Here is a 57,671-nt window from a genome sequence, read left to right as displayed (position 1 = left end):
CTTGGCAGCGATTGTCTCAGGTACAATCGAGTTCGTCGATGCAGATAACAACAACGCTTTGGTTCAGCAACAAGCCTTTACCGACCAAACGCCAGGTGCCCAAATCTCACCTTTGACGTTGCCAGATGGTTACGTTTTGGCTGTTGGTGCCAACGGTGACGTACAATCAACGTACAACTACCCAACGACTGATGCCCAAGTGGTAACGGTGAAGGTACAAAAGTTGACGAGCGGCAACCGTAATGACGGTATGGAATTGACGGAAGTGCCTTCATTCAGTAGCGATAAGAATACAATCGGTGCTAGTGACACAACGACATTGACGGCAACGAAGGGTGGCGTCTTGTCATACTTGAACTTAAAGGGCCAAAATGCTGATATCTACATGTCAGCCACAGACTTGAAGTCAAACGGATCAGCTTTGCCAATTAAGACGTTGAAGGCTAACTTGAGCGCCGGTTTGGCTGATGTCTACGCTGCTAACCAGACGGATGGTTATGGTCACATGATTGTTAACGATACGACGAGCAAGAAGGGATCACTAACGATTCCAGACTTGCAAATGACGTTGTCGAACAACAACTTTGCGGCGGGTACGTACTCAGGTACTATCAACTACACGATGGTTTCAGATGACTTGAACTAACAATAATGTTTTAAAAACGAGGTAACTACGGTTGCCTCGTTTTTTCATACAATAAGCCAAAGCTCACAATACAGTTTGTTTATGATAGTAACTGTTATAATAGTATTTAAAAATAAGTAATTAATATCGCTCATAAAAGGAGCAATGCCGATGAACTTTTTCGTTAATGCGACGATGCCAAAGCAAAAGTCTGGTATCGAACACGCGCAATTGAAGCGCTTTGAACTATTTAATAATCACCAGGTGGATTCACGGATTGTTTTGCGTGATTGGGATCCAGTTGCGCACGTTAATGCGAACGCAGCGGGTATTCCGGATAACCAACTCATTAATATGTTTGATTATTTTCAGGAAGCTGTTACGGTGACGCCAAAAACTCTGCACGCGCAAGAGATTGAATTTGGTGTGCCAAATGTACAATTTGCCGATGAACCGGCAAATAATCGTTATTTGGTAACGGCCCAGAATGGTCAATTGGTAGCGCGCGTAAATTATGACGCCACTGCCGATAAGCGGGTACGGTCGACTGAGTTATTTGATGGCTACAACAATTTATTCCGGGTTGATCACTACGATTCACGTGGGTTTGCGTCATTAATTCAGTGGTATACGACGGATAATCAAATTGGTACGGAAACGTGGGTGACCCCATCAGGCCGGACGGTCATTGAAACTTTTAATAAGAAGACAATGGCCGGTGAGTTTGTTAAATCAGGCTGGCGTTTGATTGAACATGGTGGTCACGTGATGCAGTTTGACACGATTGAGGAGCTGACGAAACACTTCTTTGATCGATTGAATGATGATTTCTGGTCAGAAGAGCAACCGAACGTCTTTGTGCTGGACCGTTCACACTTGGGCGACTGGGGCCTTTTGCGTTTGCGCAAGCCTGCCTATGTCGTGATGCACCTTCACAATTCACATGCGGGGGATGCCCAAGATCCAATGCATGCCATTTTGAATAATCACTATGAATTTGCTATGAATGCGCTTGATGAATATGATGCAGTTGTCTCAGCGACCCATAAACAAACGCATGACGTGAATGAACGGTTCCAACCTAAGACGCGTCTCTTTACGATTCCAGTCGGAGTTGTGCCTGATCGTCTGTTGCAAGCTGAACGGGTGCCGGTTGCGCGTCGTGAATTTGGTAAGGTGATTGCGTTTGCCCGGATTGCCTGGGAAAAGCATCTTGATGATTTGGTGCGGGCTGTTGGGATTGTGCACAAGGAATTCCCACAAGTGACGCTTGATTTGTATGGTTATGCTGATCCAGCGGATAACTACAAAGCGCGTACTTCAGTTGAAGAAGCGATTCGTGAATACGGACTTGAAGGTGTTGTGACGATGAAGGGGTACACAACAGAGATTGATGCTGTCGAAAACAATGCTATGATGTATGGGCTGACTTCGCGTATGGAAGGGTTCAACCTAGCGATTATGGAAGCAATTTCACATGGTTTGATTGCCTTTTCATATGATGTTAATTATGGACCAAATGAAATCGTTGAAGATGACGTCAACGGTAATGTGGTGCCATACGAAGACTATGAGGCGATGGCGCAAGCAATGTTAAAGGTCTTACGCGACCCAGACTTGGCACAACGTTATTCAACGGGAGCATACGAGTCATCAGAACGTTATTCAGAAGAAAATGTGTGGCATGCCTGGCGTGAATTGTTGGATGATGCGGCTGCGGTGTGGCCAGCCAAGCTTGCAGCAATGCCGGCCCATGCCCATGATTTGAATAAGGAGGCTGAATAATGAATTATTTTGTTAGTGAAAATGTCTTTACGTTCAATTCTGGCACGGAGCATGCGCAAGCTAAGCGGGTGCAACTGTTCACAGAGCAGGGACAATCAGCGCAATATGTCACGCGAAATTATAATCGTTTCTTAGCTCGTGATGCAGAAGCGATCGGTTTACACGCAGAACAAGTATTGAATATGTATGATTTCTTCCAAGGGGTTACCGACGTACCGCGTGAGGAAGTTTCACTGCGCTTGTTGCCACAGATTCCGTTGGATGAGTATCATATTGAAGGTCACGGTCCAAACTATTCAACGATTAATCATGCTGGTCGCGAGTTGGCACGCATTAACGTTATGCCAGCTACGGTCGGATTAGTTAATGATATTGTCTACTATGACCGTTATGGCAATACAACGGCTCGTGAGAATTTTGATTGGCGTGGTTTTAAGTCGTCGGTAGATTATTTCCATCCAGACGGTAATTTAGCGGTGCAAAAGATGTTGAACTTGGCTGGCGAGACGGTTATTGAAATCAGTCACATGAAGGTTAATGGCACGTTATACCCAACCATGTGGAAATTGCTGAATTACAAGGGCCACGATTGGCGTTTTAATACGGAAGATCAACTATTTCTTTTCTTCTTAAACGAAATTACGGCTGAACATCCAGGATCGATCCTTGTGTCTGATCGTCGCAGTTTGGATCACGTGGTTGCGGATGTGCAATTTGCGGCGAAGAAGTTCGCAGTTTTGCATGATATCCATACACCTGATATCAAAAATCCAATTCGCGGTAAGTTGTATGATGCTTATCTGAATGTCCTTGAGCGTCGCGTGCGAGACTTCGATGCGATTCTAGTACCAACGCCTGAGCAACAAGCTGATTTGCAAAAGCGGTATTCGGGCGTCGATTTCCGAGTGGTGCCGGATACATTTGTGCCACAAGCACAATTGGCCGCATCACGCCTACGCTTGCCAGATCGCCAAGCTGGCAACATTTTGTTTATGGGGCGTTTGTCGCCTGAAAAGCGACCAGATCAAGCAATTCGTGCGCTAGCCCGGGTTGTTAAGTCAGTGCCATCAGCGACGTTGACATTCCATGGTTATCCAGCAAACGCAGAAATTTTGAATGAATTGAAGGCGTTGGCCAATCAGCTAGGTGTTACCAATAGTGTCATATTTGGTGATTACATCACCGGTGACGCTTTGGCCGCAGCCTATCAACGGGCACAAGTGATTGTGCAAACGTCAGTCGCAGAAGGATTCGGTATGAACTTAGTTGAAGCAATGAGTTACGGTGTTCCGGTCGTATCGTATGATATTACGTATGGTACGCGAGAACTTATTCATGATGGTGTGAATGGGTATGTCGTTGCAAATGGCGCGCACGGTGAAATGGCCGATCGCATTGTGTCAATTCTGTCAGATGATGGTGTCTGGGCTGATTTGTCAGCCGCAGCTTATGATAAAGCGGTGACATTTAATGGTCAGGCGATGATGGCAGCTTGGCAGCAAGCCTTACAATAGTAAAAAATAGAACCCTCGCTAGGCAATTAGCGAGGGTTCTTGCGTATAATAGTGAAAAAAGAAGTTGGAGAATTGGGTATATGACGAAAATTGGGACAATTTGGCGGGAAACATTTCGACGGTATTGGCGCACGATGGTGATTTTTGCCATCATCAATGTCGTGATTTGGTTTGTGGTGTTAGCACTAGTGAAATTCAATGCTTTTGGGCTACATGATTTGGCTTTGAAATCGATTAAAGCAAATTTCGTAAACGATGCATCGTCGCACAAAATCAATCATAGCGGCGCCTTTGGTGGTTTTGTGCAATTGACTTGGCACAACTATTTAGGTGGTTTAGCCACGGTGGCGATATCACTGATTCCAATTCCATTTTGGTGGGTGACCGCGGTGATGAATCCAGCCTCAATTGGTTATTTACTTGGCTTATCGCCAATCCCCGTGACCACTTTCTTTGCGGGTATTTTTCCGCACAGTATTGTCGAAATGCCCATGCAATGGTTGGAATTTAGTATTGCTTGGGAAACTTTCCGCTTGATTTGGCAAAACATCCGGACGAAGCAAGGCTGGTGGCATGGCATAGACTGGCGTCACATTATCATAATTCTAATTGTGGTGGTGTTGCCAATGGCAATTTTGGCTGGTGCCATTGAGAGTTTTATCACTCCAGCGTTGTTGAATATGGCGAAGTAGCGTTACAAGCTGTAAATTCTTGATAATAAAAAGAAAATCCCCAATCGGAGCGACACTTCCGATTGGGGATTTTCTTTAGAGGTAGTGACGGGAATCGAACCCGCGATGGCGGTTTTGCAGACCGGTGCCTTACCACTTGGCTACACTACCAAATTAATCATAGTATTTGTACCACGAATACATATTATAGGGGAAATGTGAACATCTTGCAATTCAATAGGGCATTTTCTAAGATGTCAAGCAATATGCTTAATAACTTCACGCAATAGTTTAACCATTGTAACTTCTGTTTTCTATCACTGAAAAGGAAAAATCGCCTCGTATCATACACAGTGAGGGGGAGTCTCGTGACTTCCTGGAGTGGCGAGAATACATAAACAAGTAATGATAGAGGCAGACTTATGGAAAAGAATGATTTTGCAAAAGCGAATACGCAACAGGCAAAGCATCGCCGCATGTGGGTGACTGCGGGGATGACGGCCCTAACGGTTGGGGCAAGTATTGCCGGGCCGGAACTATTGGATGAAGTTCAGACTGAATTGGGGAATAATGAGCCACGCACAACGGTAACGAAAGATAGTTCACCGTTAGTGAAGGTGGGAAACGTGCTGTTTTCATCACGCTCGGCAGCCGCGGAGACGATTAATAATGTGGTGGATGCCAATGGTGGTAACCACAGTTTTAAGTCAACGCAAACCCAAGTGACGACAAACTTCACGGGTTCGGGAGCTGGTTTTTCAAATGCGAGTGGGTCGTATGACGGGCAAAGTGCGACATTTACAACGTTGACGAATACATCGGGCCAGGACCAAGGTGCGATTGCTTTTAACAAGCAACTGGACATGACGGCCAGTTGGACGATGAAATTTAATTTAAATTTGACGAAGTACAACACTGGTGGAACGGCCGGTTTGATTACGGGTAATCCATCGAATGGGGCTGGTGACTTCTTGGGGTTAGTTTTGGCACCAATTGCGCCTAATAAATTGGGGACTAGCGGTTGTGGCGGTGGTTCGCTCGGAATGGGTGAAGAGAAAAAAGATGATGGCACGACTGTGCCAGGGATTCCAAACGCCGTTCAATGGGGAATTGACTTTTATAAAAATGATGGTGATGCCACAAATTTGGTTAATCCAACCGATGGTACCGGTGGAAGTATTCTGGGATCTGACGGAAGTGATGGTACGCAAGTTGCCGGTTTCCGTACAACTGACGCGAGCGGTAAATTGAATACGGTCTCTGGCACCACGGGATTTCAGTCATTTGACCATAGCACCGGTGGTAGCTTGATGGGATTTAGTGGTCCGGGTCCGGACAGTAAAACTGATGATGGTTGGGCTGGCCCATCTGATCCCAATTTGGAAGCAGAAATGACGGCCACGTATACGTATTCGAATGGTGTGGGAACACTGACAATTAAGGCCGATAACGGTACCTATTCCGCTTCAAAGCAAATTACGATTACTGACGGTGTGAATTCAACGATGTCGGTGGGATTTAAGGCTTCCGACGGTGCTAAGTATTCACAAAAGGGTGTCACAATTCGTGAGTTTGATTTGACGTTGCCAACCGCAGATACCAAGGTTAACTACATTGACAAAGAAGGCAATGCTATTTCAGGGCAGGCAAGCACGACAATTAAGTCAAACGTTAATGACACGTTAGGCATTGTGACGTCTGGTGCGTCAACTAACACGACGGGGACAGCGCACACGTTTACGGCGCCAACCATTGCCGGTTACACGTATACAGGGACGACGTATGGCACAGCCAAGTCAACGACGGGGCCACTGACGGTATCTGACACCGACGCGAACAACATTATTAATGTGCAATACGCGAAAAACTCAAAGTTGACAACGGTCTTCGTGGACCAGAATGGCCACGTACTATCAACGGTACCGTCCGTTGAATTGGGGACAGCGGGGACAAATTACGATGGGCAGAAGGCCACGGCTGCAGCGGATTATGCGGATTATACTGCTGCATTAGCGACCGCCAAGAGTAATGGCTACACCGGTGTCAGTGGTGTTTATTCAGATTCCGCCTTAACAACGAAACTTGGGGCGGACTTATCAGCGGCAACTTTTGGTAACACTGATAAAACAGTTTATGTGCAATTAACGCCAGCTCCGCAAACAGCAACAATCACGTACAACAAAGCAACTGGGTTGAGTACGGCAGGAAGCACGGCGCAAGATAATGCCGTGTCAGCGTCACCAACCTCATTGACGGGGGTCACGAATGACAAGTACCCAGCGAATACGATTCAAGTGCCAGCGGGGATGACGGCCACAATCAAAGATGCAGCGGGTAACACGTTGGATACAGATACGTCGAAAGCGACGCACCTGGTTAAAAATAGCGATGGGTCTTATACGATTGTGGGGGCGTTTAGCCTAACGTCGGCGGGTGCCTTAGCAGTACCGAGCTATACCGTAACGTATACGGCAAATGCGGTCAAAATGATTCAACAGTACCCTGATGAGACGCGCTCAAACGCCGGCACGGCCTATGGTACCTATAGTGCCGCGGGTGTTGTGCAAAAGTCAGGCTATGTCTCATTCGTTGATGGCACAAAAGCCAATCAGACGCCGGCTGGTACGTTTGGCGCAACCGATAAAACATATACCATTACGTACGAAGCGGTCCCTGCGACGGCTGGCGAAGTCGCTAATGAGCCAACGGTGACGGCGGCGTTGGCTGCAGTGAATGCGGCAACAACCGAAACGGATTATAAAGCGGCGCTGGCAGCGTATAATACGGCGGTTTCGGATGCGCAAACGGCCCGTGATAATGCTGAAACAGCAGCGAAGGCCGTGGATTCAAGTGGCTTTTCAACGGTGACGGCAGTTTCGGATGCGCAAACGAATTTGAATAACGTGTTGGCTCAAGCTGCGGCCGGGCAAGCAACAACGCAACAGGTGATCGATGCAACGACCGCCTTGCAAACGGCGATTTCAGATGCGCAAGCGGCACTGGACGCCGCAAAAGCCCAAGCCAAGACGGATATTCAAGCCAATATTGATGATATCAACACACAAATTACGCAAATCCAAGCGGACATTGACGCCATTCAAGCGTTAGCTGATCGCAATCCGGGGGATACAACCATTGCTGGTTTATTGGCCGATGCGCAACAACGCTTGGCAAATGCACAATCACAACTTACGCAGGCTGAAGCAGCGTTGGCAGCTGTTGATAGTGCGGCAACCATTGCGGATGTGACGAACTTAAGCGATGGCGCTGATCAAAACCAAGTGGCAGCCGATTCGGCACGTACAATTGCCGACCAAGATCTAGCAGCCGCGCAGGCGCAAGATGCGTTGAATTTGAAAAACGCTAAAGATGAAGCAACGGCAACCGCCGAAACAACAACGACGGCTAACCAAGCGGCGATTCAACAAATTGAACAAAATATTGCCGAACTACAACAGTTGGCTGAGGATTATCCGAATAATGCGACGATTGCAACGCAGTTAATTAATGCGCAAGATGCATTGGATGCGGCGAATAAGGCGCAAGCCGACGTTGATACAGCAAGTGGTGAAGTGCCCGGTTTAACAACGGTTGAAGCGGTTCAGATTCAACAAGCGGCCGTGAATGCGGCGGGTAAGGATGCCCAGAATATGCTGGTTGTGGCCAATGATGCTGTGACAGCAGCTAAGGCTGAAGCAGAGAAGGTACTGTCGGATGCGAAGGCGGCGGCAACGAGCGCCATTCAACAACAATTGGATGAGGCGGATGCCAATATTCAAACGATTAAAGATAATATTGCGGCCATTCAAACAATTCTTGATAACAATCCGGGCGATGCCGATATTCAAGCGGCCTTGGATGATGCCAATGCACAATTAGTGACGGCGAACAATCAATTGGCAGATATGGCTGAAGCGTATGCTGATGCGACTGATGCGACCACACCGGCTGAAGTACAGGCGGCCCGCGATGCCGCGACAGCAGCTGCAACAGCAATCACTGATGCGACCACGCAATCAACAACTGATTTGACGACAGCCCAGGCGAAGAGCGATGCCAACTTGGCGGCCGCTAAAGCAAGTGCCGAGACAACGATTGGTGATCAACTTGACCAAGTTGGGGATGATATTGCAACAATTCAGGATGATATTACGGCGCTAACACAAATTGCGGCGGATAATCCAACGAATACAGAAATTGCGGCAAAGTTAGCGGACGCTAAGGCACAATTAGCAACTGCTCAGACACAAGAATCTGATCTTAAGGATACGAAGGCAGCCGTTGATGCGGCAACGACTTTAGCAGGTGTGAGTGCGCTTGAAGAGTCTGCGACAACTGCAGCCACAACGAGCGCGACAGCGAAAACAGCAGCTGATCAAGATTTGACTGATGCCCAGGCGTTAGCAGCAGCTGATTTGCAGGCAGCGCAAACGGCAGCCACAACGACAATTCAAGGTAATATCGATGCCATCCAGAATCAGGTTGACCAGATTACGCAAGATATCGCCACGATTGAAACGTTAGCGACGAATAACCCAGGCGATACAGTCATTGCGGACGCGCTTAGCGACGCAAAGCAACAGCTAGCTGATGCCCAAACGGCGTTGACGGATGCGCAAGCACAACAAACAGCGGTTGCAGACGCAACGACACCGGCTGCCGTGCAAGCGGTAGTTGATGTGGCAGCGACTGATCAAACGACAGCTGAAACGGCCGGGACAACATCAACGCAAGATGTGGCAACGGCGCAGCGTCAAAATGATGCCAATTTGGCAACGGCCCAAGCCGCAGCAAAGGATGCATTGCAAGATAACATTGATGAAATTAATGATGCAATCGCCCAAATTGCAACGGATGTGGCAACATTACAAACCTTGGCCGACAACAATCCAAGTGATCAAACGATTGCGGATAAGTTGGCCGATGCGTTGACACAACAGCAAACAGCAAAGGATGCATTGACCGATGCACAAACGCAATTGACCAATGTTGACCAAACGACAACGTTGGCTCAGGTCGACGCCTTAACAACGCAAGGTCAGGCGGATGAAGATGCAGCCAAGGCAGCAGCCGAAGCGGTCAATACCGACGTCACAACGGCACAAAATCAATCGGCTACTAACTTGGCGGATGCCAAAGAAACGGCCAAGGACACTATTCAAGCCGATATTGATCAAATTACGAGTGATGGGACGGCAATTGACAATATCATTGCGGAATTGACAGATTTGGTGACGAACAACCCAGGTGATTCAACCATCGCTGATGCGTTGCAAACGGCCCAAGATGAGAAGGCAAAGCAAGCCGATGCCTTGAAGGACGTCCAAGCCCAACTCGCGCAAGTCGATGAGCAGACGACCCTGGCCGATGTGGCTGATTTAGTCGATCAAGCAGCAACTGATCAAGCAACAGCTGACCAAGCGGTCGTTGATTCGTCACAAGCCTTGGACACAGCCAACGCTCAGTCAGCAGATAACTTGGCTGACGCAAAGACAGCGGCCAAAACAACGATTACCACTGACCTGACAGCTATTCAAGATAATATTGATGGTATTCAGGATAATATTGCGGACCTACAACAACTAGTGACTGATAATCCAACGAACACGCAAATTGCGGATAAGTTGGCCGATGCGCAACAACAATTAACCGACGCCCAGGCGGAAAAGCAGGCCGCGCAGGATGCGTTAGATGCGGTTGATAATCAGACGACGTTGGCAGATGTTCAAGCCCAAACTGATGCAGCCGGTCAGGCAGTGGTTAATTCTGATGGGGATGCGACACAAGCCCAAACCGATTTGGATGACGCACAGAACTTGGCAAATGCTGATTTAGCAGCTGACCAAGCGGCCGCCCAAAAGGCTGTTGATGATCAAATTGCCCAAATCACGGATGATATTGCTGCGATTACGGATGATGTGGCGACCTTGCAAGAGATTGCGACAAATAATCCAGATGATACGGACATTGCGGATAAGTTGGCGGATGCCCAAGCACAACAGCAAGCAGCTGAAACTGCGTTGACAGAAGCGCAAAATCAAAAGACGGCAATCGACAATGCCACGACGCCTGCTGAAGTGACGGCAGCCCAAACAACGGCCGAAACTGCAGGTCAAACGGCGAGCGATGCTAAGGATGCGGCTGACCAGGATGTGACTGATGCGCAAGCAAAGTCAGATGCCAATTTGGCAGCGGCAAAGACGGCTGCCGATACGGCACTAGATCAGAATATTGCAAATATCACAGATGATGTATCAGCTATTCAAGATATTGTGGATGAGTTACAGACGCTCGCGGATAATAATCCGGGCGATACGGACATTGCGGACAAACTCGCGGATGCCCAGGCCCAGTTGACGACGGCGAACGACGCGTTGACGGACGCTCAGAATCAGAAAACAGCGGTTGCTGATGCGGCAACGCTGGCGGATGTTCAGACGGCCGTTGATGCTGGCCAGGCGGATGAAGATGCAGCGCAAACTGCTTTGGAAAATGCGCAGGCCGATCAAACTGCAGCACAGGCAAAGTCGGACAGTAATTTGGATGACGCGCAACAAGCGGCCAAGGATGCCATTACACAAGACTTAGCGACGATTACGGATAATGTGGCCGCAATTCAGGCGGACGTGGCGGCCCTTGAACAAATTGCGGCTGATAATCCAACGAATCAATTGATTCAAGATAAGCTAGCAGATGCGCAACAGCAATTAACGGATGCGCAAACGGCGCAAACGAACGCGGAACAAGCATTAGATGCCGTGACGCAGGCAACGACACCAGCTGAAGTGGCGGCCCAAGAACAAATCGTGACGGAAGCGGTAACGTCGACGACTGGTAATAAGGATCAAGCTGACCAAGACTTGGCTGATGCCAAGGATTTGGCAGGGGCTGATTTGGCCGCTGATCAAACGGCTGCTCAGACTGCGGTGACGAATCAAATTGATCAGATAACGGATAATATTGACCAAATCAATAAAGATATCGCGACATTGACGGACATTGCGGCGAAGAATCCAGAAGACACAGAAATTGCAGATAAACTGGCCGATGCCAAGACGCAATTGGCTACAGCCGAAACGGCGTTAACCACGGCTGAAAACCAAAAAGACGCGATTGCGGCAGCAACGACACCAGCTGAAGTGGCCACAGCGCAATCATCGGCTGAACAAGCAGGTGACACGGCGCAAACGGCGCAAGACACGGCAGATCAGGATGTGGTTGATGCACAAACAAAGTCGGATGCCAATTTGGCAGCAGCCAAGGCGGCAGCTGACACGGCTTTGGACCAAAATATTGCCAACATCACGGCTGACGTGGCGGCGATTCAGGATATCGTGACCGATTTGACGACGGTGGCGGCAAACAATCCAACTGATACGAGCATTGCGGATAAGTTGGCGGATGCGCAACAACAATTAGCAACTGCCGAAACGGCTTTGACAGATGCTCAGAATCAGAAGACAGTGGCTGACCAAGCAACGACATTAGCAGATGTGCAAACGGCCGTTGACGCGGGTCAAACGGATGAAAATACGGCACAAACGGCTTTGGAAAAGGCTCAGGCCGATCAAACGACAGCTCAAGCCCAAGCCGATCAAAATTTGGCGGATGCCAAGAAGGCGGCTGACCAAGCGATTACGGATAAAATTGCGACGATTGATGATGATATTGCCCAAATTACGGCTGATATTGCGACACTTGAACAAATCGCAACTGATAATCCAGACAACACGACCATTGCCGACAAGTTGGCAGATGCGAAGGAACAGTTAGCAGCGGCGGAAGATGCTAAAACGACGGCAGAAGCAGCCAAGGACGCCGTGGCCGATCAAACAACATTGGCTGATGTGGCGAATCAAACAGAAGTCGCCGATGAGGCGGTGACGGCCGCAGATACAGCGCAAAAGACCGCTGATCAAGACGTGAAGGATGCGCAAGCTGCAGCTAGTGAAGATTTGGCAACTGACCAAGCTGCAGCGAAGACGGCGGTTAACAATGATATTGCGACGATTACGGATAACATTGATAAAATCACCGATGACATTGCGACATTAACAGACATCGCGGCGAAGAATCCAGCGGATACAGAGATTGCCGACAAGTTGGCCGACGCGAAGGCGCAGCTTGAAACGGCTGAAGGCGCGCTCACTGATGCAACTGATCAATTAACGGCGATTGATAATGCCACGACACCGGCTGAAGTGGCTGATGCGCGTGAAGCAGGGCAAGATGCGGCCGACTTGTCACAGACGACAGCGGATAATTCGGCGCAGGATGTGGCTGATGCGCAAGCAAAGTCTGATCAAAACTTGGCGGATGCGCAAAAGGTCGCGACCGACACAATTACGGATAATATCGCAACCATTGCCGATAATATTCAAAATATCACGGATGATATTGCGACATTGCAAGATTTAGCAGATAAGAATCCGGGTGATACCACAATTGCGGATAAGCTGGCAGATGCGCAACAGCAGTTAACTGAAGCTGAAGCGGCTAAGACGGCAGCTGAAAGTGACTTGGACCAGGTGGCTGATCAAACCACGTTGGCTGACGTCGCTGATGTTGTGAATGATGCAGCTGATCAGGTCGCACAAGCACAAGAAAATGAGAATCAGGCCCAAACGGATGTGGCTGATGCGCAACAACAAAGCGCCACGAATTTGGCAACAGCTAAGGATGATGCCAAGGAAGCCATTAACCAAAATTTGAGTGACATTGACGATGATATTACCCAAATTACGGCTGACATCGATGCGCTTGAACAAATTGCCACGGATAATCCAACTAATACAACGATTGCAGATAAATTGGCCGATGCCAAGGAACAGTTAGCAGCGGCAGAAACAGCTAAGGACGCTGCTCAGCAGGCGTTGGATGCGATTGATGAGCAAACGACACTTGCTGACGTGGCAACGCAAGAAAAGGCTGGTGAAACGGCATTGGCTGATGCTGACACAGCGCAACAAACGGCCGACCAGGATTTGGCAACGGCCCAAGACGAAGCAGCCAAAGATTTGGTAGCTGATCAGGTGGCAGGCAAAGCGACGGTCAATGAGACCATCAAGTCGATTCAAGATGCCATCACGACGATTACGGATGATATTGCGACGTTAACGGATCTGGCAGATAAGAATCCAGCGGATACCCAAATTGCTAATGATTTGGCTGATGCTAAGGAGCAGTTGGCGACGGCAGAAACAGCGCTGACCGATGCGCAAGATCAATTAGCAGCGATTGATGCGGCCAAGGTACCGGCGGATGTTGATCAGGCAGTTGCCACCGCACAAACGGCAGGTGAGACAGCAACGACTGCGCAAACAACAGCTAACCAAGATGTCAGCGATGCGCAGACTAAGCATGATGCCAATTTGGCAGCGGCTAAGGAGACGGCAACGGACACGATTCAAACAATTGTTGATGGCCTAGCGGATAACATCGCCCAAATTACGGATGATATTACAACGCTACAAGGTTTGGCTGATAAGAATCCGGGTGACACGGTGATTGCAGATAAGTTGGCCGATGCCCAGAATCAATTAACTGATGCAACTGCCGCACAGAACGACGCGCAAAATCAGTTGGATGCGATTGCCGATCAGCCGACTATGGCTGCGGTTGATCAATTGGTTACGCAGGCCCAAGCTGATCAAACGGCTGGATCAGATGCACAAACGGCTGCTGATAATGATGTGACGGCTGCCCAAACGCAGTCAGACCAGAATTTGGCGGCGGCTAAACAAGCGGCGACCGATCAAATGACAAATCAATTAACACAAATTGATGAGAACATTACGCAGATTGAAAGTGACATCGATGCTTTGGAACAAATTGCGGCGGACAATCCGGATAATGCGCAAATTCAGGCCGATTTGGCCGATGCGCAGGAGCAGTTGCTTAATGCGCAAGACGAGCGGGCAACGGTTGAAGACGCCCAAACAAAGCTGGCTGATCAGACAACGTTGGCGGATGTGGCTGATTTGCAGACGACGGCAGACAATGCCGTTAAGCAAGCCGCGGATGCGCAAACGGCCGCGGATAATGATGTAACTGATGCCCAAGCGCAAGCTGCTAAGGACTTGGCACGCGATCAAGCAGATGCAAAGACGGCGATTAATCAAAATATTGCGGTCATTCAAAATGACATTGACGTGATTCAAGATGACATTGCAACATTGCAGGATTTGGTGGATAAAAATCCAGGTGATGACACGATTGCAGCTAAATTAGCTGATGCCCAGCAACAATTGCAGACGGCTGAAAGTGCGCTAGCGACGGCCCAGGATCAATTGGCAGCTGTTGATGCGGCCAAGGTGCCAGCAGATGTCCAAACGGCTGTTGACGCGGCATCGACTGCGCAAACGGCGGCAGATAATGCGAAGACGACAGCTGACCAAGATGTAACTGATGCCCAAGCCCAGCACGAAACGAACTTGGCAGCTGCTAAAGCGACAGCTGATGACACCATCGCGGATCAAATCGCGCAAATGCAAGATGACTTGGCAGCGATTCAAGCTGATGTTGCTTCGTTGACGGAGATTGCTGCGAAGAATCCTGATGATACATTGATTGCGGCCCTCCTGGATGATGCTAAAGCGCAAGAAACGCTCGCACAAAATAAGTTGGCGGATGCACAAAAGCAAGCTGACGCGGTTGCGGATGCGCCAACCATGGCGGCCGTGACTGACTTGACGGATGCCGTGACACAGGATGCTGCGGCGACAGCCGACGCGCTGACTCAATCTGACCGTGATGTGAGCGACGGACAAATGAAGTCGGATGCTAATTTGGATGCGGCAAAGACGGCGGCTGATGTGGCGTTGGCTGACAATATTGCGCAAATTAAGCAAAATATCAGTGATATTCAGGATGACATTGCGACGTTAACTGATTTGCAAGACAAGAATCCAGGTAACACGGTGATTGCTAACTTGTTGACGGATGCGCAAACGCAATTGGCAGAGTCGCAACAGTCATTGGCTGATGTCACGAATCTTGCGAACCAAGTGGAAGATCAACCAACTTTGGCTGATGTGCAAAAAATTGTGGATGCGGCGCAAACGCAAACTGATTATTCGGATGGGGATGCAACGCAAGCACAAACCGACGTTGATAAGGCGCAAGCTGAGTCAAATGCTAAGTTGAATGATGCTAAGCAAGCCGCGACAACGGCTGCTAACCAAGCTTTGCAGGACATTCAACAAAGCATTGCCGGTATTCAAGAAGACATTCGTCAACTTGAACAGTTAGTGACTGATAACCCGGGTGATACGACAATTGCAAATGCGTTGGCTGATGCGCAAACACAACTCGACACAGCACAAGCGACGCAGAAGGATGCGCAACAGCAGGCAGCTAAAATTGCAGATGCCACGACCCTGGCTGATGTTACGGCGGTAACAGATCAAATCGCTCACGACGAGACTAGTGCGGGTGTTGATAAGGAAGATGCAGATGCTGCGTTAGCAACTGGTCAACAAAAATCAGCCGAAAACCTAGCTGCGGCGAAGGATGCGGCCAAGCAAGATTTGCAGGATAATATTGACGCTATTCAGAATGACGTTGCTGAAATCCAAAAGATTGTTGAGACAATCACGGATATTGCAAATAAGAATCCAAATGATGCGGATATTCGTGCCGCACTAACGAATGCCCAGAATCAATTGGATAAGGCGAATGATGCGTTGACGGATGCCAAGCAACAATTAGCAACGGTTGATGATGCCAAAACATTGGCACAGGTGGCTGAAAAGACAGCGGCAGGGGATGCTGATGAAAAGCGTTCTGATCAAGCTGTGGCGGATGCGCAAACCGAGTTGAAGCAGGCCGGTGCCAAGTCAGCTGATAATTTGGCGGATGCGGTTGCGGATGCGATGAAGCAAGCTGATGCTAGTTTGGCAGCGATTCAGGCAGACATTGAGCAGATTAAGGATGACATTTCACAAATTCGTGCGATCGCTGCGAAAAATCCGGATAATCAAAAGATTGCAGATTTGCTCGCGGATGCTAACATGCAATTGACGGAAGCACAAAGTCGCTATCAAGCGGCCCAAGCAGCTAAGACTGAATTGCAGGATAAGAATCAAACGACGACCTTGGCGGATGTTACCGAAAAGTTGCAGACGATCAGTGATAAGACGACTGCAGCTGATGTGGATCGGAAGCAGGCTGACCAAGATTTGGCGAATGCGAAAGTGGCGGCAGCTGATGATTTGGCAGATGCTAAGCAGCAAGCAACGGATGCGATTAACCAACAACTTGACCGTATTGATGAACAAATCAAGCAAATTGAGCAGGACATTGCAGATCTGAATGATTTGGCTAAGCAACATCCAGATTCTCAGGCGGTTAAGGAAGCGTTGGCGGATGCCAAGCAACAGTTGGGTGATGCGCAAGATGCTAAGCAAACGGCGCAGGATCAATTGCAACAGATTGGCCAAGCAACAACGCCAGATGCGGTTAATAACCTAAATGATGCCGCCCAAGCAGCCGGGGTAGCCGTGACAGATGCGGTTAAGGCAGCGAACCAAGACTTGGCAGATGCAAAGGCGTCAGTCGCCAATGAGATGGCAACAGCCAAAGATGCAGCTAAGGATGCCGTACAACAACAAATTAATCAGTTAACAGATAACGTGAAGCAGATTCAAGATATTGTTGATCAATTACAAAATTTGGTTAACCAGCATCCTGGAAATCAAGCTTTAGCTGATAAATTAGCGAGTGCACAGACACAACTTAAGGTTGCGCAACAGGCATTGGATAATGCCCGTGATCAGCTGGCAGCAATTGATGCAGCGACAACGCCACCTGATATTGCAAAGGCCATTAACCAAATTAAGGTCGACCAAGTAGTAGGTCAGCAAGCGCTACAAACAGCGCAACAGCTACTAGCGGACGCACAAACCATCGCGGCAGGTCTATCGACTACGGCGACGGTTGTACAAGCAGTGTCGGCTGGTCAAACCGTACCAGCGTCAGCAATGTTGGCGTACACAGTACCACAGACGGTGGCGGTGCCTGGACCGGTTGTGACGGTTACGACAACTGGTGCGCCTGAGTATCGTTGGGCCGGCATGCCGGTAACATCGATTGATCAAGCGACACCAGCTGTTGGTCAAACAATTGGTGAACGGACATTGGCTGGGGCAGCCGCTTACCGTGCGCTAGATAATAAGGGCGCCCGGATTCAGGATCGACGGGTTGCGTTATCAGATATTAACCAGACGCAGCAACAAGATGGTCATGCATCACTATTGCGCCATGGTTGGCGGATGCCTTACTACTTATCAGGCCGCTTCATGAATGATTGGCACTTGAATGCAGCCAATGTGGTGACACTATTATTCTTTGGAAGCTTCCTTGGATGGTTCTTTTTACCAGCCAAAAAGAAAGAAAATGAAGAAGAATAGTTAATCATAAATGCTTATATAGCAAGGGTTTATAGCAAATGCACACAATGAATATTCATTGTGTGCATTTTTATTTTAAAAAAGGGGTTGCAAAGGTGTAGATATGTATGTATAATAATTTTTGTTGTTGAGCGAGGTTATCAAAAACAAAGCGAAGCACGAAACAAATATCATGGACGTTTAGCTCAGCTGGGAGAGCACCTGCCTTACAAGCAGGGGGTCACAGGTTCGATCCCTGTAACGTCCATTGGTCGCATGGTCTAGTTGGTTAGGACGTTCGCCTGTCACGCGAAAGATCACGGGTTCGAATCCCGTTGTGACCGTTATAATGGCTCGGTAGCTCAGTTGGTAGAGCATACGATTGAAGCTCGTAGTGTCGGCGGTTCGATTCCGTCCCGCGCCATTGGAAGTGAATAACATTTACATCCAAAATAGGGGTATAGTTTAACGGTAGAACGACGGTCTCCAAAACCGTTGGTGGGGGTTCGATTCCCTCTACCCCTGCTTGACGATAATGGCGGTAGTGGTGAAGTGGTTAACACATCGGTTTGTGGTACCGACATGCGTGGGTTCGATTCCCATCTACCGCCCTTGAAAGTTATAACTTTCATATCATCAGATTAATATTAGATATGCCGTTGTGGCGGAATAGGCAGACGCGCTGGACTCAAAATCCAGTTCCCGCAAGGGAGTGTGGGTTCGACCCCCACCGACGGCATCGGAATCTTCGGGTTCCCATCAAGCTTAGGCTTTTATCTAATACTAATCATGCCGTTGTGGCGGAATAGGCAGACGCGCTGGACTCAAAATCCAGTTCCCGCAAGGGAGTGTGGGTTCGACCCCCACCGACGGCATAAGTAGAGACCTTCGGGTTACAAGTAAGACGTTCGAGAAATCGAACGTCTTTTCTTTTTGTCTTATGGCATTTTTCAGATATTAATAATGGAAATAAAAAATCACCCACAAAATCCGTGCAGACTCTGTAAGGTGAATTTAGGTTTACGATTTGAATGCCGCAAGTCGCTTAATATCATGAGTAGTGAGCTCACCAATATGACGTAGCTTGGTTGTTGCGCGAGGTAATTTGTTGATGCGGCCACGGTCTATCCATGATTTTTGTGGCAGCCCAGCAGCTTGCCAATCTAGAATTTCGAAATAGTTTTTCTGAATTTGTGGTGACTTATTTGCAAACTTGGTCGTCAACCGATAAACAAAATATGAATCTTGATTCTCTCGTACATACAATACGGGGCGTTCCTTGCCACCTGGTTGATCTACAAATGATACGTACGCCCAATAGAGTTTCTTTGCCACTAGTAACCACCATCATCATCGAAGAAGGCTTGAACATCAGCGTCCGTATTTACCTCAAAGGTTGGTACTTCGTAACTGTCAGCAATTATCTTTGCTTCAGCCAAATCTTCATCAGATAGTTCGTGCGTGATTGGAATTTGGCCGGTGTTCAAAATTTGTGCATATACCAATGGTAATAGTGTACTGGTAGTCAAACCAGCTTTAGCTAGTAGAGATTCGACCGCTTCGGCAACTCCTTCGTCAACTGAAAATTGTACGCGACGCTTGATTGTGTGAGTCATAGCTACCACCGTCCTTTCTAGTGCGTAATAATATTATACCACCATGTGGCACAAAACGTCATGATGTGCCGATTTATTAAAGATATATTTTGTTGGTGCCTCTTTAGATTTCACAAAGATTGAAATGAAAATTAAAAAGCTTGTCCACAGGTCACGCAGAGAAACCAAAAGGATGTATTAGTCGTTAAACTGAACTGAACCCCATGAGTTGGATGCTTATTGTCCTTTTTTCTTTAATCCATTTGCGTATCCATCTCGCGCGACGATCAGATTCAGCAGGGGATGTTTTAGGATGCTTGAGAACCATTCGTTAATTCTTGTTTGCCAGAAATTATGTTTCTCACAGGTAGACCGATTTCGTCACGAACGGAAGGAAAAAACATTTGATGTTTCAACTGCAAGCATGGTGTATTGAGAGTATCAATATCTTTGCCTGGCATAGTGGAGACCTAAGGCAAACCATGTAGAAAACATGGCTTATATTTTGTGACATTTCACTAGAATGATGATTGACACTTGTCAACTATGAGGCATTGATTTACAAAGGACCATTAAAATATGCTAGTTGAGTAGTGTTAATCATAAATGACATAATAAAGCACTGTGAATGCAATTGTTTGTAAATAAGGGGATTAAAATTGGTAGTTTTGTACATTATATTAAGCTGGATTGGGGCTGTTGTTATACATGAATGTGGTCATTGTATCGTGGCTTGGTTATTGAAAATTAACATAGCACGACTGGGACTGTTTGGTTTTGTTATTGATAATCAGAAAAAAATTCGGTTTGAAGGGAGTGGACTAGGGAGTTTTGTGGTGTTTAGAAATGCTAAACCAACTGTTTTGAATTTAGGAATACTGTATGCGGGTGGTGCGGTAGCTAATGTACTAGTTGTTATGTTACTGCCGTTAAAAGCTGGCTTAGGTGTGGAGACGTTCACATTGATGAATGGCGTAATAGCTGCAGTTACATTATTGCCATTAAATAATTTAGCAACGGATGGTTCGATGCTATTGAACTTGGTTATGAATCCCGAAGAAACGGTGCTGCATTACACTGTTTCATATTTTTTGACAAATGAATACACAGAAAAATTTGATGCTCTTTTGCCTCAGGTATTATCAACATTGGATGGTCCTTTAGGCAAGGTGCAGGAGTCACATATCATTATTTATTTAAGCTATTTGAATTATGTGTGTGCCTTGAAAAAAGGTCGATTAGAGAATGAACAGAAGCAGTTGGTGAAAAAGGTTTTTAATACGGTTTTGTCTGATAAAAGAATGAAATCTCGATATTTGAGTGACTATATGGTAGGTGAAGTAATGACGCAAAAGCTTATTAATGGCAAAAATTCGGTTGGTGATTATAAGGAATTGCATAAATTACCTATCTTGTTAAAGAGAAGAATTGCTTATTTATTAGACCCCGAAGATACAGGGAAAAAGGCTGACTATTACCAAGAAATAACGACAACGGCTCAAGGCGAGGCGACTTTAATGATTAATGGGGAGCTCAGTTATTTAGCTTTATAACTAGTACTGGTGGTGGAGTAGTATGACATGAATGGCAAATATATGTGGACTATGAATGTGATTAGGGGGAATTATGGAAAAGGCGAACGCGATTAGGAAAACAGCGAATCATGATATTTTAGTATTAGCGGCGGTGGTGATGCCGAGCTTAATCTTTCCACGGACGTTTCGCGGATTTGTGATTGTAGCACTATGTTATCTGGCGTTTTGTATCTTTATTTACGCCGTGTACTTTGTATTTTTAAAATATACCAAAATGGGGTTGTCTCGAGTTGAAAAGTATTATCGATTAGATGAATAGGGTTAGATAATTACCTCACGAAAAGTATCAATAAACAATTAAAACAATGTCATAAAGTGCCCGTTACCATATCCGAAAGCGATTAAACTGCTGGTGAGGGGGTATTTAACAATGACAACAGATGAATTTACTAAGAGGTTTCGACCCGGTACCACGACCTCTGGCTATCTAGATGACCGGGCTAAAGCAGAAATCAACGCGGCGGGACCGAGTTTTGATCATCAACCAACACCGGCTGAAATTCGCGCGGTGATGGGGTGGCCTGCTGCTCATCATGAAGCGGTCAATGAATTGACAGTACGGGCCCATAAAATTGTCGGGGTGTCAGTGACTGAATTTGTGCAACAACGATATGATGACCGAGTTTTACCGACTGTTGTTTTCATTCACGGGGGCGCTTTTGTTGGCGGGAGCGTTGCGAATGTGACGCCAATTCTGCAGCAAATGGCGGATGCCGGGGCGCTACGAGTTTTTGCGCTTGATTATAGTTTGGCACCGGAGCATCCATTTCCGGCAGGAATGTTAGATGTATATCGCGTGGTTGTGGCATTGCATCAAGCGGCAAAACAATATGGGATTGATGAAACGCAATTATCATTAGCAGGCGATTCAGCTGGTGGTAACCTAACCTATACGGTGGCCTTGCTTGACCAGAATTTACAGTCGAATTATTTGCATAAATTGGTTGCGATGTATCCGGCTGTCTACAATGGCCATGATGCCGAAAAGGAAATGGATTTTTCGGATATCCAGGCATATGGTGCCCAAGCTGACCAAGCGTTGATTGCGCAGTATATTGCGTCATTTAGGGAAAGTCCGTTAATTTCAGATTGGTATCTCCAAGGCGTTGATGATGAGCAAATGGCGGTTTCGCCGATCAATGCACCAGCAGCGATGCTTGCTGAGTTACCGGCATCATTGCTAATCATCGGTGAGTTTGATCCGCTCCGTTTGGAAGGAGAGGCTTTCTTCGAACGGGTACGTGATGCGGGTGGAACTATCGCTTACATCCGTTACAATGGCATGGTGCATGCATTTGTAGACAAAATTGGTGACTATCCGCAAGCCAAACAAGCGGTGTTAGACTTGGTAGATTTTGTTTTAGCTGAATCGTGATTGTGTTAAAAGTTATATATACTGGATATGAGGCATTCGAGAGATTGAATGTCTTTTTCATTGCAAAAAATTGGTGTTAAATTAGTAATTAATGGTTTTCGGATCGAAAAATAAGGGAGGCCGAGAAAATGGCAAAGCGACCAGAAGCGATTGCGCTTGAAAATTGGTTATTTGCACGTCTTAACCCACGTGGCAAGGGTCGAGTTAGTGCTTACGGGGCGACTGAAGTGACATTGTCAACGGATGCCTCGGCAAACAAATTGGGAAAAGGTCGTAAGAAGGCTGGCTATCAAGGCCGGGTTGATTTCATTAGTATCGATACACAACGAACAGTGCGAGCTTACGAAATTAAGGTGTCGATACAAGATTTTCGAACACAGGCAATGAAATCATGGGTGGGTCATTATAATTATTTGGTGACAACCGATGAATTAGCCGACAAATATCGTGATGAAATTCTAGCGGCGTTACCAGATGGCATTGGTTGGTTAACGCCCACGCAGACAGTGCGTCGGCCAAAACGACACGCTTTGCAAATTGATGAGACGTGGCTGGTTTGGTTAATGATGCGCCGTAATGCGATGGTGGTCCGTGATAGTCGGTTACAGGACTGAGCCGGAGAAGCGAAAAATTTGGTACAATAACAGGAATACATATAATGAATGGGAGCGCGAAGTAATCATGGGACGGCAACGGAATGAAGAGACAATTAAACAGATTCGCCGCGCCGTTTGGCAACTATTTCTGGCCAAGGGATATGGGAAAACATCTTTCTCTGACGTTGCTCAGACTGCCCAACTGAATCGTTCGATTGTCCAATATTACTTTGCGAAAAAAGAAGATTTCTCAAATATGTTAATGGCGCAAGTTTCGGATCAGGTATTAGTCATCGTCGATCAGAAATTTCCTGATGCGAGCCGTCTTGAGCGCTATTATTTAGCCAGTCAGTTGTATTTTGCTGTTTTTTGGCACCCAGAATTGCGCCATTTACTTAAAGAAATTCTCGAAAATCGCAAATTAGCAGATGAGTCAATGTACAACCAGGTGATTTGGTCAGTGAATATATTAACTGACGCAGTTGATGAAGCTAAATTCGAAGCTGCCTATATTGATGTGGTGGATGCTTGGGGTGGCTTTGCAGAAGTGATGTACTATTCATTGCAGCATGATCGTCAAGTTGATTTGGCACGTGGTCTTAAACGCTTGGTGCCCTTGATTGCGATGATTGCGGGTTATGAGGCGGATGTGTGTGACCAAGTTATTGCGACGCATACCTTAACGTCCGAACAGCGTGATGAATTGCGCGATCGTATTTTACAACAAATAAACCAAGAAAATAAGTAAAGGAAACCCTTTGGCTGTTACTTAGCAGCTGAAGGGTTTTTGTTTGACCTGTTAAAAAGTTAGTGATAAAGTTATCAATAAGCATTTACTTGGTATGCATACAGGAAAAAGAAACTTGGGGTATTAATCATGAAATACGACATTATTTTTATTGGTAGTGGTCATGCTGCTTGGCACGGTGCACAAGAATTGGCCCGTGCAGGTAAGCGTGTTGCGTTAATCGAGCAGGAGAAAGTGTCTGGTACATGTACCAATTTTGGCTGCAATGCTAAAATTTTGCTCGATGGACCGGCAGAATTGTTACATCACTTACACAATTACCACGGTATTGGGATGAACGATGCGGTGAACATTGTTTGGCCTGAATTGATGGCCTACAAGCACCAAGTTATCGATCCAATGGATGAAGCAATGGCGCAAATTTTGGCAGTCGATGGCATTGATATTATTTTTGGGCACGCATCATTTGTTGATGCCCACACGATTACGGTTAATGACGACACGTACACGGCTGATAATTTTGTGTTGGCAATGGGGCAACGCCCAGCTAAGTTGCCAGTTACGGGTACGGAATTAACGCATGACAGCAAGGATTTCTTAGATTTGCCAGAAATGCCTAAGTCAATGATTATGATTGGAGCTGGCTTTATCGGAATGGAGTTTGCGTCAATTGCGCAAGCTGCCGGTAGCGATGTTACGATTGTTGAATATGCTGACCGGGCATTGGCTAATTTTGATGCAGACTACACCAACCGAGTAGTTGAGTTGATGACAGCTAAAGGCATTAAGTTTGCTTTTAATAATGCAGTTGAACAGATTTCACAAGACGGTGATGTTTTCAGCGTGAAAACGGCACAAGGCAACACATTCCAAGCGGACATGGTCTTTGATACAACTGGCCGCGTATCCAATACCGACGATATGAATTTAGCGTCAATTGGTGTTGAGACCAATCGTGGCGGTGTCATTGTGAATGATCACATGCAAACCACGGTGGCGCATATTTACGCCAGTGGTGATGTCGTTGCGAAGACAACACCACGTTTGACGCCAACGGCCACATTTGAGTCATTGTATATTGCGGATGTTTTGTTAGGTCAGACAACCGCAGCGATTGCATATCCAGCAGTACCATCAGTGACGTTTACGTTGCCACGGATGGCGCAAATTGGGGTATCAACTGCTGAAGCGGCTGACTCGGATGAGTATAATGTCTATGATATTAACTTTGCGCAATTGGGGATGTTTGCCAGCCATCATGACACGGAAGCCAAAGTGAAGATTGTGTTGAATCAGCAAAAACAGTTGGTCGGGGCCGCGTTGATTGGGGATGCAGCGCCAGAACTTGTGAATACGTTGGTGCCAATTATCAACCATAAGTACACGAAGGCGGACTTGAATAAGACGATTTATGCCTTTCCTACGCCGTCAGCAATGTTACCAATGTTGTTGGCGAATTTCTTAGCCTAATAATCTACATAGAAAGCTCGGTGAGAACCGGGCTTTTTAATTTGAGAATAACTATTTTTTAACGAGCGGTTAAGTATATGTTATTAAGCGAATTAGTATACATAAGTATGATTAACGTGGCGCATAAATGTCGGTTAAAAAATGGAAGGAATGAAGTAGGGATGTTAGAAAAGATTATGGCAGTGTGTAAGTCAAAGTGGGTGTTGGGGTTATTGGTAGTTGGGGTGTCGGCTTCAGCTGCCGTAGCGGCTTCGGCTGCGGTTTCCGGTTGGAATGGTGCAACTAATATGAATACGGTTAATCAGGTGCTTGGCCAATTGGATGGTATGTTGACGAACCGTGAGAATCAGGTAAAGCAACTTAAAGCGGACTTGAAGGATGCGGATGCAACGATTGCGACGTTGACGCAACAACGTGACGCTGCGAATGCGAAGTTAGCGACGGCACAACAAGATTTGTCGGCAGCACAACAAGCCGTGACGGCATTAACGAGTCAATTGAATCAGGCTAAAACTGAAAATGATAGCTTACGTGGTCAATTGGATGAAAAGATAAAAGAAATTCAACAGAAAATTGCGGATGGTAACCGTCAAGTTGAATTGAAGCAACAAGAAGTTGATCGTTTAAGTGCGCAGGTTGGCAGTTTAAATGGGCAATTGGGTAATTTGCAGAACCAATTGACGAACGTCACGAATCAATATAATGATTTGCAACATGCATCACACGCGCAAATTAGTTCGCTATCATCAGAAGTTGACGATTTACGTAATCAATTACGGGCGGCTGAACAAGATGCGCAAAATACAGCGGATAATGCACAGAATATTTTGGCAAAGCACAACAATACGAACGTCTAAAATGGCCATTTTGGATGCAGTTCCTCGCAGTTTATGGGTTAAGTAGTAAACTGATGCTAAGGGGGATGCCAAATGAAAAAATGGATGAGTACAATCATTGCGTTAGTGGCGATAGTTGGCGTTGCATTTGGGCTACATCAGTCGCTGAAATTGAAGCGTGATACAGCAAAGTATACCTATTCTAATGTGCCAACACTCTTCATTCACGGGTATGGTGGCACTTTGAATTCGACGAAAGACTTGGTCCGTGCAGCGGAAAAAGCAGGTGCGGCAAAGAAAATGTTAACGGCGCGGGTTACGAAGGATGGTCAAGTGAAGTTGTCGGGCCATTGGGATAAGAATAAGTACAATCCAATGGTTCAAGTTGTTTTTTCGGACAATCGTAATGCAGATTTTCACACGGATGCGAAATGGATCAAACACGTCATTGTAGCCTTGCAACAGCGCTATGGAATTAAGTCGTTTAATGCGGTCGCCCATTCGATGGGGAATTTGGGGTTGCTGACGTATGAAATGACGTATGGTCAGGATAAATCATTACCGCAACTGCGCAAACAAGTGAACATTGCGGGTCATTTTGATGGTATTCTTGGTTTGAATAAAGAAGTTGCCAATAATACATTAGATGCGCAAGGCAAGCCAACGAAAATGGTGTCATATTATGAATGGTTATTGGCACATCGGGATAATTATCCTGATCAACAAGTGGCGGTTTTGAATATGTATGGTGATTTACATAATGGTAGCCACTCAGATGGACGTGTCACGACAACGTCAGCGAAGTCGTTGCGTTATCTGTTAGGAAATCGGCCAAAATCGTATCGTGAGAAAGAAATTGTTGGGCCAAATGCACAACATAGTAAATTACACGAGAATAACCAAGTTGTTAATCGGGAAATGATTAATTTCTTGTGGGGTAAATAGAAACGTTATTGCAACTAGTAAAACGTGTCTTTTATAGATAGAAAAACCGCTTAGAAAATTTTTCTAGGCGGTTTTTTGTGTGGCGGACAAATGAACTTTGTAAAGTGACTATTTACGAAATGCATACCGAATTAAAAAGTAATCACAATCAAGCCTAAATGTTGGACGACTAGTCTAATAAGTGTGGCAGGGATAGGACGATTTTGCCAAAGCTGATTAATAATTAAAAGATTTGTTTTTGTTAAAACGTTTAACGTCAATTAGGATATTGACGTAAATGATAACGGAAAGGTATGATATCGACATAAATACTAACGGAGAGTTACTTTTCGGCTTTTGGCAGGATGCACCAGAGCCATTACTAAGATTTTTTGTTGAGATATGGGGGAACAATCGTGAATGTGAGGTTTGAACATGTAACGCTGACATACAACAACGGCGTTGAAGTGCTACATGATATGGATTTTGAATTGCCGGATGGCGAATTGATTGCTTTGTTGGGGCCGAGTGGTGGCGGAAAATCAACAACTTTGAATTTGGTGTCGGGTCTACTGCGAGCAACAACAGGAAAAATCTTTTTCGGGGATGATGAGGTTACTGAAAAAGATGCTCTGCAACGTGGCGTGGGGATGGTTTTTCAGAATTATGCGTTATACCCGCACATGACCGTGTTGGAAAATATTGTCTTCCCAATGAAGATGGCAAAAGTGACGAAAGACGTTCGCAATGAACGCGCTCGCGCTTTGGCAAAATTAGTACGAGTGGATGATCAACTAAATAAGAAACCGGGTGCTTTATCTGGTGGTCAACAACAACGTGTCGCCATTGCCCGCGCTTTGGCAAAAAATCCGAGTGTGTTGCTGTTGGATGAACCGTTATCTAATTTAGATGCCCGTTTACGTGTTGAAATGCGTGAAGAAATTCGACGTATTCAACAAGCGACGGGGGTTACGACGATTTTTGTCACGCACGACCAAAGCGAAGCGATGCACGTGGCTGATAAAATCATGGTCTTGAATGATGGTGTTATTCAGCAATTTGATTCGCCACAATCGTTGTACCAGAATCCGCAGAATCAATTTGTGGCCCGCTTTATTGGGGAACCGGTGATTAATGAAGTACCAGCGACTGCCTTGCGTGAACATCTGGTGTTGCCAGCAACGGCAGTGACCGTTGGTATTCGGCCGGAAGCGATTAAGAGTCCGGTGATGGATGCGCCAGTGTTACCAGTAACCGCAGAACGAATTCAAGCGTTTGGCCGGGACCGGCAGGCAACGTTACGATTGGGCGATTATCGGTTAGTTACCACAGAAATTATCGAAGCTGTTGACCAGGTGTCTTTAGATAGGACTGGAGTGTATGCCTTTAATGCAGCGGGTGAACGTTTGCCAATTGATTGGGATGGTAAACGGGCATGATGAATAATACGAAACCGACTTGGCGTGATAATTTGAAAGCGTTAGGTTATTTATTGCCTATGCTGATCATTGTTGGGATGTTCAGCTTGTATCCAATTATCAAGAGTCTAGCGATGAGCTTTTACACGGACTACAACTTTTTTACGAACCAAGTTAATGCAATTGGGTTTGATAATTTTAAAACGTTATGGCAGGATGATAATTTTCACTTAGCGGTTTGGAATACGATTGTTTTTGTGGTCGGGGTAGTGCCTGTTGAAATTATTTTGTCGTTAGCGATTGCGAGTTTACTCAATCAAATAAATCGATTGGCTGGTTTGTTTCGAACGTTGTATTTCATGCCGTTTGTCACCAGTGTTGTTGCGATTTCAATGGTTTGGCGGTGGATTTATAACAAGGATGCGGGGTTGTTGAATTACCTGTTGGGCTTTGTTGGTGTGCACCCAATCGATTGGTTAAATGATCCACATTATGCAATGCCGGCATTAATTATTCTAGCAATTTGGAAGGGCTTAGGATTTAATATCTTACTATTCTTGGTGGCCTTGAATAATGTTGATCAACGTTTGTATGATGCGGCAATGCTTGATGGTGCCAATAGTTGGCAACGTTTCTGGCATGTCACGCTACCGATGATTTCGCCAATGACGTTCTTGGTGACGGTGAATGCAGTGATTGGATCGTTTAAGGTGTTTGATGAGATTTTTGCCTTGTTTGGTGGACAACCAGGACCAGGGCACAGCACATTAACTGTCGTTTATTACCTCTATCAAATGTTTTATGAACAGAATAAGTATGGATTGGCCGCGGCCTCAGGGGTGGTGCTCTTCCTGATGATTTTAGTTGTCACCCTGTTCCAACTTTGGTGGAGCAAGAAACACGTTCATTATTAGGAGGGTATCATGCAATCAAAGAAAATATTAGTCTATATCCTCTTAGTTTTAGGGGCTTTGACAATGTTATTGCCATTTTTTTGGATGGTATCGACAGCGTTTAAAACAGGCTTTGAAGCATTACAAACGCCCCCAACATGGTTGCCGAAACACTTTCAGTGGGGGAACTGGGTGCGCGCATGGCAAGCGGCGCCATTTGCCACGTACTTGATTAATTCGGTGGTTGTTTCGCTGGCCACAACGCTGGGTCAATTGGTGACGTCAATCCTAGCTGCGTTTGCATTTGCAAAACTGAATTTTTCTGGCAAAAAAGTGTTATTTACGATTTTGCTAGCGACAATGATGGTGCCTGGCGAAATGTTAATCATTCCTAATTTCGTAACGCTATCAGAATTACATTTGGTGAACACTTATGGCGCTCTGATTGTACCGTGGTTAGCATCCTTTTTCGCGGTGTTCACGTTACGGCAGAGTTTTGCGAGTGTGCCAGATCAATTGTATTATGCCGCCCGATTGGATGGCGCGAGTGATTGGCAATTTTTATGGCGCGTTTTGGTGCCAAATGCGAAATCAACGATTACAGCAATTGGCCTTTTGCAAATTATTGGGAGCTGGAATTCCTTTATGTGGCCGTTAATCGTCACGAATACGGAGAAGATGCGAACGCTTCCGGTTGGGTTGCAGGCATTTTCAAGCGATTCGGGGGTGCAATATCCAGAACTAATGGCGGCGTCAACGTTTGTTATTTTGCCAATGGTCGTCATGTACTTATTACTCAATAAGTATGTCGTAGCAGGTATTTCGAATACTGGTATCAAAGGTTAATTAGTGACTGTTCACAGTATGTTTGTGAACGGTTTAGTGGTGATGACAAAGTTGTCGGCACTAAACTGTTCGGAAATATCACAAGGGCCCTGTGATGTGTCTGACAGTCAGCGGTTGTTATTTTTTTGTGGGAAAAAAGGGGAAAAGTTAACATGAAGACTTGGACGAAATTGTTCGCAGGTTCAGCGGTATTGGCATTGACATCAGGTGTATTCGCAACGGCGGTTCCAACGGTTGCGAATGCAGCATCAAAGCCAACCAAGATTACATTCTGGCATGCCATGACTGGGAACTACGCCAAGGCGTTGGATGACCAAATCAAGGCGTTTAACGCATCACAATCAAAGTATGAAATTGTTGCAACGGCGCAAGGTGATTATACGACCTTGAATCAAAAGGTGATGGCGGCAGCTAAGTCAAAGACGCTACCTGACATGGCCCAAGCAACCTATACCCAGGTGCCAGATTATGCGAAAGATGGCATCGTGACCAATTTGGATAGTCAAGTGAAGGGGAAATCCGGCTTATCGAAAGCTGATTTGAAGAACATCTATCCAGGTTTCTTGGAACAAGCAAAGTACAAGGGGTCTTACTATGCGATGCCATTTTCAGCTTCGGTCCGCGTGATGTTCTATAACAAGTCGATCTTAAAGCAATATAATTTAGCGGTTCCCAAGACATGGGATGACGTTGCAAAGATGGCAAAGACGTTGAAAGATCACAATATTGCAGCGGTTGGTTACGATAAATCATTTGATATGGAATGGAACTCAATGGTTCGATCAGCAGGCGTAAAGTTGGTGACGCCGGCAGGTAAGGTGAACGTTAACTCGAAGCAAGCAGTTGCAGCAGCTAAAACAATTACTGATATGGTGGACAATGGCGAAGCGTTGACGGCCGGTTCTGACATTTACGGGACGACGAATTTTGTTAATGGTAAAACAGCGTTGTCATTCTCATCATCAGCCGGTATTTCAGCAACCAAGGCCGCTGCACCACAAGGATTTGATTGGGGTACAGCTGTGATGCCGTCATATAAGGGTAAGCAAGCGACAATGCTAGCTGGTAATAATTTGGTTACGACGGCGCAAGCTTCTAAGAAGGAACAGGCAGGGGCCTTTGCCTTTATGAAGTTCTTGGCGTCAGATAAGCAAACTGAGAAGTGGGCTGAAGCAACTGGTTATTTGCCAATTACGAAGAAGGCAGCCAATTCAGCTGATTACAAGTCGTACTTGAAGGCGAACCCATTGGCCAAGGCTGCTTCTGATTCATTGCCAGGGGCTTTCTCTGATACGGCATTCTTAGGTTATCAAGAGTACCGCACCGATTTGCTAAGTGCCACGGATGCAATGCTAACGAAGAAGACGGCACCAAAGGATGCATTGGACACCTTGCAAAAGCAAACGACGAAGATTGTGAAGGATAACAAGTAGTATGACGACAACGGTAACGGTTCTGAACGGAGTCGATACAATTGGTGGTAATGTGGTGGCGTTTGAAACGCAAACGGCTCGGGTGATTATGGATTTTGGGATTAACTTTGCGCCTGCTGACAGCCAACCGGATGATTTGCTAAGCAACGGGATTTTGCCAGCTTTGCCAGATTTATTTACAGATATCGCAGGTGATAAGCAGACCGCCATTTTTATCTCTCATTTGCATTTGGATCACATGGGGGCACTGAAATATCTGACAAAACTGACACCGGTTTACATGACAATGGAATCGGCAACGCTTTATGCAGAGTTGATTCGTCAGGGCTTAGAGTCAGCACCCAATGCACAGGTGCAAGTAATAGCACCGAATAAAGATGTGCAAATTGGCGATTTAACGGTTCGCGCATTCGCGACGGATCACGATATTATGGGTGCTGTAATGTTTGAGGTTACGGACGGACAACACCGTTTTGTGCATAGTGGCGATGTGCGTTATGACGGATGGCACCCAGAACGTGTCACGGCTTGGACGCAATACTTGCATGAACATCGACCAGATTTGTTTTTTATTGAAGGAACTGAATTTTCGTTTGATGACGATACATCACGACAACGACGAACTGAAGCGACTGTTTTAACTGATTTTACGAACGCAATGGCATCTGATGAGCTAGTTGTCATTAATCCGTATGAGCGTAATGTTGAACGGCTAATGAAGCTGAGTGCAGCCGCCCGCCAGGTAAATCGTAAATTGGTTTGGGACGAACGCTTTGCTGGCATTCTTCGTGCAATGGGCGCGTCTAATGAGATAATGCTTGGACGGGATGTTACAGTGGCAGATATGCAACAACAGCCAGGCCGATACGTCTTGCAAAATCACTTTGATAATCTGCATTTGCTCGATGCGTTTGATACATTTAGTTATTTGCATATGAACGGTGAGCCGTTGGGTGATTATGACCCACGTTATGCTGATCTAACAGCGTATCTTGCGCAACGTGGTGTGGCGCTACAACTTGCGGGTGCTAGTGGCCATGCGACGCCTGATGATTTACTGCGAATCGCAGTGGAAGTCGATGCGAAAATGACAGTGCCTTGGCACTCATTCCACCCAGAACGTGAGGCAGAAGCGCTACGACAAATTGGCATCGAGACTTATTTGCCGAAAAAAGGCGAAACTTTTACGTTTGAATAGTTTGCAAAAAGAGGCTGGACGGTATCTGTTCCAGTCTCTTTAGTTATATGCTACAAAAACTTAAATTAGCACTTATCTATTATGAGTGCTAAAATAATGGTATCGAGGAAATTGCTTTGAAGAATAGTCATGAGGGAGGCTGTTTATTATGGCACAAGAACCATTTGGTTTTTCAAATATTGATGATATTTTTAGGATGATGAATAACGAAGCAGCACGTAATCAAGCTGCACAAATGCGTCAAGGACAGGATCTGCGCGCACAACGGTCGGGTAACGGCGGTAATGGAAAGCGTGGCATGTTAGACCAATATGGGATTAACATGACCGAATTAGCGCGTCAAGGAAAGATTGATCCGGTTATCGGTCGTGATAAAGAAATTGCCCGGGTCATTGAGATTTTGAACCGGCGCACGAAGAATAATCCCGTGTTAATTGGTGAGGCTGGTGTTGGAAAGACTGCCGTTGTCGAAGGACTAGCACAAGCCATCGTTAATGCAAAAGTACCAGCTAAGTTGCAAGGCAAGGAAGTCATTCGTTTGGATATGGTTTCTTTGGTACAAGGGACGAGTATGCGTGGTCAATTTGAAGAGCGCATGCAACAATTAATGACGGAAGTATCTGAACGAGATGATGTCATTATTTTCATTGATGAAATTCACGAGATTATGGGTGCTGGTACGACTGGTGATGGCTCAATGGATGCCGGCAATATTTTGAAGCCGGCATTGGCCCGCGGTGAATTCCAATTAGTTGGTTCAACGACGCTAAATGAGTATCGTAAAATTGAGAAGGATGCGGCGGTCGCCCGTCGTTTCCAGACAGTACAGGTTAATGAACCGTCAGCGGATGAAGCACTGCAAATTTTGCAGGGTATTCGTGGCCGCTATGAGGATTATCACAAGATTAAGTATACGGACGACGCGTTGGCAGCAGCTGTTGACCTTTCAAACCGTTACATTAATGACCGTTTCTTGCCCGATAAGGCTATTGATTTGATTGATGAAGCTGGTTCGCGTAAGAATTTGACGGTGAAGGTTGCTGATCCAGCTGAAATTGAAAAGCAAATGGCAAATGCTGAAAAGCAAAAGCAACGCGCCGTTGATAATGAAGATTTTGAAAAGGCCGGCTACTGGCGTGATCAGGTTAATCAATTGACGTTACAACTTGAGGCTGTTGAGCAACAAGCACCGCAAAATGAGCGGGCGCAACAAGTCACGGTAGCAGACATTCAGCAAATTGTTGAAGAACGGACCGGTATTCCCGTGGGTGAATTGGCCGAGTCTGAGCAAAATCAGTTGCGTAATCTTGGTGAACACTTAGCTGCCCATGTTATTGGTCAAAAGGAAGCCACAGATAAGATTGCCCGTGCAATTCGTCGTAATCGTGTCGGATTCAATAAGACTGGTCGACCAATTGGTAGCTTCTTATTTGTTGGACCAACCGGTGTTGGAAAGACGGAAACAGCCAAGCAATTAGCCAAGGAACTATTTGGTTCGTCAGATAATATGATTCGCTTTGATATGTCAGAGTACATGGAAAAACAGTCAGTTTCAAAGCTGATCGGAGCGCCAGCTGGTTACGTCGGGTATGAAGAGGCTGGCTTACTAACCGAAGCCGTACGACGCCAACCATATTCATTGGTTTTGTTGGATGAGGTTGAAAAAGCGCACCCGGATGTAATGAATATGTTCTTGCAGGTGTTGGATGATGGTCGTTTGACGGACTCACAAGGTCACGTGGTATCGTTTAAGGATACGATTATCATCATGACATCAAATGCCGGCACGGGTGATAAGACAACGACGGTTGGATTTGGGGCCAGTGCTGGGCAGGCAACGGCTGATTTGCAAGCCAAGTTAGCACCGTACTTTAAGCCAGAATTCTTGAATCGTTTTGACGACATTGTGTCGTTCAATGCGTTGACCAAGGATGACTTGACGCAAATTGTTGATTTGATGTTGGCTGATATGAACACAGCGATTGCAGTTCAAGGATTACACCTTGATGTCTCACCGGAAGCAACGGAGAAGTTGGTAACGTTAGGCTATAACCCAACGATGGGGGCTCGGCCATTGCGCCGTGTCATCCAAGAGCAATTGGAAGATCGGGTAGCTGATTTCTATTTGGATAATCCAAATGTTAAGCAACTTCAAGCGACAGTTGTCGATGATGCCATCACTGTGACTGCCGAATCAGTAGCACCTGCATCGGTAACAACAGAAGAGTAAAGAAAAATACCTGATCGGTTATGCCGGTCAGGTATTTTTTGCTTATTTTTTAGTTAAATCAGCGCCGAAGTACTTTTCTGACAGTTGCTTCATGGTGCCATCTTTTTCTAACTTGCGTTGGGCTTGTGAAATCTTCTTAGCCAATTGCTTATTGTGCTTATTTAGCATTGGTGCAGCCGTTGTTTGGCCAAGCGCATTTGTTACCGTTGCTTGCAAATTAGTCTCAGGGTGGACCTTCTTGTAGGCAGTCCACGAATCTTGTGAATTAAGGACCACATCGGCTTTGCCGTTGGCAACTAATTCTAGTTGTTCAGCGAAGCCAGGGGCAGCAACAATTTGAGCACCCGCTTTTTTGGCCGCCTGACTAAAGTTGGAAGAAGTCGTCTCAGCAGCTCGCTTTCCCTTTAAATCAGCGTAAGTTTTGATATCAGACCCCTTCTTGGTAATCAAAACCGACTTCGTGAATAAGTATTCGCGCCCAAAGGTGTAGGCTTTTTGGCGCTCAGGTGTAATCGACATATCGTTGTAGACGACGTCATATTTTTTAGTATCCAGGCCGGAAATCAAAGAATCAAATTTAGTTTGCACAAAGACGGGCTTCAGCTTGAGTTGCTTCGCTACGTCTTTTGCTAATGCTACTTCAAAGCCAGAAAGTTTACCTGACTTTGTTCGGAATGAAAATGGGGCGAAACCGCCCTCCAAACCGACTGTTAGTTGTCCCTTATGAATAACGTTAAGGTGACCGACTGTTGCAGCACTAGCGTTTACAAACGCTGGCGCTGAACAATGTCCCTGCGGCTAAGCCAACAAGTGCTAATTTGTAATAATGCTTGTACATGTGTTCGACACGCCCTTTCAAAAGTATGCCGTTATTCTAAGCTTGTGAAGCTACCGATGTCAAAAAATAAAAAACAGTCTGGCTTAGGGGAAAATTAACCGCTAGTTGTCCGTTAAGACGCTAGTGATTTCTGCAATATCAGCTGGTGTCGTCCGGCAGCAACCGCCAATGATGGCGGCCCCGTTGGCTTGCCAAAGTGGCACCAAATTTGTAAATGACGCAGCATGTTCGTTTTCTTGCCAAGTTTTTGTGGCTGGGTCGTAAATATCCCCGTTGTTAGGGTAGATGATAATAGGCTTATCTGTGTACTCCTTAATCAACGCAACTGCATCAGCGATATTTTCCATGGCGGTACAGTTGATACCGATGGCGCTAATTTGATCGACGTCGTTAAATGCTTGGACAGCTTCTGACAACGGTGTGCCATCCCAAAGTTCACGGCCATTATCGTTAATGCTAAATGAAATCCAAGCGTGTTGCGTTGGAAATTCGGTTTGCAGTAAATCAACCAGCGCTTGTACTTCCGCAAATTTCGGTTGGGTTTCAAAAGCGAAACCGTCAACCCCAGCAGCGTCAAGTAGTTGCATGCGACGACGGTGGAAATCTTTGAATGCTGTCTGCGATAAGTCATATTTGCCGGTGTATTCGCTACCATCAGCCAGATAAGCACCGTACGGACCGATACTACCGATAACTAGGGGATGTGCAGCGCGTCGTAATCGGTCATTGTTTGAGAGACCATCATAGTACGCTTGGCGCGCTTTAATAGCTAATGTCGCGCTAGCCGTGATCATTTCCTCGGCTTCGTCAGTTGTATAGCCTGCTGCTTCAAATGCAGGCACGTTTGCTTGATACGAGTTAGTGATTGCAACATCAGCCCCTGCCTTGAAATAACTGGTGTGAACGTCAATAATAGCCTGCGGATTGTCACGTAGGGCTGTTGCCGACCAAAGTGTAGTGTTTGTTGCAATGCCACGCTTTTCAAGTTCTGTGGCCATTGCGCCATCAAGAACCAGATGACCGTTCTGCTGAATGTTTTCTGAGATAAGATCTGTCATGAATTTTACCGTCCGTATTGCTTATTTGTTAGTAATATTGCATTATATATGAGTTAATTCTAATTCTTTTGTAATTTAAATACAATAAAACGTTGGAGGTAGGTAATATGTCGGAAAATCATACAGGCTTGCATCGAGAAATGTCCGCCCGGCACTTATTGATGATTTCTCTAGGTGGTGTCATCGGAACGGGATTGTTTTTGAGTTCAGGTTACACAATTCACCAGGCAGGGCCAATTGGCACCATTTTAGCGTATGGGCTGGGAGCACTCGTGGTGTATTTGGTGATGTTATGTTTGGGCGAATTATCTGTTGCAATGCCCGAAACCGGCTCGTTTCACGTTTATGCAACGCGTTTTATTGGTCCAGCAACGGGATTTACTGTCGCAATTTTATACTGGTTAACCTGGACGGTTGCGTTAGGTTCTGAGTTTACAGCAGCCGGGTTAATTATGCAGAATTGGTTTAAAGGGACACCAGTCTGGTTATGGAGTTTACTTTTCATGGCTGTGATTTTTGTGACTAATGCCTTGTCAGTACGCGTTTTTGCCGAAGCTGAGTTTTGGTTTTCGAGTGTTAAGGTCATTGCGATTATTGGCTTCATTGTGATCGGCTTGTTAGCAATTTGTGGTATTATTCCAATTCATGGTTATTCACACGCGCCTGGGTTAACCAATTTAACGAAAGATGGCTGGTTTCCCAAAGGCGTCGCCGGTGTTTTCACGACGATGCTGACCGTTAATTTTGCGTTCTCGGGAACTGAGTTGATTGGAGTGACCGCGGGTGAAACAAAGAATCCGGCGCATACAATTCCTAAAGCGATTCACACAACATTGGCCCGGTTAATTATTTTCTTTATTGGCAGTATTACGGTCATGGCGGCATTGATTCCCTGGCAAAAGGCCGGGGTTAGTCAAAGCCCGTTCGTCTTGGTGTTTAATCAAATCGGTTTGCCGTTCGCTGGTGATATCATGAATTTTGTTGTATTGACCGCGATTTTATCAGCCGCTAATTCAGGCCTTTACGCATCGACACGCATGTTATGGTCATTAGGCAATGAGGGCATGATTTCTCCAAAAGTGGCCCAGACGAATCGTCGTGGAACACCGTTAATCGCATTGTCGTTGTCGATGGTGGGTGGTATTTTAGCGCTGTTATCAAGTGTGGTCGCCGCCTCGACGGTTTATTTGGTCCTTGTTTCTATTTCTGGTTTAGCGGTGGTCGTGGTCTGGATGGCGATTGCATACTCACAAATTCGTTTCCGACAAAACTGGATGGCGACGGGGCATACGGTAGATGAGTTGACGTTTAAGACCCCTTGGTATCCAGTTGTGCCGTGGGCTGCCTTCATTCTGAGCTTCTTGTCATGTGTGTTGATTATATTTGATCCAACACAACGGATGGCGCTGTTTTATATGGTGCCGTTCATAGGTTTCTGCTATTTGGCATACTATGTTAAAGCAAAGCACCGGCACACGTACGCGGATATTTAAGTTAACTAGGTGTGGTATTGGTATCAATTTGGTAGTGGCTTACCCCTTTATTAAGCGATTTTTACAAGGCGGGGTTAGAATAAACTTGACCATTGACTTTAATGAGAAAAGTTCTAATATTTATGTAACATAGAACAAAATAAAGATGTGTGCTTAGGGAGTTAATATGACAGCAGAAAATGAACACTTTTACGAAACTTTCCAACCTTCACATTATGATTTATATCTTGATGTGAACCGCGGTTCAAAATTAATTACCGGACGCACGACAATTTCGGGTGAAGCCAAAGCATTGGCAATTGCCATTCACCAAAAATATTTAACGATTGACGCGGTTACCGATGAGGCGGGAGAAGCCCTAACGTATACGGTTGATAATGAACACGAAGCAATTCGAGTGCAGTTACGTGAAGTCGGCCCCACGGCCCTAACGATTACCTACACGGCGCCACTAACTGACACGATGATGGGTATTTATCCGTCATACTATGAGGTTCAGGGCGAAAAGAAGCAGATTGTTGGTACCCAATTTGAGACGACATTTGCCCGCCAAGCTTTTCCATCAATTGATGAGCCAGAGGCAAAGGCGACGTTTGATTTGGCGTTAAAGTTTGACGAACACCCAGGGGAAACCGTCCTTGCGAACATGCCAGAAATCCGTGAAGCCGATGGCGTGCACTATTTTGCAACAACGGTTCGCATGTCAACGTATCTTGTTGCGTTTGCCTTTGGGGATTTGCAAAGCAAGACAACACGCACAACAAGTGGTGTTGAAGTTGGTGTGTTTGCCACTAAGGCACACAAGGCCAATGAACTCGACTTTGCCCTTGATATTGCGAAGCGATCAATTGAATTTTATGAAGACTTCTACCAAACGCCATATCCATTGCCACACTCATGGCAATTGGCCTTGCCTGATTTTTCAGCTGGGGCCATGGAAAACTGGGGCTTGGTGACTTACCGTGAAGCTTACTTAACAGTTGATCCAGATAATACACCATTGCGGCGTAAGCAAGTTGTCGCAACTGTGATTGCGCACGAATTGGCACACCAATGGTTTGGCGATTTGGTGACAATGAAGTGGTGGGATGACTTGTGGTTGAACGAAAGCTTTGCCAATATGATGGAGTACGTCGCAATTGATGCGATTGAACCAGACTGGCACATTTGGGAGCTTTTCCAAACGTCAGATGCGCCAGCTGCCTTGAGTCGTGATGCGACGGATGGGGTCCAATCAGTGCACGTGCAAGTTGAAGATCCTGCTGAAATTGATTCACTCTTTGATGGGGCGATTGTCTATGCAAAGGGTGCCCGTATGTTGGTCATGGTGCGCGCATTGCTGGGTGATGACGCGTTGCGTAAGGGCTTGAAGGCCTACTTTGATGCACACAAGTACGGCAACGCAACGGGTGCGGATTTGTGGCAAGCGTTGGGTGAGGCGTCTGGCTTAGAAGTCGGCGCAATTATGAACTCATGGCTGGAGCAACCCGGTTACCCAGTTGTGACGGCGACGGTTGTTGATGGTCAGTTGACATTATCACAGCAGCAATTCTTTATTGGTGCAGGTGAGGATAAGGGCCGTCAATGGCAAATTCCGTTGAACAGTAACTATGCAGCGGTGCCAGAATTGCTCACTGACCAACAGATTGTGGTGGGTGACTATCAACAACTACGAGCTGAAAGCGGTCAACCATTCCAATTGAATGTTGGCAATAATTCTCACTTTATTGTGAAGTACGATGAAACTTTGTTGGCAGATATTTTGCGAGATGCCAATAGCTTAAGCACGATTTCACAATTGCAATTGTTGCAAGATCAACGCTTGTTGTCTGAAGGTGGTTTAACGTCATATGCGACGGTTGTGCCATTGTTGCAGACGTTTGCGAATAGTGAACATGTCGTTGTAACGACAGCGCTTTATCAAGTTGCGAATAATTTGAAGAAGTTTGTGACGCCAGATTCTGAAGAAGCGCGTCAATTGCAAGTCTTCTTTGATGGCTTGAGTCGTCAGCAAGTTGCCCGACTAGGTTGGCAGGCAGAAGCAGGTGAGACCAGTGACGATGCTATTACACGGCCACTTGTGTTACGTGCAGCACTGTATGCTGAAAATGCTGATGCGATTGCAACAGCACATCAGTTGTTTGTTGATCAGCAAACTGATTTAGCAGCCTTGCCAGCCGAAGTACGTGGCTTGGTTTTGCAGAATGAAGTGGAAAACTTCGGTAGCGAAGCATTGTTTGACCAATTATTGCAAGCATACGTTGCTTCGTCAGACGCTAACTATAAGTCAGATATTCAGGTGGCACTAACCCAAACAACTGACCCTGCTTTGATTACAAAGTTGGTTGGTAAGTTTGAAGATGCCAACATCATTAAGCCACAAGACTTGCGGGCGTGGTATCGTGGCGTTTTGGCAAATGAACGCGGCCAACAAGCGGCTTGGGATTGGATTCGAGCTGAGTGGCAGTGGTTGGATGATACAGTCGGTGGCGACATGGAATTTACCACGTACATTACAGTGACGGCTGGTATCTTCCAAACGGCTGAACGTTTAGCTGAATTTAAAGCCTTCTTTGAGCCTAAGTTGCCAACGCCAGGTTTGACGCGTGAAATTACGATGGACATCAAGGTTATCGAGACGCGTGTTGCGTTGGTTGCAGCTGAAAAAGAAGCTGTTAACGCAGCCATTCAAGCAGCAAATCAGTAATAAATTTGATAGAGTATCCGGTTATGAAATCGGGTACTCTTTTTTACAGCTAATTTGTAAGCGCTTACTAAATCTGATATAGTCAACTTAGCAGAGGTTCGTGTGATTTTTGGGGGACGATTATGTACGAATATGAAAATGTCAGTGTTGAGTGGGCGGATAATACAGTTCGCTTCGATTATGTTGATCGGGCGGATGAACGGGTGCCATTAGATATTCCGGAACATTGGCACGAAGAATTAGAGATTAACTATACGATTACCGGGGGCAATCGTGAGTATGTTATTGACGGGGAAACTGAACAGATGGCAGCCGGTGATTTTGTGGTGGTTAATCCATTTGAGGTGCACGGCGTTCATCGGGCGAGTCGCGATACAAAAAGCTTATTATTACTGATATCCCGTCAGTTTATTGAGAAATTTGGGCCGCGGCTTGGTAATATCCGTTTCATCTTGAAACCATCAATTTTCATGTCAGCGGAGCAACAGCAGGCGAAAGCAAAATTAGCCGATTTGATGTTGTCGGTCTGGCAAATTACGAAAACAAATCATGAGTTTCGTGATGATGAATTAATAGGAGTCATCTTACAAATACTGTCGGTGATGGCCAGTCATTTCGGTATTGAAAACAAACATACGGTAACCGATAACGTGGCAGACACGATTGCGTATGTGCAACGGATGTACGCGTCAGAATTGAGTTTGGAATTGCTGGCTGATCGGGTACATCTGAGCACGGCGTATTTTGATCGGTGTTTTAAGAAGCAAACCGGTTATTCAGTGATGCAGTATGTGAATAAGGTGCGGTCGATGCATGCCTATCAATTATTGACGGTGCATCATAAAGGGGCAACGTTTACCGCGACGGCCGTTGGTTTTCCATCGACGCAGGCATTGAATCGAGGGCTGAAGAACAATTTCGGTCTAACCGCGACGGCGCTGAAAAATAGTTAAGTAGCAGGTGAAGTACGTCAGTGTACTTCACCTGCTTTTTGCTTTTAGCGAAGGTGTCAATATTCTGATCGGCGCCAAAATAGGGGGCGATTTTGACTTTTTAACTGGTTAAATACGACCTTGTCATGCAGGTGTCTTGTACGTTGCGTGTGATGTTGCCATAATCAAAAACGTAGTAATGTAAACGCTTGCATTGCGGAGAAAAAATTAGGTATTAACCATGCAAAATGGAGGGACATCGTCATGGACAACAAAATGCCGAATCAAGTGGGGTGGGGCGAACGAGTCGCCTACGCCATGTCGGACTTTGGGTGTAACACAATTTTTCAAATCGTTGGAACGTACTTCTTGGTTTTCTGTACGGATACTTTAGGGGTTGCTGCGGCAGCCGTTACAGGACTTTTCGCGATTACAGCAATTATTGATTCAATTGATGGGGTGATTTGGGGACAGTTCATCGATCGAACGCATACGAAGTGGGGAAAGTCACGACCATACTGGTTGTGGTTTGCCATTCCATTTGCCATCTTCTGTGTGATGGCCTTTACGGCGCCACCACTATCAGAAACGGGTAAGGTGGTATGGATTTATATCGCCTACATTGGCGCAAAGGTTTTGTACTCAGGTATCAACATCCCAGTGACGTCAATTTTGCCAGCACTGACGTCAAATCCACAAGAACGTGTGACGTTGTCAACGGTGTGTCAATTCTTTGGTAATATGGGCGCTGCCATTTTCTTGCCATTGACATTGCCGGCAGTTGGACTTATCGCAGGTATCTTTGATAAAGGTGCTAAGGATCCTTCAACGTCAGCAACCGGTTGGTTCATCTGGGCCGTTATCTTGGGTGTTATCACGGCTGCCTGCTTGTTGGTTGCCTTCGCCGGCACTCGTGAGCGTGTGGTCACGAAGGACTCTAACCGTGCTGTTCCAATGCGTGAATCAGTGAAGGCCTTGAAGGGGAACTACCCATGGGCCATTATCATTTTCATCAACTTTATCTATTGGGGTGGCTTTGCCGTTCGTTCAAGTTCATTGCCTTACTACTTCAAGTACGTTTTGCACAACGAAGCGTTAGGAAGTTTGGTCTTGGCTGGAACGGTTATCACGTTGGCTTCAACAGCAATGGTGCCATTCGTTGCCCGTCGTTTGGGTAAGCGAAACACAATGTTGCTTGGTATGGTCGGCACGGCTTTGTCACAATTGGTACTTTACCTTGCGGACATCATGAACGGAAATGTTGCCATTATCTTGACTGGTATTGTCTTGTACTTCATCAGCTACGGTTTGACGGGTGCCTTGATCGCCGTTATGTTGTCAGACGCTGTTGATTTCGGTGAGTGGAAGAACGGTGTGCGTGCCGAAGGGTTCGTCACATCATTTAGTTCATTCTCAGCTAAGTTGGGCATGGGAATCGGTGGTATGGTCTTAGCCGCCGTTCTGGCAGCCGGTGGTTACGCTGCCTCATCAGATGGGACGCAAACGGCATCAGCATTGAATGCAATTCGGATGGGATTCATCTGGATTCCATTTATCGGGTATGCTGCCTCAGCAATCGCGCTGTTGTTCAACAACATCGACAAGCTTGAGCCAAAAATGGTTGCTGATTTGACGGCTAAGCACGAGCGTGAAGCTGCAGAAGTTGCCGACGCAGAAGCCTAAATTGATAGGCATTTCAAACATAATTAAACGGGGAATAAAAACATGAAGTTTACGAATGGATACTGGCTAAACCGTGATGAGTACATTGTTAACTCACCATTGGAGGCTTTCGACGCAATGGTCGTGGAGAAGGATGAGGACAGTTACGCAAGTGATGCCTTGCGTGTTTACTCAGCTTACCACCGGATCAACTCTCGCAGTGACATGTTGGATGTCGGTGCAACGACGATGACGGTGTTCTCACCAGCTGAAGACGTTATCGGTGTTGAGTTGAAGCACTTCGATCGTGATGATAAGAATCCACTATACGAGTTGCAAAACAACAACGTGACGCCGGCAATCGAAATTGCAGAGTCTGTTGCAACATTGACGAGTGGTGATTTGCAATTGGCTGTCTCAATGCATGACAAGTTCAACATTGATTTCAACTACAAGGGTAAGCGCATTACGGGTTCTGAATACAAGGCGCAAGCGTCAATTGATGATTTGTCAGGTAAACAATTGGGTCAAGTGATGCACGCCAACACGGTTACGGGTGCGCAAAACTTGGGTCCACAAGGATCAGTTGCGGCAACCGACCACTTTATGCGTGAGCAATTGAGCCTATTGCCAGGGACGAATGTTTACGGCTTCGGTGAGCGTTTCGGGGCATTCGTCAAGAACGGTCAAAGCATCGATACGATCAACATGGACGGTGGTACTGGTTCAGAACAAAGCTACAAGTCAATTCCGTTCTATATGACGGGGAAGGCTGGCGTTTACTACGGCGTCTTCGTTAACGAAAGCCAACCAACGAGTTTTGAAGTGGGGAGCGAAGTGGTTGATCGGGTCAGCTTCTCAACGCGTGGCGAATCACTGGAATACTATGTGATTGCGGGTGATTCACCAAAGGCAGTGATTTCAAAGTACAACAAATTGACGGGTGGGTCTGTTTTGCCACCAGAATGGACATTCGGCTTGTGGCTATCGACGTCATTTACAACGGACTACTCTGAAGAAACGGTGATGAGTTTCATCGACGGTATGTTCGAGCGTGATATTCCGGTTTCAGTATTCCACTTCGATTGCTTCTGGATGAAGGGCTTCGAGTGGTCAAACATGGAATGGGATAAGGAACAATTCCCAGATCCAGTTGGTTTGTTGCAGCGTTTGCACGACAAGGGCTTGAAGGTCTGCGTTTGGATCAACCCATACATCTCACAAAAGTCACCACTCTTCAAGATTGGTAAGGAAAAGGGCTACTTCATCAAGCACACTGACGGCAGTGTTTGGCAATGGGATTTGTGGCAACCAGGTAATGCGGTGGTTGACTTCACAAACCCAGAAGCCCGCGCTTGGTACCAAGGTTTGTTGAAGAACTTGTTGGACATGGGTGTGGACTGCTTTAAGACGGATTTCGGTGAGCGAATTCCAATGCACGACGCCGTCTTCTTTAATGGCGGCAACCCTGAAGGTGAGCACAACTACTACACGCATCGTTACAACGAAGCGGTATTCGAATTGTTGCAACAAGAAAAGGGTGAAGAGGAAGCGGTTGTCTTTGCGCGCTCTGGTACGGTCGGCGGTCAACAATACCCAGTTCACTGGGGTGGTGACAACTTGAGCCAATTCCACTCAATGGCCGATAGTCTCCGTGGTGGGTTGAGCTTGATGTCATCAGGTTACACATTCTGGAGTCACGATATTGGTGGTTTCGAAGAGAATGCGAGCCCATCAATCTACAAGCGCTGGACACAATTTGGCTTGCTTTCAAGTCACTCACGTTACCACGGTAACATCGAGTACCGGGTGCCTTGGTTGTTTGACGAAGAAGCAGTTGATGTAACACGTAAGTTCACGCAATTGAAGTTGGATATGATGCCCTATATTTACGGTCAAGCTAAGGAATCAGTTGAAGCGGGGATTCCGTTGATGCGACCAATGTACTTGGAGTTCCCTGAAGATCAAAATACGGCAACGCTAGACCGGCAATATATGCTTGGTAGCGACGTTTTGGTGGCACCGGTCATGACGGAAGAAGGGGATGTTGATTATTACTTGCCAGCTGGTAAGTGGGAGCACATCTTGGATGGTCGCGTCGTTGAGGTAACTGAAAACGGTCGTTGGATGACAGAAAATTACGACTTTATGAGTTTGCCTTTGTGGCGGAAAATCGGCTAAACTAGACCTATACTTTTATTTCAACCAGTCGGGGGCGGTTGAGTAAGATTATGGGGAGAGAATGAATGAATCAGGAAGTCAAACAGCACGAAATATTTGCTGTTAACTCAGATGTCGGAGTCCGCGTTTTTTTATCCGAAGAACCGCTGGGCTTTAAGCCGCTGCATTGGCATACGCATATTGAAATTGTATTGGTTTTAACTGGTGAAGTGACGTTTCGATATGAACAGCATGATATTACGTTACATGAAAACGAATTTGTGGTAATTGGATCGGGAATTTTGCATGCCACGACTAATTTGGCGAATCAAGCACTTGTTCTGCAGGTGCCCATCTACTATCTCAATCAATATTGGGAAAATAGTGAGCTGTTGCGATTTGATTTGTGGCAACATCATAGTTTGCATGACGACACGTATAATAGAATTGTCGGCATGTTACAGCAGATGACCCAGATTTACATCCAAAAGCATGCTGGTTATCGCCTGCGCTTTGGTAGTGTGTTGATGCAATTGCTTTACGAATTAATCATGAATTATGCCGTTGAATTGACGCCAACGGATTTAACTGAAGATGACCGTTTGAAGGCAGTACTCATGTATATTCATAAACAATATCAAACAAAAATTTCGTTACGCGAAGTTGCTGAACGGTTTCACTACAATCCAGACTATCTCAGTCGCATTTTTAAGCGACGAGTAGGCGTTACGTTTGTTAGTTACATTTACCAGGTCCGTCTGGACGCGATTTACCAAGATGTTCTGGGGACCAATCAGCCGATTAAGACGATTTTTGCGCGACACGGTGCCAATAACGTTAAATTAGCAATGAAGTGTTTTAAAGAACTGTATGGGAAAACGCCTAATCAGCTGCGTCATCTGACTGCTGACGGTGGTGTTTCTGATAATCATCAATAAGTATTGAAAAGGGCGTAAGTGCTTCGGTTTTTAGTCGAAGCACTTACGCCCTTTTTCATGTGCTAAAAAATCATTGTGGTTCCGGTTAGACCCGTTCAGCGTCTAGTGCTGCGTGCAAAATATTTGCGCCACGCATCATGCCGTAATCCATCATGTTGATGTCGACAACAGGGTAATCCTTACCATAGTCATCTTCATAGCGTTGGTGCATGTACTTCACTTGTGGTGCAATCATAATTACAATTGGCTGATCAGTGGCGATTTGATCACGGGCGGCACTATCAGAAACGCCAATCGTGGTCACGTCTAGATTTTCTGCTTGAGCGGCTTCATTCATCTTGTTGGCTAGCATTGAAATTGACATGCCGGCTGCATCTACTAAAACAATTCGCTTTGTCATGTGTATTACCCCCAAAGTTGAAAGTGCCGATAGTTTAACTTATTTATAGTAAGCGCTTTCATTAATATCTATCATAACCCTATTTTTGGAATATGCAACGAAATAGGGTCATGTCTAAACGGTAATGAAAGCGCTTTTATGTTAAACTATCGGTAGGATAACTTGTTGTCATGACAACTTGAAGGGGGATTAATAATGAAAGATATTTTGCCAGGCATGACCGTGCATTTAACAGTTGGCAACTTCACTAAGGGAACAATTACGGTGAATGGTCACATTCTAAAGTATCAGAGTGTGTACGAATTAGCACTTGGCGATACGGTATGCATGTTTGATGCAGACACAGAAAATCAGACGGTACGCTTGCGTAAGATTCCAGTGCACACGTATTAATGTAAAAGAGCGACAAGGTTGCCTTGTCGCTCTTTTACATTATGTCCTATCTGACCAATATTTCTTCTGGTAGGCCTTACGAGGCATCATCATCATGTATTCGCGTAAGGGGTTCTTCTTATAGAACTGTTGGTGTTCTTCTTCGGCGTCGTAGAAAGGTTTTGCATCTTCAATGCTTGTCACAATTGGGTCAGTAAAACGGCCTGATGTGGCTAACGCCTGCTTGGAAGCTTCGGCCACTTGGCGTTGTTGCTCATCGGCAACAAAAATAACGGGCCGGTATGAGTCACCACGGTCGGCAAATTGGCCCATCGCATCAGTTGGGTCGGCTAGTTGCCAGTAGAGATCAACAAGGTCTTGGTACGACACTTGTTGATCATCAAACCAAACTTTGACGGCTTCGGTGTGGCCGGTTTGGTGAGAGGCAACTTGTTCATACGTAGGATTTGCCACGAAACCACCGGTATAGCCAGAACGCACCTTTTCAATACCGGCCATGGTTTCAAATGGTTCGACCATGCACCAGAAACATCCCCCAGCAAAGGTTGCAGTTTGTGTTGTCATCATTAATACCTCCCTTTTGTCCTTATTCTACCGCGCTAAAATTAAATGAAAAGCAAATCTTTTCGAAGATACAAGTCAGATACAAATTTTACTTATGATAGACTGGCGGTAAGTGATGAAAAGTAGGTGATGAATATGAAACGTACGTTGCTGATCGTGGATGATAGCGTCCGCATTAATCAATTGGTGAAAATGAGTCTGCAATCTTTGTATGATATTCGTCAGGCGTATACCGGTGAGGAAGCGGTCGCGATATTAGCTGCCGCCAAAATCGATTTAGTGTTACTAGATATTACCTTACCTGGAATGAGCGGTTATGATGTTTTGCCATATGTCATCGACGCGCAGGTGCCGGTCATTTTCTTGACGGCGAAGACCGAGGTCGATGATGTTGTGCAAGGCCTACAATTAGGCGCGGATGACTACATTACGAAACCGTTCCATTTGGAAGTGTTAAAGGCACGAGTTGAAACAGTATTACGACGAACAGATGGTCAAACCGATGAGATTTTGCATTATGGTGAGTTAACGGTCAACGTGCCCCAGCAAACCGTGCAACGTGATGGACAAACTATCGACTTGACCCATAAGGAATTCGAACTATTGGTTTACTTTATCCGTAACCAAGGGGTTAATTTGACCCGCGATGCGCTTTACCAAGCGTTGTGGGATTTCGCGGATGACGCGAATGACACACGTACGGTCGATTTGCATGTGCAACGACTTCGCAAAAAGTTACAGCTGGCCGATGATATTGTCACGGTATTTAAAGTTGGGTATCGGATGGTGGCCCGATGAAAATATCAGTTAAATTATTTTTATCATTTATTGTGATTATCGTTGCCTCATTAGCGATTAACAGTGTGTTAGTGTTGCACCGTAGCTTTCAAAGTGGCTTGCAGGAGAAAGAAACTAGTACGACCATGTTGAACAAATTAACGGCGCGCCAGGTTCAACAACTAGACTATCAGCAGGTTAAGGGAATCAAGCAGGATCAAGTGGTCAAGTTTGTCGGTGCTACACAAGATAATGTGTTGATTTGGAACCAGCACCGTGACCTAATTTATCATGAAGATGTTGCGACCAATACGGCCAAGCAGATCAAGGTCACAACGTCGAATAAACAGCAAGTACAGTACTTGTTACAAGGTAAAGAAAAAATCGTTGTGGCGACGATTAAGGTCCGCTTATTACGTAAGACCTATTACATTAGCTCGTTTACTAACTTGCATACGGTTTATGTGGCTCAGAAGCGTTTGCTACATGATGTTCAGGTTAATCTATTCGTGATTTTTATTATTGCAGCCGGTGTGGTTTATGTGTTGACGAAACAAATTCTGGTACCAGTGCATAAGTTACGTGGTGCAAGTCGGGCCTTTCAGGCAGAACCAATGACATACCAGCCACTACAGCCAGTGCGGCATGATGAGCTAACTGAGTTGATGATTGATTTCAATCAAATGGCCCACCAAATTCAGGCAATGGTGGCTACGGAACGGCATAATGCAGCCTTTCAAAAAGAATTTGCCAGCCATTTGACGCATGAAATTAATACACCGTTGACGATTATCTTAGGGTATGCCGAATTGATTGCGGCGCCAACGGTTGATGAAACAACCAAAGCTGAAGCAATACGCTATATCGTTGAGGAAAGCACCCGGTTAAAGGAGCTTGGTAGTCGAATTAGCCAGCTTATTCAATATGACCACGTGACGTTGGATACGGCTTGGGTGTCGAGCGATGAAGTGCACGCCAAGGTGACGGATATAGTTATCGGCATCCGGCAACAAGCCACACAACCGATGGATTTTCGCTATGAGACGCCGCAAACGTATCAACTGAACACCGATATGAGTTTATTTGCCGAACTGCTTGTGAACGTGCTAGATAATGCTATCAAGGCGTTACCGGATGCTGGTGGGCGCATTGTCGTCAGTGAGTCGCTGACTTTGGCAGGATTAGAGATACGAATTCAGGATAATGGGCATGGGATTGCAACCGAAAAATTGGGCGACGTGTTTGCCCCATTTGTCACGGGGAGTCAAACGGGAACTGATGATCATCTTGGGTTGGGATTATCCATTGTACAGCGCATAATTGAAGCCCTGAATTGGCAAATTACGTTACAAAATAACAGTGAAGGAGCAGGCGCAATGGTCATCATTCAGATACCGCAAGCGGCCATTAAATCATGAAGCAAAAGCAGAATTTATTAGTGATCATCCTGTCGATGTTGATATTTGCTGGTGTGGTTGGGGGACTGCAATGGTTTGTGGCCTGGCAGGACACCCACTATACGAAACGGTTATCACATGAAGTTGATTACACGTTGCCAAATGCAAAAAATAGTAAGCTGACCAATGCCCAAACATTAGCGGTTATTTTAGATTATCCGAGTGCCATCAAATTCAAAAGCGATGTGCTTGAAGCCGGTGGCCTTAATGTTGAGAGTATCGCACAGCAAGTGACGGGTGTGACACTACCGACGGTTAAAGTGAAATCCGTTGAGAAGCGGGTCTATCATTCTGAAAATGGTCAGGTGGTAACGGCCTTTGCCGTCACAGCAACCGATGAGGATAATGATATTGAGTTTGAATATGTACCAAATAATCAGTTGATTGTTAGTTTTCAATGGATTGGCCAGCACGTTGCAATTGATGAGCAACAGGTTTTACAAAATTGGCAACGAAATATTAAGCTCCCAGTTAAGCATACGGCTTACTTAGCAGATGGTGAAATTAGCCAGATGTATAATAAAACGATTGATTATCGTTTAACACATTCGCAATCAAACCTATTACTGATACCGGTTTAGTTAGGGGTGATACAAGTTAGATACAACTGTTCGTTATGCTAACTCCTGAAAAAGAATTAAGGAGCAAATCATGACAGAGCAGAAGCAAGAATCACGAACGACCCGCCAACGCAAACCACGCTGGGGTCGCATCATTGGGATTACCGCCTTGGTCGGCTTGGTGGTCGTTGGTGGTGGCGCGGCCGCGATGACATGGCGTGCCAAGACCGTGGTGGATCAGACATATGCAGGCACGCATATGAAAAAAGCCCGGGATGTATCGGAAACTGTCAAAGCCGGTAAACCAATTTCAATTTTGATGTTGGGGACAGATACAGGTGAACTTGGTCGTAATGATAAAGGCCGAACGGATTCGATGATGATTGTCACAGTTAATCCAGTTAAGTCTGAGACGACGATTATGTCGATTCCGCGTGATGCGTTGATGGCCATTCCAGGCTATGAATCAACGTTCCCCCAAAAGATTAATGCGGCGTATGAATTGGGGTCAGCCAAAACGGCGATTGAAACCGTGCAAAATTGGCTGAATGTGCCGATTGATTATTACGCTTTAGTCAATATGGGTGGCCTTGAAAAGGTGGTCGATGAAATTGGTGGGGTGAAAGTGAAATCACCACTGACCTTTGGTTATAATCCATACACGGCCCACGATACCCCAGGGTATACGTTCAACTTTACGGCGGGTACGACGAACTATTCCTTCAGCGGTCAAGATGGCGAAACTGTTAAGTACCACACGATGGACGGTAAGACGGCGTTGGCCTTTTCACGGATGCGTTATGACGATCCGCAGGGTGACTACGGACGCCAACAACGTCAACGCATGGTCTTAGAAGCGGTTGTGCAAAAGGCGAAAAAGAATCCAGCTCGCTTGCTAACGAATGGCTTTATGAATTCCTTGTCAAAATCGGTTAAAACTGATTTGACCTTTGGCGATATGACGACAATTGGGACACATTACCTTTCAGCGACGAAAACAATTAAGTCAGACTATATCCGAGGTACTGGGTATAACTTGACTTCTGGTTCAACAGAAGTTGTTTCACGTGCTGAAGAACAACGGGCAACAAATGTGCTGCGTCGTTCTTTAGGTTTGCAGCATAAAGAAACTGGTAACTTGTATGGGGGTGACATCTCAGATGCTGAGATTGCGGCCATTGGCGTGCCAACATTAGCGACACAGACGCAAAACTAGCCCTTTATTTCCCGCTTGCGAACTAACTTACCGTATAATGCGAATATAAGTTAGTGAAAAGAGGCTATAACCATGGGAATTACCATTCAAATTGACGATGCTGCAGTGACGAAGATTGCGGGCGCTATCCGGACGAACATTCCACGTGTTGCACGGACCAATGAAGCAATGATTTTGGCGAACCCTGAATTGTCAGAACGCTTGCCAAAGTTGGCAGCGTTGGCTGATGATGAATTGGTTCGTGGTTACTTGCAGGTCTTTCTGATGTCAGCTAATGACACAAATTTGTTGTTGGATAAGGCGTGGATTGACCAATTCTTGACGATGCAATTGGCAACGGTTGTTGGCTAAAAAATGATTAAAATAGCTCGCATTAATGTCAAAATTCATTGGCGTTAATGCGAGTTTTTTATATGATGCACATTTAGTACGGAAAAACAGTTACAATAAAATAACTATAGATTAGAAAAGAGATTAGGCATGATTACATTAAAATCACCTCGTGAAATCGAAGGCATGCGCCAGTCTGGTGCGATTATTGCTGGTATGCACCAAGGGCTACGCGATATTATTAAGCCTGGCATTTCAACTTGGGAAATTGAAACTTTCAGCCGTGATTATATTGAAAGTCACGGTGGCCGCGCGGCACAGATTGGCTTTGAAGGCTATGAATATGCCACGACTGTGTCGGTTAACAATGAAGTCGCTCACGCATTTCCCCGCAAGCAATTATTCTTAAAAGAAGGCGACATTGTCACAGTTGATACGGTCGTTGATTTGAACGGTTATTATTCAGATTCAGCTTGGACGTATGCAGTTGGCGAAGTGTTACCAGAAGTGCAACGACTGATGGACGTTGCCAAGCGTGCTATGTACATTGGTATTGAGCAAGCGCAAGTTGGTAACCGTTTGGGGGATGTTGGGGCTGCGATTAATGCGTATGTCGAAGATGAAAATGGTTTCGGGAATGTCCGTGACTATGTTGGCCATGGTATTCAACCGACGATGCACGAAGATCCAAGTGTGTTCCACTACGGTGAAGCTGGCCACGGTTTGCGCTTGAAGCCGGGCATGACCATCACCATTGAACCAATGGTTAACATGGGGACGTGGGAAGTTGAAACGTCTGAAGAAGACGGCTGGACAGTGACCACGTTGGACGGTTCATGGTCAGCTCAGTACGAACACGTGATTGCCATTACGGAAGACGGTCCTAAGATTTTGACCAGTCAAGATCCTGAATTTGATGCAAAATATCTTTAAAAAATTAACGGCATTTCCTAAGTGGAAATGCCGTTTTTCTTATGCCTAAAAATAGGTTGTGTTGGCGTTGAAAATCAGATAGAGTAGTTCGCAGAAGTGTTAATGCATGCGTTTGGAAATGAGAAGCGCGATAATCTAACTAATTGGTTTGACCGAGCGAAGATGCCTGTTTCAGGATTGGGGGTTTCCATGAAAATAGACAAAAAGCGACTTAAAAAGAGAATCAACGATCAAGATGAGCCGAAGAATAAAGGCAAGTTGCATGATGACTTGCAAGAACTACATCATTTTATTTTGGCGGTGCAGAAAAAAGATAATGTCTTGACGCCGAGTTTTCTATCACGGGTTAATTTGCGGTTACCACAAATTATGTATCGTTTAGAAAAAGTGGTACATCCGCATTTATCACCAGAGCAAGCCGTGCCGCTTCATGACTACGAATTCGTTTTGGGTGAAACGCGTCAGTTGCTATACCAAACCGATCAAGGCGTGCTACTTGATGTGACAGAATTCGAAGACGTGACGAACAAGTTGTTGTGGCAACGGCTGTCAGGGGATGAATATTTGGCAGCCTTGGCCACACCATGGGTGGCGCCGGAAGTTGAAACGCCAACCGTTGATGCAACGACGGAATTAACGATGACCTTAGAACGAGCTAATAAAACGTTGAAACGCCAAGCGGTTGAGGCGATGGAGCGGGCTTTGAAGGCGGAAGACGACTTGCGCCGATTACAACGCGAGTGTGATGCAAAAGAAAAAGCGATAACGGACCAAAAATATCAGCTACAAGCTTCCGAACAAGAACAAGGGAATACGGTGGAACAATTGCTCAGTTTGCGCCATCAAAATCAGACACAGGCGACTGAGTTAACGACATTGCGCCAAACGTTGCGTGAGGCACAGACGACGGTTCGGTCGCAACAAGATTCCCTGACCACGAGTGAGCAGACGGAGGTGCAACTGACAGATGAAATCGCGATGCTGAAGGCCACAGTGCAAGCGCAACAAGACCAGCTACATCAGGCCCAGCAAGCCACAGTCGCCCCGCTTTCTGATCATAACGTGCAAACGATTTTAAATGCCTTAGCTACCCGGATTACGGAGTTAGAACAGGCTAAAGTGGCGGTGCGCCCGGAAGTTGGTGAAGGGGCACCGGCTTTGGCTGAAACAGAACCAGTTGAGATTGCGGCACAACCGGCGCCTCTAACGAACGCTGAATTGCTGCGTCAGTTAATTGCAAATTTAACGGCCAATTCATTGGCGGAATACCATCCTATTGAACGGCTTGTGCAAAAATATAACGATCTGGTTGAGGGGGATGAGCTGACATTATGGACGACGTTACAGGGCCATTTTGTTACTGAAGATGATGATCGGTATTTTGTGGATAACAGTTTCGCGTATCATGAACTCTCAGACGTTGATTGCAATGGTCTTGACGTGACTGATATTGCAGATGGGGAACTGTATTCCGCACGGCAACGGATTGATAGTGACCGAATTGTCTTAATTCGATCACTCCATAAACAATATGAGCGACCAGCCAGTGTTTATAATGACGCTGATTTGCAGCGCTTTGAAGATGCGACTGTCTTGGCGGGTAAGAACGTGCTTATTGTCAGTTGGTGGGGTGAGACAGCCAATCACGCGAAACGTAAATTGGAGAAGATGGGGGCAAATGTGAAGTGGCTCGACACGTCAACCGTCGCCAATAATAAGGTAGCCGATGAAATGCGGAAAGAGTTGTACGATGTCCGGATTGTCGTGTTACGAGGTGCCCATCATGAGACCGTCAACGAAGCCCATCAGTTGCGACGCGAGGGGATGAACATCTTTATTTTAGGGAACCCAGGCACGAGTACACTGGTGAAAGTTACACTGCATGCCACGACATCATAAACGATTAGAAAATTTCTAACTTGCTAATTTTATGTAAAAACCGTAAACTAGTTGGAGTATTAAAAAGTAAATAAATTCGACTTTCCTATCGAGAGTTCAGGGAGGGACTAGACCCTTTGATCTGACGCCAACTTACCCGTTTCGGGCGATGTGGTACTTTCTAGCAGATAGGCGCATATCGATTCAACCCGACATGCCGCCTACGAGTGGTATGTCGGGTTTTTAGTTTTTGAGAGATATTAAGTTTAGGAGATTTTTTACACATGACAGAAAAGCGTTTGTTTACGTCAGAATCAGTTTCAGAAGGCCACCCCGATAAGGTTTCAGACCAAATCTCAGATGCCATCTTGGATGCTGTTTTGGCACAAGACCCACAAGCCCGTACCGCCGTTGAAACATCAGTGACAACGGGTTACGTGAACATCTTTGGTGAGATGTCAACGAAGGCCTATGTAAACATCAACGATATCGTACGCCAAACGTTGAAGCGTATTGGTTACGATGATAAGGATGCTGGTTTCTTGGCTGATGATATCCACGTTGGGATTACGTTGGATGAGCAATCACCAGATATTGCCCAAGGTGTTGATTCAGCAATTGAGCAACGTGAAGACGGTGGGGTTGATCCATTGGACCAAATTGGTGCCGGTGATCAAGGTTTGATGTTTGGTTTTGCAACGAACGAAACCGATGAGTACTTGCCATTGTCAGTTGTTTTGTCACACAAGTTGGTGAAGAAGCAAGCTGAAGTCCGTCGTAACGGTGAGTTGTCATACTTATTGCCTGACGCTAAGGCGCAAGTGACGGTTGAATTGGATGAAAACGACAAGCCAACGCGTATCGACGCCGTTGTTTTGTCAACGCAACACCGTGATTCAGTGACATTGGATCAATTGCGTGCTGACGTGCGCAAGTTCATCCTTGACCCTGTGTTGCCAGCCGACATGGTCGATGACGACACACGTTACTACATCAACCCAACTGGTCGTTTCGTTATCGGTGGACCTAAGGGTGATGCTGGTATGACGGGTCGTAAGATTATTGTTGACACGTACGGTGGATACGCACGTCACGGTGGTGGTGCCTTCTCAGGTAAGGACGCAACCAAGGTTGACCGTTCAGCTGCCTACGCAACGCGTCACATCGCCAAGAACATCGTTGCAGCTGGTTTGGCCGAAAAGGTTGAAATCCAAGTTGCCTACGCTATCGGTGTGGCAAAGCCGGTTTCAGTTAACGTCAACACGTTCGGTACGGGTAAGGTTTCTGATGACGAATTGGTAGCCGCAATCCGTGACTTGTTCGAGTTGCGTCCAGCCGGAATCATCGAGGACTTGGACTTGCGCAAGCCTCGCTACGAAGCAACTGCCGCATACGGTCACTTCGGTCGTCCTGAATTGGACTTGCCATGGGAGCGTTTGGACAAGGTTGACGAGTTGAAGGCATACTTTAACAAGTAATAAATAATGATAGAAGCATTGCGAGTCATTGACTAGCAATGCTTCTTTTTTTGATTGGTCGTTCTTGGTCGGTTTTAATTCGTTTCAAGTCGATTGAAAAGTTTATGGTTTCAGTAGGCTGTTGGAGTCTTCCTGATATGACTGAGCTGTTCAAAAATTTGGAATGTTTTTCTGAGACAGGACTATTGCCTGATCCTCCGTAACCCCCACTATCACCGAACTTTTTGTGTCTTTTTGATACGAGAGTGGGGTGGTCTGATACAATGAAATAAACAACAATGACAGAGGAATAGCAATGGCTAAGAAAACAGCAGAACTAAAAATTGAAGATGCCTTGTGGCAAGCAGCTGATCAACTGCGTGGAAGCATGGACGCTTCTCAATACCGTAACGTGGTATTGGGATTGATTTTCTTGAAGTACGTATCTGATTCTTTTAATGAGAAGTATGAGTCACTAATCAATTCGGATTACCCAGAAGATGCAGAAGACCGTGATATGTATACGGCTGAGAATATCTTTTGGCTACCAAAAGAAGCGCGTTGGGATGTAATTGCTTCGGCCGCAAAGACACCTGAAATTGGTGAGACTATCGACAAGGCGATGGAAGCAATTGAGCGAGAAAACGATCAAATCAAGGGTGTGTTGCCAAAGAATTATGCATCACCAGACCTGGATAAGGGCGCTGATGTCAAGATTATGGACAGGTTTTTTCGGCACCGCAAGGTGCCGCTACCCCGAAAAATTTTCAAAACCCAG

The 57,671-nt window shown here is 45.9% G+C and carries 41 protein-coding genes and 8 tRNA genes (1 of these 49 running past the window's edge); 42 read left to right on the top strand and 7 right to left on the bottom strand.

The window, feature by feature from the left end:
* The 4 genes from ESE_RS0110815 to ESE_RS0110800 all read left to right on the top strand — a co-directional run.
* A protein-coding gene (locus ESE_RS0110815; protein ID WP_158004767.1) for a hypothetical protein crosses the window boundary here: on the top strand, positions 1-646 show its 3' end. Its footprint begins 1,721 nt before the window's first position; 646 of the gene's 2,367 nt are visible here — the last part of the coding sequence; the start codon falls outside the window, past its left edge; the stop codon is at positions 644-646.
* A 150-nt stretch (positions 647-796) separates the two neighbouring features.
* On the top strand, positions 797-2,410 hold the full coding sequence (locus tag ESE_RS0110810) for a glycosyltransferase family 4 protein (RefSeq protein WP_010375190.1): 1,614 nt from the start codon (positions 797-799) through the stop codon (positions 2,408-2,410).
* Positions 2,410-3,924, top strand: a complete 1,515-nt coding sequence (locus ESE_RS0110805) for a glycosyltransferase (RefSeq protein ID WP_010375189.1) — start codon at positions 2,410-2,412, stop codon at positions 3,922-3,924. Before ESE_RS0110810 ends, ESE_RS0110805 begins: the two co-directional genes overlap by 1 nt.
* 80 nt (positions 3,925-4,004) lie before the next feature.
* Positions 4,005-4,616, top strand: a complete 612-nt coding sequence (locus ESE_RS0110800; RefSeq protein ID WP_010375188.1) for a stage II sporulation protein M — start codon at positions 4,005-4,007, stop codon at positions 4,614-4,616.
* Positions 4,617-4,695: 79 nt separating this feature from the next.
* Here ESE_RS0110800 and ESE_RS0110795 read toward each other — a convergent pair.
* Positions 4,696-4,766 (bottom strand) — tRNA-Cys (locus tag ESE_RS0110795).
* A gap of 251 nt (positions 4,767-5,017) precedes the next feature.
* Between ESE_RS0110795 and ESE_RS0110790 the strand changes: the two genes are divergently transcribed.
* From ESE_RS0110790 to ESE_RS0110755, 8 genes are all read left to right on the top strand, one after another.
* Complete coding sequence (locus tag ESE_RS0110790) at positions 5,018-18,004, top strand: hypothetical protein (protein WP_010375187.1); 12,987 nt, start codon at positions 5,018-5,020, stop codon at positions 18,002-18,004.
* Between the two features lie 174 nt (positions 18,005-18,178).
* Positions 18,179-18,251: transfer RNA gene (locus tag ESE_RS0110785), tRNA-Val, on the top strand.
* 2 nt (positions 18,252-18,253) lie between these two features.
* Positions 18,254-18,327 (top strand) — tRNA-Asp (locus ESE_RS0110780).
* 7 nt (positions 18,328-18,334) lie between these two features.
* Positions 18,335-18,407, top strand: a tRNA-Phe gene (locus tag ESE_RS0110775).
* A 30-nt stretch (positions 18,408-18,437) separates the two neighbouring features.
* A tRNA-Trp gene (locus ESE_RS0110770) sits at positions 18,438-18,508 on the top strand.
* Between the two features lie 13 nt (positions 18,509-18,521).
* A tRNA-His gene (locus ESE_RS0110765) sits at positions 18,522-18,594 on the top strand.
* A 44-nt stretch (positions 18,595-18,638) separates the two neighbouring features.
* Positions 18,639-18,722 (top strand) — tRNA-Leu (locus ESE_RS0110760).
* Between the two features lie 52 nt (positions 18,723-18,774).
* Positions 18,775-18,858 (top strand) — tRNA-Leu (locus tag ESE_RS0110755).
* 145 nt (positions 18,859-19,003) lie between these two features.
* Here ESE_RS0110755 and ESE_RS0110750 read toward each other — a convergent pair.
* Together ESE_RS0110750 and ESE_RS0110745 are read right to left on the bottom strand one after the other, a co-directional pair.
* Positions 19,004-19,318, bottom strand: a complete 315-nt coding sequence (locus ESE_RS0110750; protein ID WP_010375186.1) for a hypothetical protein — start codon at positions 19,316-19,318, stop codon at positions 19,004-19,006.
* Positions 19,318-19,599 (bottom strand): type II toxin-antitoxin system RelB/DinJ family antitoxin, encoded by a 282-nt coding sequence (locus tag ESE_RS0110745; protein WP_010375185.1) that lies wholly within the window; start codon positions 19,597-19,599, stop codon positions 19,318-19,320. The genes ESE_RS0110750 and ESE_RS0110745 overlap by 1 nt, the downstream gene beginning before the upstream one ends.
* A gap of 707 nt (positions 19,600-20,306) precedes the next feature.
* Here ESE_RS0110745 and ESE_RS0110740 point away from each other — a divergent pair.
* From ESE_RS0110740 to ESE_RS0110675, 14 genes are all read left to right on the top strand, one after another.
* The gene (locus ESE_RS0110740; protein ID WP_137636368.1) at positions 20,307-21,131 is read left to right on the top strand and encodes a hypothetical protein; all 825 of its coding nucleotides are present in this window, start codon (positions 20,307-20,309) and stop codon (positions 21,129-21,131) included.
* A gap of 73 nt (positions 21,132-21,204) precedes the next feature.
* A complete protein-coding gene (locus ESE_RS0110735; protein WP_010375182.1) occupies positions 21,205-21,432 on the top strand; it encodes a hypothetical protein in 228 nt (75 codons plus the stop codon).
* 111 nt (positions 21,433-21,543) lie between these two features.
* Positions 21,544-22,548 carry an alpha/beta hydrolase gene (locus ESE_RS11740; RefSeq protein WP_010375180.1) on the top strand — a complete coding sequence of 335 codons (1,005 nt, stop codon included), beginning with the start codon at positions 21,544-21,546 and terminating at the stop codon, positions 22,546-22,548.
* A 128-nt stretch (positions 22,549-22,676) separates the two neighbouring features.
* Positions 22,677-23,162: a hypothetical protein gene (locus ESE_RS11975; RefSeq protein WP_010375179.1), complete on the top strand. Its 486-nt coding sequence runs from the start codon at positions 22,677-22,679 to the stop codon at positions 23,160-23,162.
* Positions 23,163-23,229: 67 nt separating this feature from the next.
* Positions 23,230-23,892: a TetR/AcrR family transcriptional regulator gene (locus tag ESE_RS0110720; RefSeq protein WP_010375178.1), complete on the top strand. Its 663-nt coding sequence runs from the start codon at positions 23,230-23,232 to the stop codon at positions 23,890-23,892.
* A 129-nt stretch (positions 23,893-24,021) separates the two neighbouring features.
* Entirely contained in the window at positions 24,022-25,362 is a 1,341-nt protein-coding gene (locus ESE_RS0110715; RefSeq protein WP_010375176.1) for a dihydrolipoyl dehydrogenase family protein, read from the top strand.
* Between the two features lie 161 nt (positions 25,363-25,523).
* Positions 25,524-26,219 carry a hypothetical protein gene (locus ESE_RS11970; protein WP_010375174.1) on the top strand — a complete coding sequence of 232 codons (696 nt, stop codon included), beginning with the start codon at positions 25,524-25,526 and terminating at the stop codon, positions 26,217-26,219.
* 72 nt (positions 26,220-26,291) lie between these two features.
* Positions 26,292-27,143, top strand: a complete 852-nt coding sequence (locus tag ESE_RS0110705) for an alpha/beta hydrolase (RefSeq protein WP_010375172.1) — start codon at positions 26,292-26,294, stop codon at positions 27,141-27,143.
* A gap of 395 nt (positions 27,144-27,538) precedes the next feature.
* A complete protein-coding gene (locus ESE_RS0110700; protein WP_010375168.1) occupies positions 27,539-28,561 on the top strand; it encodes an ABC transporter ATP-binding protein in 1,023 nt (340 codons plus the stop codon).
* Positions 28,561-29,454 (top strand): carbohydrate ABC transporter permease, encoded by an 894-nt coding sequence (locus ESE_RS0110695; protein ID WP_029237524.1) that lies wholly within the window; start codon positions 28,561-28,563, stop codon positions 29,452-29,454. The genes ESE_RS0110700 and ESE_RS0110695 overlap by 1 nt, the downstream gene beginning before the upstream one ends.
* 9 nt (positions 29,455-29,463) lie before the next feature.
* Positions 29,464-30,279 (top strand): carbohydrate ABC transporter permease, encoded by an 816-nt coding sequence (locus tag ESE_RS0110690; protein WP_010375165.1) that lies wholly within the window; start codon positions 29,464-29,466, stop codon positions 30,277-30,279.
* Between the two features lie 152 nt (positions 30,280-30,431).
* Complete coding sequence (locus ESE_RS0110685) at positions 30,432-31,712, top strand: ABC transporter substrate-binding protein (protein ID WP_010375162.1); 1,281 nt, start codon at positions 30,432-30,434, stop codon at positions 31,710-31,712.
* A gap of 1 nt (position 31,713) precedes the next feature.
* The gene (locus ESE_RS0110680; RefSeq protein WP_010375160.1) at positions 31,714-32,910 is read left to right on the top strand and encodes an MBL fold metallo-hydrolase; all 1,197 of its coding nucleotides are present in this window, start codon (positions 31,714-31,716) and stop codon (positions 32,908-32,910) included.
* A 148-nt stretch (positions 32,911-33,058) separates the two neighbouring features.
* Positions 33,059-35,140 carry an ATP-dependent Clp protease ATP-binding subunit gene (locus tag ESE_RS0110675; protein WP_010375157.1) on the top strand — a complete coding sequence of 694 codons (2,082 nt, stop codon included), beginning with the start codon at positions 33,059-33,061 and terminating at the stop codon, positions 35,138-35,140.
* A 42-nt stretch (positions 35,141-35,182) separates the two neighbouring features.
* Here ESE_RS0110675 and ESE_RS0110670 read toward each other — a convergent pair whose 3' ends face one another.
* Both ESE_RS0110670 and mmuM read right to left on the bottom strand, forming a co-directional pair.
* Positions 35,183-35,842 (bottom strand): transporter substrate-binding domain-containing protein, encoded by a 660-nt coding sequence (locus ESE_RS0110670; protein ID WP_010375155.1) that lies wholly within the window; start codon positions 35,840-35,842, stop codon positions 35,183-35,185.
* Between the two features lie 237 nt (positions 35,843-36,079).
* Positions 36,080-37,036 (bottom strand): homocysteine S-methyltransferase, encoded by a 957-nt coding sequence (mmuM, locus tag ESE_RS0110665; RefSeq protein WP_010375153.1) that lies wholly within the window; start codon positions 37,034-37,036, stop codon positions 36,080-36,082.
* 107 nt (positions 37,037-37,143) lie between these two features.
* Here mmuM and ESE_RS0110660 point away from each other — a divergent pair, with 107 nt between their 5' ends.
* From ESE_RS0110660 to ESE_RS0110635, 6 genes are all read left to right on the top strand, one after another.
* A complete protein-coding gene (locus ESE_RS0110660) occupies positions 37,144-38,529 on the top strand; it encodes an amino acid permease (protein WP_010375151.1) in 1,386 nt (461 codons plus the stop codon).
* Between the two features lie 166 nt (positions 38,530-38,695).
* Complete coding sequence (locus tag ESE_RS0110655) at positions 38,696-41,236, top strand: M1 family metallopeptidase (RefSeq protein WP_010375148.1); 2,541 nt, start codon at positions 38,696-38,698, stop codon at positions 41,234-41,236.
* A gap of 122 nt (positions 41,237-41,358) precedes the next feature.
* Positions 41,359-42,189 (top strand): helix-turn-helix transcriptional regulator, encoded by an 831-nt coding sequence (locus tag ESE_RS0110650; RefSeq protein ID WP_010375146.1) that lies wholly within the window; start codon positions 41,359-41,361, stop codon positions 42,187-42,189.
* Positions 42,190-42,432: 243 nt separating this feature from the next.
* On the top strand, positions 42,433-43,851 hold the full coding sequence (locus ESE_RS0110645; RefSeq protein ID WP_010375143.1) for a glycoside-pentoside-hexuronide (GPH):cation symporter: 1,419 nt from the start codon (positions 42,433-42,435) through the stop codon (positions 43,849-43,851).
* 42 nt (positions 43,852-43,893) lie between these two features.
* Entirely contained in the window at positions 43,894-46,011 is a 2,118-nt protein-coding gene (yicI, locus tag ESE_RS0110640) for an alpha-xylosidase (RefSeq protein ID WP_010375141.1), read from the top strand.
* A gap of 65 nt (positions 46,012-46,076) precedes the next feature.
* Positions 46,077-46,928, top strand: coding sequence for a helix-turn-helix transcriptional regulator (locus ESE_RS0110635; protein ID WP_010375139.1), 852 nt, complete (start codon positions 46,077-46,079; stop codon positions 46,926-46,928).
* Between the two features lie 85 nt (positions 46,929-47,013).
* Here the strand turns inward: ESE_RS0110635 and ESE_RS0110630 are convergent, their stop codons facing one another.
* Positions 47,014-47,328, bottom strand: a complete 315-nt coding sequence (locus ESE_RS0110630) for a PTS sugar transporter subunit IIB (protein WP_010375138.1) — start codon at positions 47,326-47,328, stop codon at positions 47,014-47,016.
* 195 nt (positions 47,329-47,523) lie between these two features.
* Between ESE_RS0110630 and ESE_RS0110625 the strand changes: the two genes are divergently transcribed.
* Positions 47,524-47,721, top strand: coding sequence for a hypothetical protein (locus ESE_RS0110625; RefSeq protein WP_010375137.1), 198 nt, complete (start codon positions 47,524-47,526; stop codon positions 47,719-47,721).
* Between the two features lie 39 nt (positions 47,722-47,760).
* Here ESE_RS0110625 and msrA read toward each other — a convergent pair whose 3' ends face one another.
* The gene (gene msrA, locus ESE_RS0110620) at positions 47,761-48,285 is read right to left on the bottom strand and encodes a peptide-methionine (S)-S-oxide reductase MsrA (RefSeq protein ID WP_029237523.1); all 525 of its coding nucleotides are present in this window, start codon (positions 48,283-48,285) and stop codon (positions 47,761-47,763) included.
* 135 nt (positions 48,286-48,420) lie between these two features.
* Between msrA and ESE_RS0110615 the strand changes: the two genes are divergently transcribed.
* From ESE_RS0110615 to ESE_RS11725, 9 genes are all read left to right on the top strand, one after another.
* Entirely contained in the window at positions 48,421-49,083 is a 663-nt protein-coding gene (locus tag ESE_RS0110615) for a response regulator transcription factor (RefSeq protein ID WP_010375134.1), read from the top strand.
* Positions 49,080-50,480, top strand: a complete 1,401-nt coding sequence (locus ESE_RS0110610; protein WP_010375132.1) for a HAMP domain-containing sensor histidine kinase — start codon at positions 49,080-49,082, stop codon at positions 50,478-50,480. Before ESE_RS0110615 ends, ESE_RS0110610 begins: the two co-directional genes overlap by 4 nt.
* Positions 50,477-51,100: a hypothetical protein gene (locus ESE_RS0110605; protein ID WP_010375130.1), complete on the top strand. Its 624-nt coding sequence runs from the start codon at positions 50,477-50,479 to the stop codon at positions 51,098-51,100. The genes ESE_RS0110610 and ESE_RS0110605 overlap by 4 nt, the downstream gene beginning before the upstream one ends.
* A 70-nt stretch (positions 51,101-51,170) precedes the next feature.
* Positions 51,171-52,295 (top strand): LCP family protein, encoded by a 1,125-nt coding sequence (locus tag ESE_RS0110600; protein ID WP_010375129.1) that lies wholly within the window; start codon positions 51,171-51,173, stop codon positions 52,293-52,295.
* A 72-nt stretch (positions 52,296-52,367) separates the two neighbouring features.
* The gene (locus ESE_RS0110595) at positions 52,368-52,646 is read left to right on the top strand and encodes a hypothetical protein (protein ID WP_010375127.1); all 279 of its coding nucleotides are present in this window, start codon (positions 52,368-52,370) and stop codon (positions 52,644-52,646) included.
* A 129-nt stretch (positions 52,647-52,775) separates the two neighbouring features.
* Positions 52,776-53,558: a type I methionyl aminopeptidase gene (map, locus tag ESE_RS0110590; RefSeq protein WP_010375125.1), complete on the top strand. Its 783-nt coding sequence runs from the start codon at positions 52,776-52,778 to the stop codon at positions 53,556-53,558.
* Positions 53,559-53,747: 189 nt separating this feature from the next.
* Entirely contained in the window at positions 53,748-55,457 is a 1,710-nt protein-coding gene (locus ESE_RS0110585) for a phosphoribosyltransferase (protein ID WP_010375123.1), read from the top strand.
* Between the two features lie 263 nt (positions 55,458-55,720).
* Entirely contained in the window at positions 55,721-56,914 is a 1,194-nt protein-coding gene (gene metK, locus ESE_RS0110580) for a methionine adenosyltransferase (protein WP_010375122.1), read from the top strand.
* A 295-nt stretch (positions 56,915-57,209) separates the two neighbouring features.
* On the top strand, positions 57,210-57,671 hold a 462-nt coding region (locus ESE_RS11725; RefSeq protein WP_010375120.1), incomplete at its 3' end, for a type I restriction-modification system subunit M N-terminal domain-containing protein.

This window comes from Weissella cibaria KACC 11862, assembly GCF_000193635.1.
GTDB lineage: Bacteria > Bacillota > Bacilli > Lactobacillales > Lactobacillaceae > Weissella > Weissella cibaria.
Note: the sequence above shows the minus strand (reverse complement) of the source record. Positions and strands in the feature narration are given on the sequence as shown.

Excerpts from the sequence above, each read along its gene's own strand:
- ESE_RS0110705 (WP_010375172.1), top strand. The coding sequence starts at position 26,292 with ATGAAAAAATGGATGAGTACAATCATTGCGTTAGTGGCGATAGTTGGC.
- ESE_RS0110810 (WP_010375190.1), top strand. The coding sequence starts at position 797 with ATGAACTTTTTCGTTAATGCGACGATGCCAAAGCAAAAGTCTGGTATC.
- metK (WP_010375122.1), top strand. The coding sequence starts at position 55,721 with ATGACAGAAAAGCGTTTGTTTACGTCAGAATCAGTTTCAGAAGGCCAC.
- ESE_RS0110660 (WP_010375151.1), top strand. The coding sequence starts at position 37,144 with ATGTCGGAAAATCATACAGGCTTGCATCGAGAAATGTCCGCCCGGCAC.
- ESE_RS0110675 (WP_010375157.1), top strand. The coding sequence starts at position 33,059 with ATGGCACAAGAACCATTTGGTTTTTCAAATATTGATGATATTTTTAGG.
- map (WP_010375125.1), top strand. The coding sequence starts at position 52,776 with ATGATTACATTAAAATCACCTCGTGAAATCGAAGGCATGCGCCAGTCT.
- yicI (WP_010375141.1), top strand. The coding sequence starts at position 43,894 with ATGAAGTTTACGAATGGATACTGGCTAAACCGTGATGAGTACATTGTT.
- ESE_RS0110800 (WP_010375188.1), top strand. The coding sequence starts at position 4,005 with ATGACGAAAATTGGGACAATTTGGCGGGAAACATTTCGACGGTATTGG.
- ESE_RS0110695 (WP_029237524.1), top strand. The coding sequence starts at position 28,561 with ATGAATAATACGAAACCGACTTGGCGTGATAATTTGAAAGCGTTAGGT.
- ESE_RS0110585 (WP_010375123.1), top strand. The coding sequence starts at position 53,748 with ATGAAAATAGACAAAAAGCGACTTAAAAAGAGAATCAACGATCAAGAT.
- ESE_RS11975 (WP_010375179.1), top strand. The coding sequence starts at position 22,677 with ATGGCAAAGCGACCAGAAGCGATTGCGCTTGAAAATTGGTTATTTGCA.
- ESE_RS0110630 (WP_010375138.1), bottom strand. The coding sequence starts at position 47,328 with ATGACAAAGCGAATTGTTTTAGTAGATGCAGCCGGCATGTCAATTTCA.
- ESE_RS0110635 (WP_010375139.1), top strand. The coding sequence starts at position 46,077 with ATGAATCAGGAAGTCAAACAGCACGAAATATTTGCTGTTAACTCAGAT.
- ESE_RS0110735 (WP_010375182.1), top strand. The coding sequence starts at position 21,205 with ATGGAAAAGGCGAACGCGATTAGGAAAACAGCGAATCATGATATTTTA.
- ESE_RS0110645 (WP_010375143.1), top strand. The coding sequence starts at position 42,433 with ATGGACAACAAAATGCCGAATCAAGTGGGGTGGGGCGAACGAGTCGCC.
- ESE_RS0110610 (WP_010375132.1), top strand. The coding sequence starts at position 49,080 with ATGAAAATATCAGTTAAATTATTTTTATCATTTATTGTGATTATCGTT.
- ESE_RS0110595 (WP_010375127.1), top strand. The coding sequence starts at position 52,368 with ATGGGAATTACCATTCAAATTGACGATGCTGCAGTGACGAAGATTGCG.
- ESE_RS0110600 (WP_010375129.1), top strand. The coding sequence starts at position 51,171 with ATGACAGAGCAGAAGCAAGAATCACGAACGACCCGCCAACGCAAACCA.
- mmuM (WP_010375153.1), bottom strand. The coding sequence starts at position 37,036 with ATGACAGATCTTATCTCAGAAAACATTCAGCAGAACGGTCATCTGGTT.
- ESE_RS11740 (WP_010375180.1), top strand. The coding sequence starts at position 21,544 with ATGACAACAGATGAATTTACTAAGAGGTTTCGACCCGGTACCACGACC.
- ESE_RS0110625 (WP_010375137.1), top strand. The coding sequence starts at position 47,524 with ATGAAAGATATTTTGCCAGGCATGACCGTGCATTTAACAGTTGGCAAC.
- ESE_RS0110680 (WP_010375160.1), top strand. The coding sequence starts at position 31,714 with ATGACGACAACGGTAACGGTTCTGAACGGAGTCGATACAATTGGTGGT.
- ESE_RS0110685 (WP_010375162.1), top strand. The coding sequence starts at position 30,432 with ATGAAGACTTGGACGAAATTGTTCGCAGGTTCAGCGGTATTGGCATTG.
- ESE_RS0110720 (WP_010375178.1), top strand. The coding sequence starts at position 23,230 with ATGGGACGGCAACGGAATGAAGAGACAATTAAACAGATTCGCCGCGCC.
- msrA (WP_029237523.1), bottom strand. The coding sequence starts at position 48,285 with ATGACAACACAAACTGCAACCTTTGCTGGGGGATGTTTCTGGTGCATG.
- ESE_RS0110615 (WP_010375134.1), top strand. The coding sequence starts at position 48,421 with ATGAAACGTACGTTGCTGATCGTGGATGATAGCGTCCGCATTAATCAA.
- ESE_RS0110655 (WP_010375148.1), top strand. The coding sequence starts at position 38,696 with ATGACAGCAGAAAATGAACACTTTTACGAAACTTTCCAACCTTCACAT.
- ESE_RS11970 (WP_010375174.1), top strand. The coding sequence starts at position 25,524 with ATGTTAGAAAAGATTATGGCAGTGTGTAAGTCAAAGTGGGTGTTGGGG.
- ESE_RS0110790 (WP_010375187.1), top strand. The coding sequence starts at position 5,018 with ATGGAAAAGAATGATTTTGCAAAAGCGAATACGCAACAGGCAAAGCAT.
- ESE_RS0110690 (WP_010375165.1), top strand. The coding sequence starts at position 29,464 with ATGCAATCAAAGAAAATATTAGTCTATATCCTCTTAGTTTTAGGGGCT.
- ESE_RS0110805 (WP_010375189.1), top strand. The coding sequence starts at position 2,410 with ATGAATTATTTTGTTAGTGAAAATGTCTTTACGTTCAATTCTGGCACG.
- ESE_RS0110745 (WP_010375185.1), bottom strand. The coding sequence starts at position 19,599 with ATGACTCACACAATCAAGCGTCGCGTACAATTTTCAGTTGACGAAGGA.
- ESE_RS0110650 (WP_010375146.1), top strand. The coding sequence starts at position 41,359 with ATGTACGAATATGAAAATGTCAGTGTTGAGTGGGCGGATAATACAGTT.
- ESE_RS0110715 (WP_010375176.1), top strand. The coding sequence starts at position 24,022 with ATGAAATACGACATTATTTTTATTGGTAGTGGTCATGCTGCTTGGCAC.
- ESE_RS0110605 (WP_010375130.1), top strand. The coding sequence starts at position 50,477 with ATGAAGCAAAAGCAGAATTTATTAGTGATCATCCTGTCGATGTTGATA.